Origin of the sequence: Undibacterium sp. YM2, assembly GCF_009937975.1 — a bacterium.
Lineage (GTDB): Bacteria > Pseudomonadota > Gammaproteobacteria > Burkholderiales > Burkholderiaceae_D > Undibacterium.
Window position 1 is genome coordinate 5,693,009 of sequence record NZ_AP018441.1, and the last position, 57,671, is coordinate 5,750,679.

Below are 57,671 nucleotides of genomic sequence, written 5' to 3' on the forward strand. Positions count from 1 at the left end.
ATGTAAAACCAGCAGCCCCCGTTCCGCTCAGATGCCCCTTGAATATTCTGTCCACGACATTGACATGATCCAGCGTGTGCAGCATGGCCTGGAATTGATCGGGGTGTCGCTGCGCATCAAATCTGGCAAGGGCAGCGTGCATCTCTGCATTGGCCCAGGCCTTGTAACTGAAGAGTGAAACCAGAATACTATCCATAGCCGCGGATCTCCTTTGTTCTAATCACTAGTTACTACACTGATGCAACCGCAAGCTGTGCTACCAGGCCGCCATCAGATTCGGCCACCTGCATTAATTCTGCCGCATGGAAACCGAAGATATTGGCAATGGCTGGGCCGGGGAAATGCTCCATGCTCTGGTTATATTGCACCACGCAATCGTTGTAGGCCTGACGGGCGAAGATGAGCTTGTTTTCAGCATCATTCAATTCCGTGCTCAGTCTCTGCATGTTTTCATTGGCTTGCAAATCGGGGCAGGTTTCGGCAATCGCGAACATCCTGCCTAATGTCACGGTCAATCTGTCTTCCGTCGCAGCCAGATGCAGTATCGCAATGCCAACCAGGGGATGGAGGCAAGCCATGGCATTGGCCGACACAGCTTCATTGAGCGCGGTGATGATGGCCTCCAGCGCTTCGCGCTCATGCTTCATATAGCCTTTGGCAATCTCCACCAGATTGGGTATCAGTTCATAGCGGCGCTTGAACTGTATATCCATTTGTGAAAATGCATATTTAATGCGCCTGCGTGAACTCAGCAGGCGTTTTTGTATGCCCAGCACCCAGAATGCCAGTATTGCGAAGATGACCGCCAACACGATCATTGCAATCATGATGTCTCCAGAAAAAACAAGACCGGCAAAATATCAAGCCGGTCATGCTGGTTTAATTGTCGCTGGGAGGATTTTTACTTGGCGTAGCCTGGTAAGTCTTCAATTCTTCTTCTGTAATATATTCAAATACCTTGACGACCTTGCGCACGCCACTGATGCTGCTGGCCAGGTCAGCGGCATGGTTACCTTCACGCTGGGTGACACGTCCCATCAAAAAGACGACACCGGCTTCGGTCACAACTTTGAAGGCATTCGCGGACACTTCCTTGGCATCGACAAAGGTTGCCTTGACCTTGGTCGTAATCAGCGTGTCATTTGACCGTGCCGTGTAATTGGAGACTGGCCCTATGATCAGCTCATTGGTGACTGCGCTTACACCTTCAACGGCACGCATTTCACGCTCGGCGGCTGATTTGGCATTTTCATCGATCACTTCGCCAGTCAAGAGGACGCGGCGGTTAAATGAATTGACATTCACATGACCATTCTTATCCAGCAAGCGGGAGATACGGGTTTCGCCTTTAATGACGATGGCCTTGTCCTCGGTCTGCGCACCAAAGGTACGGCGGTCAGTTGCTGCGAAAGTACCTACTACAGCACTCCCTACGACCATTTCCACGCAGCCTTGCAGACTCAAGGCCGCAGCACAGCTCAAACTTATGACAGCAGCAGATTTGCCCAGCTTGCTCCAGGATTTCTTAATCATCAGCATCACCTCCGAATAATGCGGCATCAATGCCGTCACACAAACAATGTATGGTTAATAAGTGAACTTCCTGTATGCGCGCTGTCCTGTCATGCGGTACGCAGATATGGACATCGGCCTCAGTCAGGATATTCGTAATTTCTCCGCCGCCCTTGCCAGTCAGCGCCACCACACGCATATCCCGTTCAAGTGCAGCATTGATGGCATTCACCACACTCAGCGAATTGCCTGAAGTGGACAGGGCCAGCAAGATATCGCCAGACTGCCCAAATGCCTGCACCTGCTTGGAAAATACTTCATTAAAACTGTAGTCATTTGCTACTGCAGTCAGGATAGAGGTATCTGTCGTCAGGGCCATGGCCGGTAAAGGCAGGCGCTCGCGCTCAAAGCGCCCTACCAGCTCGGCGGCAAAGTGCTGACAGTCGGCCGCAGAACCGCCATTACCACAGGCGAGTATCTTGTTACCATTAGACAGCGCCGAGAACATGAGTTCCACCGCTTCTGAAATAGGCTGGGCCAGCTCTGTACCAGCCCGCATTTTTAATTCTGCACTTTCCTGGAAGTGCGCCAATATGCGTTGATTTGTCATAATGCTTACTTAGTATGATTGCGTCAGATTATACGGCAGGCAAGGCATTAGTGGACTGTAACAGTGAAAGCAGAGTGCCTGTCACGTGCGCGTCCTCACTTCAACTTTCACTAGTCCAGTCCCCTATCCTGTCATTTCCTCAGGCGACGATAATATTTTTTAGCCAGTTGATCTGCTCACCATCTATGGCCACCAGATCAAAACGACAAGCTGGCTGGGTCTTTTTTGCTAACAAATAGACCTGCGCAGCATGCACCATGCGCCTTTGCTTGGCTGGTGTGACGCTGGCAACGGCACCACCAAACTGCATGGAACTACGTTTTCTGACTTCGACAAAGACCAGCACAGCACCGTCCTGCATGATGAGATCGATTTCTCCGCCCTTACAAAGAAAATTTTGTTGTATCAGTTTCAAGCCCGCTTTTTGCAAATACAGCAGTGCCAGGCTTTCTGCCTCGTCACCGGTACGGCGGCGGCTGGTACGCTGGTCAGCTCCCGATTTGCTATCTGGCGTTTCTGCAGTCTTTGCGAGTCTCATTGGCGTACAATCTCGGCTAATTCATTTGCTTAATTTGCATACTACGTAAAGGAACAGGCATGAGCACCACCGACAAGGCACTGTTCACGAGTGCGACTGTGATCGAGGCAGTCACCCGGCAAAATTATCCGGCAGCGACCTTATATGTAGTCGCCACCCCCATAGGGAATGTCGCTGATATCTCCCTGCGCGCCTTGCACTTGCTGTCGCTGGCAGATGCGATTGCCTGCGAAGATACCCGCAATACTGCCCAATTGCTATCGCGCTATGGTATCAGCAAACCCCTGATCGCAGCTCACCAGCATAATGAGCGCGAAGTGGCAGAGAAAATACTGGCATGCCTGCAGGCAGGCGAGCGTATTGCACTGGTGTCTGACGCTGGTACACCCGGTGTATCCGACCCGGGAGCCAAGATCGTGGACGCAGTCAAACTGGCAGGTTTGCCAGTTACACCTTTGCCGGGTGCGTCGGCTGCCATCAGCGCCCTGTCAGCCAGTGGCCTTATCAATGACCGTTTTTATTTTGTTGGCTTCCTGCCAGCCAAGGCCGGACAACGTGACAGTATCTTGCGGGAAGTGCAAGCCATACCCGCCAGCCTGATTTTTTATGAAGCGCCGCACCGTATCATCGAAGCGGTCGCCGCCATGCGGACAGTATTTGGTGACGATCGCCGTATCGTGCTGGCGCGTGAAGTCAGCAAACTGTTTGAAGAAATCCACCGTTGCAGCCTGGCAGAAGCAGAAAGCTGGCTGGCGGCTGACAGCCACAGGGAAAAAGGCGAATACGTGATACTCATCGAAGCCGCACCCGCTGCCGCCGATGATCAGGAACTGGAAGCACGCCGGGTCTTGCAAATCTTGCTGGAAGAATGCTCAGTCAAGCAGGCAGCGAGTCTGGCAGCGCAACTGACAGGGCAAAAGAAAAATGCCCTCTACCAAATGGCGCTGGAAATGAAACAGGCAGAAGCAGAATAAGCCTTGGTGATTGCAACAATTCACTAGCGCTGCACGACCAGGGGTTTGCCTACACCAAGATCGCCAGCCTGGGCGATTGCTGCGGCAGCCTCTGTACGATTGGCAAAGGGGCCACTGACCAGGCGGTACAAGCTACCTTGCTGGACAATATCAAAACCTGGCAACTGACTGGTCGCCCTGCCTTTGAGATGGTTCATGATGGCTTCTGCATTCGCGCGTATCGCATAAGCGCCAAATTGTATGTAGTAGCCAGGAGTTGCCGACGCTGTGGTATTGCCTGCTGAATTAGCTGATGCATTAGCTGATGTACTGACCGTGCCGGTAGCAGCCACAGGCGGGGTAAATTTTTCTACTGGCTTGCTGTCCTGGGATGCCAGCAATTCTTCCATACTCATGGTCGCAGCAGGATTGGTCCGGACGACGGGCAATTCCCTGGCTGGCACGGGTGTGGTAACCGCGACTGCTGCGTCCTGCCTCGCGACTTGCACAGGCTGGGCAGCTTGAGGAGCTTGATTTTTGCGGTTCTCTGCCATTCTCTCTATGTCAGCAGGTAGCAGGCGCTCAACTTCGATCTGGCTGCTGCCCTTGCCTATCACATCAAGCTTCAGGGCTGCGGTGTAAGACAGGTCAATAATGCGGCTGGCATGAAAGGGCCCGCGGTCATTGATGCGGACGATGATTTGCTTGCCGTTGCTGATATTCGTGACCCGCGCATAAGAAGGTATAGGCAGGATGGGGTGGGCTGCAGTGATCTTGTACATGTCATACAGTTCACCGGATGAAGTCTTTTGCCCGTGGAATTTTTTGCCATACCAGCTGCCAACGCCACGCTGCACAAATGGCGTGGTGCTGTCTGCTATCGGGGTATAGGTTTTGCCAAATACCACATAGGGCTTGTTACCTGAGCGCGAATAATTCTCCAGTGTAGGGATGGGGTCCACTGTATTTTCCAGGCCCTCGGGTATATTGTCACCGGGGCCGTCATCCTTGTAATAAGCACCCTTGCCAGAATTTGCCTTGGGCAAGGCCGCTGTCTGGGACGGGCTGGTTTTTGTACCACCTGCAGGACGCGGGCTATCAGCAGTAACAACGTTACTCTTAGGTGCACTGCCACATGCCACCAGTAATACTGCGCTGGCTGCCAGTAGAGGCAGGCGACAGTCGCGGAGAGGCATGGCAGACATGCGCAATGTCATGTCTGCACCAGTTTTCGGTTACGCTGTACGCTCATCATTATCCCTAATCCCATACCCAGCGTCACCAGTGCGGTGCCGCCATAACTCATGAAAGGCAAAGGTACCCCAACAACGGGGACTATGCCTATGACCATGCCCATATTCACGAAGGCATAGGTAAAGAATATCATAGTCACGGCACCGGCCATCAAACGTGAGAACAGCGTGGGCGCATTGGCAGCAATCACCAGACAGCGCAGTATCAATAGAAAGTAAAGGGTAACCAGGATCACATTGCCGACAAAACCAAATTCTTCAGAGAACACGGCAAAGATAAAATCCGTCGTATGTTCGGGAATGAATTCCAGATGGGCCTGTGTCCCTTTCATATAACCCTTGCCATGCAAGCCGCCGGAGCCAACCGCGATAGTCGATTGTATGATGTGGAAGCCCTTGCCCAGGGGATCACGGTTAGGGTCCAGCATGGTCAGTACCCGGTCGCGCTGGTAGTCATGCAACAGGTATGGCCAGACGATGGTGGGGATAATAATGGCAGCCCCGGTGATCAGGGAAATCAGGAATTTCCAGGACAGACCCGCCAAAAAAACGACGGTAAAACCAGCCGCAGTAACCAGCATGGCAGTACCCAGATCAGGCTGCTTGGCAATCAGTGCTGCGGGTATGCCAAGAATCACGGCGCCAATCACAAAATCGCGCCAGCGCAAGGCACCTTCACGCTTCTGGAAATACCAGGCCAGCATGAGTGGCGTGGCAATTTTCATCATCTCTGAGGGTTGCATGTCTATACCCACATGCAGCCAGCGGCGTGAACCTTTTTTGACCAGGCCAAACAGGGCAACGGCAATCAGCAAAGCCACCCCAAAGGTGTAAATCGGTATGGCAAAGCGCATCAGGGTCTGCGGCGGGATATTCGCCATGACCCACATGATGAAGAAAGACACCATGATATTCCTGATCTGGCCTTCAACCCGGCCAGGAAAGTCCATGCCCGCAGAATACAGGGTCATGATACCTATCGACATGATCAGGAATACCAGTATTGCCAGGGTCGCATCAAAGACAAAGATGTGCGAGCGGATAAAATGCCAGTTAATACTATTCTTTTGCATTTTCAATCCTTATTGCCTGTAGTTTCGCCACCAGGCTTGGGACCTGGATCAGGCTCAGCCGGTGCCTTGACTTCAGCATCAGAGCGGTACAGGGTCATGTCGCTTTGCGGCTTGGGTTGTGGTGGTACCTGATCCTTGCTGCCCTTGTCTTGCGGACGCTTGCCCAGCAAGTAATAGTCAAGTGCCTTGCGCACTATGGGCGCAGCCGCCTCTGCACCAAAGCCGCCGTTCTCTACAATAATGGCGATCGCTATTTTGGGACGGTCAGCCGGAGCGAAGGCAGTATACAGGGAGTGATCAAGATGGCGCGCAGCCATGTTCTTGGCATTATATTTTTCGCCTTTTTTAATACCCACCACCTGTGCTGTACCTGTCTTGCCACCAGAAACATATTCAGTTCCCTGGAACACTCTGGCAGAAGTACCCTCTTTGGTGACGCCGACCATGGCATTTTTGATGAAATCGATGTTTTCCTGTTTAAGGGGAATGCGGGCCGTCTCTTTGGGGACAGTCAACACCCTTTGCCTGGTTTGTGGGTCTTCTGTCATTTTGACCAGATGCGGTTTCATGATGATGCCGTTATTTGCCAGTGTCGCCATGGCATGCGCCATCTGCAAAGGAGTGAAAGTATTTTGTCCCTGACCAATCCCCAGAGAAATCGTGTCACCCAGTACCCAGCGCTGTTGTGCCGGTTTTTTCTTGAAGGCTTCGCGCTTCCAGGCAGTCGAAGGTAACAGACCGGATCGTTCATGCTCCAGGTCGATACCGGTGATTTGGCCAAAGCCGAAAGGTTTCATGAAATCATGCATGACATCTACCGTCAGGTCATTGGCCAGCATGTAGTAATACGTATCGCAGGACTGCACGATGGAACGGTACATATCGACCATGCCATGCCCGCCCGCTTTATCGTCCTTGAAGGTATGGTTACCAAAAGTGAAGTAGCCAGGGTCAGCAATTGCCTGCGAGGTGGTGCGCTTGCCCAGCTCCAGTGCGGCCAGTGCCATGAATGGTTTGTAGGTAGAGCCTGGCGGATAGGCTCCTGTCAATGGCCGGTTCAACAAGGGTTTGTCTTCGGACGTATTGAGCTCATTCCAGCTTTGCTGGTCTATGCCCTCGACAAACAGGTTGGGATCATAGGTAGGTTTGGATACAAAGGCCAGCACGTCACCCGTCTCAGGTTCGATAGCGACCAGCGCACCACGCCTGTCGCCAAAAGCTTCTTCTATGACTTTTTGCAGTTCTATATCGACTGACAGGATCAGGTTCTTGCCTGAAGTTGGCGGGGTACGGGACAACACACGCACCGCCCGGCCACCTGCGGCGACCTCCACCTCTTCAAAGCCTGTGCTGCCATGCAAGACTTTTTCGTAGCTTTTTTCCAGGCCTTCCTTGCCTATGTAGTCGGTGCCATTGTAATTGGCCGCATCTTCCATTTCATCAATGATCTCGGCATCCTTGGGACTGATACGGCCTATGTAGCCAATCACGTGCGAAGCAGAATCACCTTGGGGATATTGACGGAACAAGCGGGCCTGGATATCGACACCAGGAAAACGGAAACGCTGGGCCGTGAATCTGGCGACCTCATCGTCCGTAAGCCGGGTACGGATAGGCAGACTTTCAAAACTTTTGGAGTCTTCCAGCAACTTGCGAAAACGCTTGCGATGCTTGGGCTGTATATCCACCAGCACCGCCAGCTCATCAATCAGAACATCCATGTCCTTGCTGATTTTTGAGGGCGTGATTTCCAGCGTATAGGCAGAATAATTACGTGCCAGGACGACGCCATTCCGGTCCGTGATCAGCCCACGGTTAGGAACAACCGGGACGATGTCTATGCGGTTTTCATCTGCCAGCAGGGCATAATCATTATGCTTGATGATTTGCAGCCAGACAAAGCGCGTAATCAGTGCGGCAAAACACAGAAATACGAATACGCCGATGAATATCAGGCGCATGCGGAAATAATGCAGTTCGCGTTCCGTATTTTTAAGTTCTGTCATAGTGAAAAAAGTGAAGCAGGTGGAGCAGATAGAGCAGATGAAGCAGACTAATCAGGTCAAACAGCAGACAGCAATCAGAAATACAGCAGACTCAGATAGGACGGGTGTGGTCTTTATCTTTGGCGCGTCTTTGAGGTGCCAGCAAGAGCAAAGTTGCAAACGGCCACAACACAGTCGTCACCAGGCTGACGGTAAAATAAGCCCAACCCGGAAAATGCGCATCCGGTGCCACCAGCATGCGTACGGCAAGCTGCACCAGTTGGGCAAACAAAAACAGGGGAAACACATGCAGGGTTTGTGTCAGTGGATGAAACCAGAGCACGCGCCTGTGTATCATGATGGCAAAATACGATAACAGGGTATAAGCCAGCGCGTTTTCACCCATGTAGATGGAGTCATGCACATCCATCAGCAACCCCATGGCGAATGCCACCCCTATGCCAACCTTGCGCGGCTGATGTATGGTCCAGAATACCAATACCAGGGCAACAAAATCAGGTACACCTATCCAGCCGCCCCATGGCAAGAAATTAAAGAAGAAAGCGATGGCGAAACTGATGGCGATAAATAGCGGATTGACCGGCAATAAGATGTAGTGCGGGCTATTCATGTTTTGGGCTCCTTTGCAGTTGCAGGTGCATCCTTGGCTGCTGCGTCTTTAGGTGGCGCATCCTTGGCTGCCGCATCTTTGGCTGGAGTTTCTTTCACAACGCCGTCCTTGACCGGCAAATCTTTCATGGGCTGATCGACAGGCTTGGTATCAGATGTAGGTGCTGCCGCATCACGGGTTACCTTGCGATTGATTTTCTCTTTCTTGGCACGCACATCTTCGGTATCAGGACGCGACAAATTATCTGCAGATACCAGCAAGACCAGTAACTGCTTGTTGCGGTCTATGCCCGCAGTTGGCACACACAAGATGCTTTCAAAGGTGGTGTTGGCCTTGTTCTCGACCTGTACCACCTTGGCAACTGCCAGACCAGGCGGGTAGATACCATCAATGCCAGAAGTCACCAGTTGATCGCCATTCTGGATATCGGCATTGGTGGTCAGGCGCATGTCCAGGTAGCTGGACTGGCCACGGCCATAGGCCACGCTGCGCAAGCCATTACGCAGGATTTGTACAGGGATGGCCTGGTTTTTATCGGTCAGCAAGGTCACTTCTGCCGTCAGCGGAAAAACCCGGGTCACCTGACCGACTACACCCTTGTCATCAATCACTGGCTGGGACAAGGTCAGGCCATGCTTGATGCCACGGTCTATGATGACCTTGCGGCTGGCAGGATCACGGGCATCGTAGATGATCTCTGCCATGACAGACTTGACCTGCAGACGCTCACGCGCATCCAGCAACTTGCGCAGATGGGTGTTTTCAGCCATCAACTGCCCGGTCTGCTGCAGGGTATCGGCATTCTGGGTTTGCTGGCGCTTGAGTTGCGTATTTTCTTTTTCCAGCGTCGTGACTGACACAAAATAATCAGAAACACGCTTGACAGTATCACGCGGCATGACGGCGACCATCTGTACCGGATACAGCACACTGCCGAGGATTTGCCTGACCAGGGTCAGGGACTTCAGACGGGAATCAACAACTAACAGAAAGATCGCCAGTACGGCAAAGAAAACCACTCTGACGCGCGCAGAGGCGCCTTGCTTGAAGAGTGGTGGCGGGCTGTAATCCATACTTTACCGGTGTTTCTCAATGAACAGCGCAACAAGCATTTTAATGTGCAATCAAATCAGCTGTGCTTCCTGTGCATCAGTAGCCAGGAAGATGCAGCTTCATCAAATACGGGAAGTGCAGCCAACACCTGGGCTGGCGCACTTCCCACGATAGTGCGGTGCCTTACTCTTGTTATTCGTAAGAAAAGATCGAGCCCAGCTTGTCCATGCGTTCCAGCGCCATGCCAGAGCCACGGACCACGCAAGTCAGCGGGTCTTCAGCAACGATGACAGGCAAGCCGGTTTCTTCCATCAGCAGACGGTCAAGGTCACGCAGGAGTGCACCACCGCCGGTCAGCATCATGCCTTTTTCGGCAATGTCGGCGCCGAGTTCTGGTGGCGTTTGTTCCAGCGCGTTTTTAACGGCAGAAACAATGTTGTTCAGCGGATCTGTCAATGCTTCCAGGATTTCATTACTGGAAATCGTGAAGGAACGTGGTATGCCTTCTGACAGGTTACGTCCCTTGACTTCCATTTCCTTGACTTCAGAGCCAGGGAAAGCAGAGCCGATGGCCTTTTTGATGGCTTCCGCAGTTTGCTCACCGATCAGCATGCCGTAGTTGCGACGGATATAGTTGACGATAGCCTCGTCAAACTTGTCACCACCGACGCGTACAGAACCCTTATAGACCATGCCGCCGAGGGAAATGATACCGACTTCCGTCGTACCACCACCGATATCGACGACCATGGAACCGGTTGCCTCGGATACTGGCAAACCAGCGCCTATCGCAGCAGCCATCGGTTCTTCAATCAAGTAAACCTGGGAAGCACCGGCACCCAGGGCAGATTCACGGATAGCACGGCGTTCTACCTGGGTAGAACCGCAAGGGACGCAAATGATGATACGTGGGGATGGCTTGAAGAACTTGGTGTCATGCACCATGCGGATAAATTGCTTGAGCATTTGCTCGGTGACAGTAAAGTCGGCAATCACGCCGTCTTTCATGGGGCGGATAGCTTCAATATTACCCGGTACCTTGCCCAGCATCTGCTTGGCTTCTTTACCCACTGCCTGGATAGTTTTCTTGCCATTAGGTCCGCCTTCCTGGCGGATCGCGACTACGGATGGCTCATCGAGCACGATACCCTGGCTACGTACATAAATCAGCGTGTTGGCTGTTCCCAGATCGATCGCCAGATCATTTGAAAAATAACTACGTAAAAAACCAAACATGTATTGTCCTGTGTTTAACTGATTGTGGGCTCAACCCGCTCTGCCGGGCTGCGCTACCGAATTTTTAACCCTGACCGATTCCAGCGGAAACTGACCAGCCATCTCGCAATCTAAGCATGTTAGGGGATTTAGCAAGCCATTTAGGGCATTAACCCGCCATTCTACCTTATAATCTGTTTAAATTTATTCGATACCAACACCTAAATTAAGCTTTTGGTGGCATGTCGGATTATGTATTTTTTGACACTCTTTTTCGCGCAAAAATGCGCCCCTGAACTATGTCGCTGACACTTGAAGATGTGAAAAGAATTGCCAATTTGGCAAAATTAGAAACCTCCGCCGAGGAGGAAGTCTCTACCCTGGAGAAATTGAACGGCATTTTCTCTCTGGTAGAGCAGTTAAAAGCAGTGGATACCACCGGTGTAGCGCCACTGAGCCACCCTATCGCCGCCCTGCTGCCAGAAATGGCTTTGCGCCTGCGTGAAGACGTGGTGAGCGAAAGCAATCATCGCGAAGATTATCAAAAGCCAGCGCCAGCGACCCAGGATGGCCTTTACCTCGTACCCCAGGTTATTGAATAAGCAATAGAGTCCTCATGCATACTAAAACAATTTCGCAATTATCCGCCCTGCTGCAAAGCAAGCAGGTATCCGCCACCGAACTTGCCCAGCACTACCTGAACCGTATTGCTGCCAGTGACCTGAATGCCTTCCTGCATGTGAATCCTGAATGGACCTTGCAACAGGCTGCCGCAGCCGATGCACGCCTGGCCAGTGGTGATGCCGGTGTGTTGACGGGCGTGCCTATCGCCCATAAAGATATTTTCGTGACACGCGACTGGCGCTCTACAGCAGGCTCACGCATGCTGGAAAATTATGTCAGCCCTTTCGACGCCACCGTGGTTGAGCTGTTCAACAAGGCTGGTACCGTCACCTTGGGCAAATTGAATTGCGATGAATTCGCCATGGGTTCATCGAATGAAAATTCCTATTTTGGCGCCGTGAAAAACCCCTGGGACAAGACTGCCGTACCTGGTGGCTCTTCTGGCGGTTCAGCAGCGGCGATTGCAGCGCGTCTGGCACCGGCAGTGACCGCTACTGACACTGGTGGCTCTATCCGTCAACCGGCATCGTTTTGCGGCGTCACCGGTATCAAGCCAACATATGGCAGCGTATCGCGTTACGGCATGATCGCATTTGCGTCTTCACTGGACCAGGGCGGCCCTATCGCCCAGACTGCAGAAGATTGCGGTATTTTGCTGAATGCGATGACAGGTTTTGATGAGAAGGATTCGACTTCTCTCGAACGCAAGAAAGAAGATTTCAACCGTGACCTGAACAAATCTTTGCAAGGTCTGCGCATAGGTGTGCCCAAGGAATTTTTCTCTGCTGGTCTGGCTGCCGACGTAGAACAAGCCGTACGTGCTGCGCTGGCTGAATATGAAAAGCTGGGTGCGACACTGGTAGAAATTTCCCTGCCAAAAACCGAGTTGTCCATCCCTGTGTATTATGTGATTGCACCGGCAGAAGCCTCCTCCAATCTGAGCCGTTTTGACGGTGTACGTTATGGTTATCGTGCAGCAGAGTACAAAGACTTGAATGAGATGTACAAGAAGTCGCGAGCCGAAGGTTTTGGTGCTGAAGTCAAGCGCCGTATTCTGGTTGGTGCCTATGTACTGTCACACGGTTACTACGATGCCTATTATTTGCAGGCACAAAGAATCCGCCGTCTGATCGCCCAGGACTTTGCAGCAGCTTTCGAGAAATGCGATGTCATCATGGGGCCGGTGGCACCAACCGTGGCATGGGACCTGGGCTCGAAAGCGGATGATCCTGTAGCCAACTATCTGGCGGATATTTTCACCCTCTCGACCAGCCTGGCAGGCTTGCCTGGCATGTCCATCCCTTGTGGTTTTGGCCAAGGTGAAAAGAATGCGAAGCGCCCGGTAGGTTTGCAAATCATCGGCAATTATTATGATGAAGCGAAATTGCTGAATGTGGCCCACCAGTTCCAGCAAGCGACAGACTGGCATACACGCGCACCGGCATGAGCATCTCTTCTTCCTGACAAGGAATGAGAGATCATGGACATGGAATTGATGTGCTGCTTTCGATAAAAAAGCAGAGGCAATAAACAAAGATATAACGAGGAATATTATGCAATGGGAAGTCGTTATCGGTTTTGAGACGCATGCGCAACTCAAGACCAACTCAAAAATTTTCAGCGGCTCTTCAATACAATTTGGTGCTGAACCCAATACCCAGGCCAGCCCGGTTGATCTGGCCCTGCCTGGCGTGTTGCCGGTCATGAATAAAGGTGCAGTAGAAAAAGCCATACAGTTTGGCCTGGCCGTCGGTGCCGTGGTTGCGCCTGAATCCATCTTCGCCCGCAAAAATTACTTCTACCCTGACCTGCCCAAAGGCTATCAGATCAGCCAGTTTGAGATCCCGGTAGTACAGGGCGGTTTCGTGCCTTGCGTGTTTGAAAAAGATGGCAAGACTGAATTCAGGAATATACAACTGACACGCGCTCATCTCGAAGAAGACGCTGGCAAATCCACCCATGGCGCAGCCCAGGGCATGACAGGCATAGACCTGAACCGTGCAGGCACGCCCTTGCTCGAAATCGTCACTGAACCTGTGATGCGCAGTGCTGCTGAGGCCGTTGGCTATGCAAAAGCCCTGCACTCGCTGGTGACCTGGCTGGATATCTGTGATGGCAATATGCAGGAAGGTTCTTTCCGTTGCGATGCCAACGTTTCTGTGCGTCCAGTCGGCCAAAAAGAATTCGGTACACGATGCGAAATCAAGAACCTGAACTCTTTCCGTTTCCTGGAAGAAGCGATCAATATTGAAGTCCGGCGCCAGATCAACGAAATTGAAGAAGGTCGCCCTATCATCCAGGAAACTCGCCTGTATGATCCGGACAAAAAAGAGACCCGCTCCATGCGCAGCAAGGAAGATTCGATGGACTATCGTTACTTCCCTGACCCTGACCTGCCGCCATTGAAAATCAGCCGCGAATGGGTAGAGCAAGTACGCGCCACCATGCCTGAGCTGCCATCTGCGATGCGCCAGCGCTTCATCGAGCAACTGGGCTTGCCTGAATATGATGCGACTATCCTGACGCAATCCAAAGGCATGGCCACTTATTTTGAAGCCGTGGTGACTGCTGCTGGTGCCGCACAAGCCAAACCTGCTGCCAACTGGATGATGGGTGATGTGTCGGCGACGCTGAACCGTGAAGGCCTGGATATCAGCGCTATTCCGGTCACCGCTGCTCAGCTCGCCGTATTGTTACAGCGCATTGCTGATGGCACGATTTCCAACAAGATCGCCAAGGAAGTGTTCGCGGCGATGTGGGAAGCACCATCTGCAGTTGCAAATCTGGCAGACCAGGTAATTGACGCCAAAGGCCTGAAGCAAATTTCTGACGTTGGCGCGCTGGAAAAAATCATCGACGAAGTCATGGCCGCGAATCAGCAGTCTGTTGATGAATTCCGCGCTGGTAAAGAGAAGGCATTCAACTCCCTGGTTGGTCAGGCAATGAAAGCGACCAAGGGCAAGGGCAACCCTGCACAGGTTAATGAATTGCTCAAGAAAAAACTGGCTGGTTAATTCCTGCCTGAAAATGAAAAACGGCACATCTGTAAAGATGTGCCGTTTTTTTTATACCTGCTGATTTAGTGACTGGCTTTTAGTGCATGGCTTGGCGTCTGCTTCAATTCCCGACAGCAGTCTCCATCACTATCAGTTCGGTGCAAAGTAAGCAGCTACTGTCTGTACATCATCCACACTGATATTACCTGCAGTGACGCGCAGCTTGAGGTAGCTGATCAGGTAATTGTACTTGGCTTGCGCCAGGTCACGCTTGGCAGCAACCAATTGCTGTTCTGCGCCGAGTACGTCGAGATTGATGCGCACACCACCTTTAACACTTTGCTTGGTTGCTTCAACCAGCAAAGTCGCAGAGTTAACTGACTTTTGCAAAGCACTGATTTTCGTCAAACTGGTTTGTATCGCATTAAATTGCTTGCGCAATTCTATCGAGATTCTGTTCTTGGTTGAGTCCAGATCAGCTTTGGCCTTGTCGCGGTTGGCGATGGCCTGATTACTGACAGCAGTAACATAACCACCAGAGTAAATCGGTATCACCAATTGTACGCCTATGCTCTTGATCGTCTGATCTTGCGTACGTGTAGTGATACTGTCAGACAAGCCACGGTTGTAACCAACGTTCAGATCCAGCCTTGGTGTATGCCCTGCTTTGCTCTTGCTGATTTCCAGCTCGGCAGCTTCGACAGAATATTTGGCGGCTGCAATTTCAGGATTGCTTTCTGTTGCGATCGTCATCCATTCTTCAAAGCTGGAGAGGGCAACAGGCATCACGGTAAACTCTGGGCGCAAGCCATCAAGCTGATTTACTTCACTGCCAATGATGGCAGAAAAAGTATTTCTTGAATTCAGCAAATTATCTTGCGCTTCTATTACCTGAGCCTCGGCAACATCAAGCTTTGCCTGGGTTTCCAGCATGTCGGTCCTGGTGCCTTCACCTTTTTCAAACATGCGCTCATTGATGCGTTTCTGTTCTGCATAAGCATCTCTTTGGGCACGGAACAAATCTACCTGATCTTCAGAGAATTTAACATCCGCATAAGCAGTCGTCAGGCGGATGATCAAATCTTTACTGCGTGCAGAAAAGATAGCATCGCTATAGTTGGTCTGCGCTATGCCTTGCTTGTAACGCGCTGCCGTATCCAGGCTGAACAATACCTGACGCAAGGAAACAGAATTCGTGATACTGGTGTAATCGTAATTACTGACCGCCACACCACCAGTTGGCTGACCCAAAAAGTTGGTCGCCGGCGAGGTGATTTCTGCGCGGTTTTTACCGGTTCCATAAGCATACTGTATGGTTGGCAATAAACCGGCACGACCGATTTTACGGTATTCCTTACCCGCGATATTTTCTGAAACAGCAGCACGGTAAGTCGGATCATTGATCAATGCAGCTTCATAGGCCTGCAACAGGCCCATGGCCTGAGCTTGGCCCGCCGACATCACCAGGATGCCGCAGGCAGCTGCGATCAGATTAAGGCGCTTCCATGATTTTTTCATCATTAATCCTCAGTCATTGCAGAATGGGCACGGTCGATCACTGGTTTCAACAGGTAGTTCATCATGGTGCGGCCACCGGTGCTGACAAACATTTCAACAGGCATACCAGGACGGATGTTCAGATTGGCAATAATTTTCTTGCCTTCAGGTGCTACTTCTGCACGGACTTTATAGAAGGCCTGGCCGGTTCTTTCATCGACCGTACGGTCAGCGGATACCTGTGTAATGATGCCCGGGATATGCGGTGTGGTATTGGTATTGAAGGCAGAGAAAATCAATTCTGTTTTCAAGCCGGCATGCACTTTATCTACCAGGTTGACTGGCAAGCTGGCTTCGACGATCAGCGCATCATCCTGCGGAACCAGTTCCATCAATTTGAAACCGCTAGGCACAACCGCACCTTTGGTGAATACATTCAGGCCTACCACGGTGCCTGACACGGGTGCTTTCACTGCAACATTGTTCAGATCAAAATCCAGTGCAGTCAGGCGGTTTTGCAAGGCTTCTGCTTCTTTCTGGACATCGGACAATTGTGTGCGGATTTCTTTTTGATAGTCTTGCTGACGCTGTGACTTACGCAAGCCCATTTCCATGATCTGGCGTGAGACACGGCCCATATTACCCAGGTCTTCAGAGATGCTGCCGTTCACCTGCGCATAAGTACGTTCCAGATCCAGCAGACGATTGCGGGCAATATAGCCTTCCTTGGCCAGGTCACGCATGCCATCAAGTTGTTCCTTGAGGAACTGTTGCTGTTGCTTTTTGCTGACCATGGATTCTTCCAGGCCTTTGTGTTGCGATTTCAAGCCAGCGATGTTTTCATCCACCGCACCCAGCTCACTTTGTATGGAAATCTGACGTGTAGTGAACAGTTGCTGTTGCAGCGAAATGACGTTAGCAACGCGAGGATCGCTTTTTGCCTCATCCAGTTCCTTGGGAAAACTGATGGACTTTGCACCTACGCGTTCAGCCAGCAATCTTGCTTCTACCGCCTGGGCTGTAAACAATTGTACCCTGGTGATTTCTGCATTTGACTTGGCGCTGACAGAATTCATCTTCAACAAGGTTTGGCCTGCTTTGACGACATCGCCATCCTTGACCAGGATTTCATCAACCGTACCACCAGTCTGATGCTGTATGACTTTACGGCTGGAGGCCACGGCCACGTTACCGCTCATGGGCACGCCCTTATCGAGCTTTGCCGTGAATGCCCACAGCAAGAAGCCGACCACGCCGATCAGAATGATGATCCAGCCCAGACGGGAGTAGCCGCGTGCATCTGTATTGACTTCGAGTATTTCTACGTTGTGATTTGCCACGTCCGTGACATCACCTTTTTTGACCAATGCATTTTTCATGATTATTCCTCTTGTGCAGCTGTAGCATTAATTCTTTGCTGCGTATCTGCCGGTGGCTCTGTAGCTGCTGATTGCAGACCGCCCTGAGCTTGTGCTTGTTGGGCAGCCTGTTGTGCTGCCGCAGCTTGCTGAGCTTGTTGCATCTGCTGTGCCTGTTGTTGATTTGCCTGATTCAGCGCGGCCAATACCTGATCACGCGGACCAAAGGCCTGGGCTACACCATCGCGTAACAACAAGAGCTTGGTGGTGGCGCCCAGAATCGTCGTACGGTGAGTGATCAGTACAATTGTTTTACCACGTTGGCGCAAATCATTGACTGCCATTACCAGAGCTTGTTCACCGACATCATCCAGATTGGAATTTGGTTCATCAAGCACCAGCATGGATGGATCGTCATACATGGCACGTGCCAGACCGATACGCTGTTTCTGGCCACCAGAGAGGCCAGCGCCACCGTCACCCAGACGTGTGTCATAGCCTTGCGGGAAATGCAGGATCATGTCATGGACACCGGCGCGCTTGGCAGCCAGGATAACTTTTTCAGAATCCACTTCACCAAAACGGGCGATGTTTTCAGCCACCGTGCCGCCAAACAATTCTATGTCTTGTGGCAGGTAACCAATATTTGGTCCGAGTTGATCTTTGTTCCATTGGTAAATATCAGCACCATCGAGACGCACTTTACCAACTGCAGCAGGCCAGACGCCGACCAGCAAGCGTGCCAGCGTAGATTTACCCGAACCTGAAGGGCCGATCACACCAAGTACGTCACCTGGCTGCAAGGCCATGGTCAGACCTTTGATCACGACAACGGTAGAACCCGGTGCAGCAGCAGTCACGCCTTCTACAGACAGGGCACCCAGTGGCTTAGGCAAGTCCATGCCAGCCTGACGTGGCGGATTGGATGCCAGCAATTCATTCAAACGACCATAGGCACCTTTAACTGTGCTCCATTGTTTCCACACACCGATCAGTTGATCGATAGGACCAGTTGCCTTACCCAAGAGGATGGAGCCGGCAATCATCATACCAGGCGACATCTTGCCTTCAATCACCAGCAAGGCACCAAAACCGAGCACCAGTGACTGTACTGAGACACGTACAAATTTACTCAAAGCAGTGATAATGCCTGACTTCTCGCTCGCTTCTGCCTGCAATTGCAGGAAACGGCCGTGTAACTTGAACCAGCGCGACATCAGGTTAGGCAGCATGCCCATGGCTTCAATGACTTCGGCATTGCGCAGATTATTCGTCGCCAGATTGCTGGAGACGATGGCCATGGTATTGGCTTCAGTCAAAGGTTTTTTGGAAACCACTTCATTGGCGTACGCCAGGATCACCATGACAATTACCGCAGCCAGCGCAAACAAGCCGAGGTAAGTGTCAAACATGAAGATCACGGCAAGATAGAACGGGAACCATGGTGCATCGAAGAAGGCAAACAAGCCTGCACCTGTGAGGAACTGACGGATTTGCGTCAGATCCTGCAAAGCCTGACCAGCATTACCGCCACCACGCTTCAAGTTTTGTTCAAACGCAGCAGTATAAATACGCTTGTTCATTTGCATGTCGAGCTTGGCGCCCAGACGTATCAATACAAAACTACGGATATATTCAAGCGCACTCATCAAGGCGTAAGCACCCAGCATCAGCAATGTCAACATCAACAGAGTGATTTCGTTGCGGCTTTGCAAAACACGATCGTAAACCTGTAACATATACAGGGAAGGTGCTAACATCAACAAGTTGATGATGGCACTGAAGATGCCAACGGTTCTGAAGGCACTTTTAAAGGTCATCAGAACCTGTGCAATTTCAGTTTGTGGAAGTTTTAGTTTCGAGATCATTTGTATTCTTTGCACACTGAAGTGCTAAAAACATCGCAATATAATAGGTGGCCGCTTGATGAGTAATCTCTTTGAATGAGGAATTCATCGGCATTTTTAAGGCAAGGCGGCATTATCCCTGTTCACAACTCAATTAAATGTGACGTACATCACATTTTTCGAAAGCGTAACACAAGTTTTACGCTTTTAAAACGTGTTTCGTGTATCGAAGCCGATATATTTTGCATACCCCCTCCTGTATATCGAAAATCTCCACATACTCTCTGGGGAGCTATTGATATTTCCAGCATACTCCCCATATATTTGTATCGAAAAAATTTTTGCCAATTGCATCACATGCTTAATTGACATGCTTTTTAAATATAAAATGCTGTCAATTTACAATCAGATATGCACATGCTGCACGTCGTTGAACCTTATTGAATGCATATCTCTCACTTGAAATTCTGCAATTTGCTGTGACTTAGCTAAGAGTCACACCTGATGAGGCCCAACTGACATTGAAGCATGTCCAAGAGGTATTGTTTTGGTGTCCAGCAGGGGGCGCACTGCACTGCAGAAGTTTAGGGATGCTTAAGTAAGAATGCTTAAAGCCGCGAGCGCGAAGTGGTATGCGAAAAAAAACGCCCCGCAATATCCGTTGCGGGGCGCCGAGTTCTTAATGGTCTTGCTGGCTACAGTTTTATTTTAACTCAATTACTACCGTGTTTACCAGCGGCTGCGCAGATATATCATTTTGAATGTTAACTTTTGTGTCTTCTGCCATGCCGTATACCCATTCAATTTGTGCTGGCAGACACACTTTTTGCAGGTCATAAAATTCACAGGCAAAACGACGGGCATTTTCGCCCAAACGCTGCCTTTCTTCGGGCTGGTCCAGCAAGTCACAGACCTCTTTGCTCAGCGCTGCCACATCAAAGAAATCAACCAGTCTGCCTGTCTCATTGTGACGTATGGCTTCACGCAAAGGCTGAGTATTCGACGCGACGATGGCACATCCTGCACTCATGGCTTCGAGCAGGCTCCATGACAAGACGAAGGGATAAGTCAGATAGACATGGACACGCGACAATTGCAGTAAGGGAATAAAATGCTGGTAAGGGATATTTCCCAGGAAATGTATGCGTTCAAGTGCCCCCTCTGGTAATTGAGCACTTACTTCGCTGAGGAAAATCTCTTTCCATGACCTCCCGCTTTCTGACTTGGCACCGTAACTGACATCATCTCCACCCACCATCAGTACGTGAGCATTGGGGCGCTGTGCCAGTATCTGTGGCAAGGCGCGCATGAAAATATGATAGCCGCGGTAGGGTTCCAGATTACGGTTGACGAAGGTAATGACTTCATCATCACGCGTCAGTTTCAGCCCTCCGGCCAGCGCCAGGGCCACGCCGGGATTGGGTGCGATCAGGTCCGTATTGATGCCATCGTGAATGACGCTGATGTGTTCACGGAAGGCGCTGGGGAAAGTACTTGCTTGCCAGTGCGTCGGGGAAATGGCGGCATCCGCTATTTCTATATGCAAGAGGTTATTGATATTCTTGAGTTGTATCTTGCAGGCTTGCTCAATCGCATTGGAAGAGAATTCAGGATCAAAACCGACATCTGCCCCTTGCGCGTGATAAAAGAATTCGGCATAGATGCCAAGCTTGGCTTTGGGCCATACTTTTTTCAGGAACAGGCTTTCACCCCAGCCTGGATGGGCGATGATCACATCAGGTACAAAACCCTGTTCGCGCAACTGCAGTGCGGCACGCATGGCAGCCTCGCCACGGATGACCTTGGGTTCACTATCTGCCAGCCAGGGATGAATTTCCGCACTGGTACCACGCGCCACCTGGTATGAGAATACCTTGACGCCATTCCACAGCGCCGGAGCAGCCTTTTGCATGGTCAGTGCGACAACTTCATTCGCCGGGTCTGCAGCAAGTGCTGGTGCAAGATGGACAAACTGACCTGGAAAATTTTGGTGAACGAACAGGATTTTCATAGTGCAAATTGAGTAGGAATACGAACTTCGGAAATTGCTACAGTATAAACGCTATTCGGCAGTGTAGAGGCATGCAGATACGCTCACGCTGCAGGCAAATATTCAGGGGACAAGCAAATGCCTGGAAAATGCTTCGATTACGCCATCAGGTCGCAAATGATGCTCGTCTATATGCCATTGCTGATTCGCCTTCCCACCCCCACCATCGGTCAGGGCAAATACATCAAGAAAATCCATGCTCCTTGCCAACACCTGCTGTTTCAGGATGGTATTAAACAGCATTAGAAACTGGCCGAATTCCTGTAATTGATCTTCACTATAGCCACTTTCATTCACGTGCCAGGCAGGAACGCCACTAATGATGAGCTTGAGTTGACGCGGCTGCGCATGAGCAGCAATAAAATCCAGGAAAGCCACTATGACGTCCTGCACACGCTGTGCCAGGCTGATGCTCGCATTGGTAGTGCTTGCAGTTTTTTTACTGGCTTTCAGGATGCCGCTATCAATACGGCAATCAATTTCGCCTACGGTAATCAATACGCTGGATGCGACAGGCAAGGCCTGCAGATAATGCTGCATTAATTGCTGGTAATGATTGGTTTCGACTTTGCCGATTTGCCATTGCGTACAGCCTTCTATCCACAAGCCTTTGCATTGCAAATGTTGGCCCCGATACGCGACCAGCAGATTATGCGCAGACAAGATGTGGCTTTCACCTATGACATACAGCGTGCCTTGCGCTTGCGGGTTTTGTACCTGCTGCCGGTACATCTGCCACCATAATTGGATCTTCAACATGAAGGCGCAGTAAATCAAAGAACCCTTGTCTTTAATCAGTGCGTTGCCCAGCATGTCTTTTGCTACTTGCAACAAAGCATCTACATTGGCCGGATTACCAAACACATAGAGCAGGATAGCCAGTTGTAGCGCAGCATTTTGTCTGGGAAAGCCAGTCGTGGTCAGTTCCAGTACTTTGGCATAATGCTGAACCGCCTCATTGAGCTGTCCTGTGATTTTATAGACGTGAGCCAGACAGGCATGCAATTCCGGATTGTCAGGCGCTATGCTTAATCCTTGCTGGTAACTTTGCCTGGCCTCAGCCAGTCTTTCCAGTTTCAGGAGTGCATTGCCACGATTATTCCAGGATTGAAAATGACCAGGATGGCTACGCAGCACTTGTTCATAATCGTCAAGGGCCTGCGCATACTGGCGCATGTCCATGTACAGATTGCCGCGATTAAAATGCGTATCAGAAAAATCTGGCTGTTGACGCAGTACATGTTCATAACATGCCATGGCCTCTGCTTCGCGCCCCAAGGCACTCAAGGCATTCGCTTTGTTGTTGAGGACTTCGGCAAAATCAGGCATGGCTGATAAGAAGCGGTCATAACTGACAATGGCATCGGCGTGACGCTCAAGGTCCATTAAAACATTGCCGAGCGAAGCATGTATGATGGTATTGGCTGGATTGATGGAAGCCGCCAAAGTCAATAAATCAAGCGCCTCTTGCAGCTGACCCGCACTGCGCCTGATCATGCCAAGGAATTGCAAGGCTTCAAAATGCCGGGCATCAATGGCCAGGATCTGCTGATAGATGGCGGCAGCATCAGCCAGGTTCCCGGCCTGATGTGCCAGCAATGCCTTTTGCAACAACTGCGCCGCCTGGCTTGCCCCTGCATGGGAAGCAGGGCTAGCGCTTTTGGCCGCAGCAGGTATTTTCTTCTTATGCATATTCAGCGCTTGAAGTTTATTTCAATTGCGCACGCAACAAATTCTCCATCTCAGGAATAGGCCTGGCACTCTTGCTGCCTACCGCCCATAAATCAAAAGCTGACGGGCGCGATGCCGCTACTACAGTCTGAAAGCCTGCACCAGCAAGGGTATTCATCAATACTTTTTGGGTAAAACCGCACCGGTGGGCCATAAACAGATTACCTCTTTCCATGGCTGCGCGATGCCCATACAGGATATCGATAGGTGCAATCGGCCCGGCAGGTGATATGTAGGCGGGTTCCAGTAGTTTATCCTCGGCCACCAGTTTGCAGACCGATACCATATCCGGGCAAGTCACCACAAAGATGCCGTCATCCTTGAGCACGCGCAAGATTTCCTTGAGCGCAAATGGTACTTCATGCGGATACAGGTGTTCAATATTATGGGAGGAATAGACTGCATCGATGGAGCCTGTTTCGACCGCACTCATATCGGTCAGAGTACCTTGTATGTCGGGATTGACCTTGGGATCGATATCGAAACGTACTTCCTGCCATTCATCTGACTGAAAGAAAGGTGTAGTACCAGATTTGTTTTGCGGGCCGCAGCCTACGTGTAGTAATTTCAAAGTATCACCTGTAGTTTAAACCAAAAGAAAATGGGGCATATAGCCCCATTTTCCATGCACATTCTATATCAAGTCAAATACAGATTACTGAACCTGATTTGGACGTGAAGAAGCCAGTGCCACTTTAGGCAGGTGACGGAAAGAGGCCCAGTGCAATTCCAGCAGGGACATCAAACCACTACGCACCCAACGTGCCAGTGTTGCATCATCAAGTGCCAGTACTTTTTCACGATCGACAATACGGAAGCCACCGATCAGGTGAACTTCATCGCCTTCACGGAAGTTGAGGTCTTTGGCAACCAATACGCCTGTGGTTTCCAATTCATTCAGAATGAGGCGGCCTTCACGCAGGTTTTTCTCATAGCTGTTCAGCAGTTCCAATACCTTGCCAAAGCTTGGATTGAATTCAGATTTTTCTGTAAATACCAGTTCGCCTTCTTTGGTGTTGAACTGTGGTGCATCCATATCAGCTGCCAGCACGTAGTCATCAGTGTCACCGATACGGCCCAGAATGAATGGGTAGCGACGTACATGCACTGGTACATAGGCCTCAGTCCATTGATTTTTTTCATTCAGGAATACATTGCGTTCTCTCAAACCCAGCACGGCAATCGGATTGAGCAAGCCGGATTGTGAGAACAACACTGGATAGTACTGTGCTGCCTCAGGAATTTCTGTCGGTGCCAGTGGAGCAGTCGTCAGGCTACGGGCAAACGCAAAGTCAGCAGCTGGTTGAAAGCGCAAAGAGCCATGCAGGTTCTTGTCCAGGGTTTGAGCATTTTGAAACATAGTAAAACTCCAATAACTAGAAAAAGCCCATTTCCATTGATGGCATGGGTTAAGCGCCAGGCTTAGATGGCATTAAATCGCAAATCAGTATTTATTTTGATCAAAACACGCAAAAAGCGACTACTTGCATTGAAATGAAGACGTTTTGGTCAAAATCAAGTGCAGTATTGTATCAGCAGCTTAAAGCGATGGCGCTTTTTTCAGCATATAGGAAGCTTCGGGCAGCTGCATGCTGCAAAATCAAAGCAGACCAGAGTTGCAGGTGTGACTTTATTAATAGAAACGGTCAATGCCTGATTTTTTCATACCAGAGCGGTAATGACATCATAACAGCCCAGTCGCCAATGCTAGCGCTTACGCCATATCAGCAGATAACCCGGAATAGCCTGCAGATTTTCCATTCTGATGGTCTGTGGCAAACATTGCAAAGATGCAAATCCATGTTCAGAGGCTAATTTATCCAGATAATTGAGTTCATGCGCATAACGGCCACTGTTGCGTAGCGTATAGCCTACGCCACCGGGAATGCTAGCAAGACCTGCATCAGCAGCTTCGACAGAAAAGGCAAACACGCCATCGGTGACCAACAAACGGCTGACCTCGGTAATGATCTTATCAAGCTGCCCCAGGTATACAAAGACATCTGCCGCCGTCACAACTTCATAACTTGCACTTGCTTCTTGTTGCGTCATGCTCAGCAAATCGGCTTTGATCAACCTGTGATACAGCTGCCTGGCCTGGGCTTTTGCCAGCATTTTTTCTGACAGATCAACCCCGACCAGGCTCGCAGCCAGTGGTGCAAGTTCTTTCGCCACCAGACCGGTGCCGCAACCCAGGTCCAGTATGCGCCATGCCTTCGTGTCAGCCACACGCAATTGCCTGAGTTCCCGCCCAATAATGACGGGAATCTGGTATTCCAGTACTTCTTGCAAATGCTGGTCAAAACGCTCGGCATAATCATCAAATACCTTGCTGACATAACTGACTGGTGCCTGGGCACTGGCCTGGCCGCTGAGAACGTGGATGAAATGCAGGGCATTGCCGTGTTCCGGGTCAAGGGCGACGGCACGCTGATAGCTGCTGATTGCCTGCGCAATCTGGCCCGCATCCTTGTAAATATTTCCCAGGCTATTATGAATCTCCGCATGGTTGGGCTGCAGCGCAGCAGCACGCTCGGCACATAGTATGGCCTGGTCTATGTCCTTACGCTTTTGATAAATCAAGGCCAGGTTATTCCAGGGCTCGGCCAGTGATGGATTAAGGCTGCTTGCCCGTTTGTAGGCGGATATCGCCTCTTCCTGCTGCCCCATGTCCTTATATACATTGCCAATATTGCTGTGTGCCTCGGCATAGCCGGGCTTGAGCTTGCAGGCTTGCTGGAAACATGCGAGTGCCTGCTCCGGCTGACCGGATTCCCGCAATGCCGATCCAAGATTATTCAGGGCGTAAAAATTCCGGGGATTGGCTTGCAAAGAGCGCTGGATAAATTCTATTGCATTTGCATACTCTCCGAGCTGGTGAGCAGTCACTCCAAATAGATGCAGGGTATCTGCATGGCCCGGCTGTAGTGCCAGGATTTGCTGATAGATTTGCCTTGCCGCCTGAATTTGCCCATTGCGGTGCAAGCCCATGCCCTGCTCCAGCCAGGCAACAATCTGGTTTTGAGCTTCTTGTTGTTGCTTGTCTGCCTGCGCATGCGCCGCATCGTCTGCAGCCATGCAACATTGCTTATATTTCTTCCCGCTGCCACAGGAACAGGGATCATTACGGCTCAATTTTTTCATAGGCGTTCGCAGGGCTGGCAAAACCAGAGACTAAGAATGGATGAAGCTGCATGCTAGCAAAGACTGCGCTTGAATTGCAGAAATTAATAACCAAGCTTGAACAAAAATACCGCTGTCGGCAAGAATCAGCAAGCATAAAAAAACCCACCGCTTTACAGAGGTGGGTTTTTTATTTTTACACAACAGGGAGGATGTTCTCTCCCTGCTGCATGGGTAGCAAGCTACCCATTTTCCTGCATAGCTTACTGAATTAAGCGATGAAGTCGCCAGCGACGATGGAACCTGCGCCAGTGATTTTAACGATAAAGTCAGTTGCGTCAACTGTACCTACAGTGCCACCGATGTTTTGGAAAGCATAAGTACCAGCTGCTGTACCTGCGGCTACAGTGATCACGTAAGCCTGAGTATTCGCTGCCAGAGCCGCGCCAGCTGCAGTTGCTGCTGTAGCGATTGCTGCTGCCAGAGTTGCTGTATCAGCAGTAGCGATGGACAACAGGTTCAATGTTGTTGCTGCTGTACCTGTTTTGAATACGTCAGCGCCAGCAACTTTGAAGTTTGCCACTGTATCGATGTTAGCCAATACAGAACCAGTAGTGATAGTTTCAGCACCAGTTGCAGTTGCAGACAGGTTGATCGTATCAGCACCAGTACCGCCGGTTACTGTGACTGCAGTAGCAGCTGTACCCAACAGGTTCACTGTTTGGCCGCCTGTACCCAGAACAACTACGTCGCCTGTTGCGCCTTTGGAGTAGTTCAGAACTACGCCAGCACCGTTTTCGTTAGTGAAAGTGTAGCCAGTTGCTGCAGAGCCAGTTACGTTCACAGTTTCTACGCCTGTTACCAGAGCAGAGATATTCAAGTTAGCACCGATAGCACCGATGTTCAGTGTATCTGCACCCAAGCCGCCGTCCAGCGTTGTTGCGCCAGCGATTTGTGTTGCTGTGTAGTTGAATGTATCTGCACCTGTGCCACCAACAACGCTCACTGTGTTAGTACCAGCAGTGAATGTGTTAGTACCGTTAGCCAGTGTGAAGCGTTCGATCGCTGCGTTAGCAACGATAGTACCGGCTGTAGTCAGAGCGATAGTTTCTGTGTTACCAGCAGTGACAGTACCTGTGAAGCCATTGTACTGAGCTGCTGTCATGGTGTACACGCCAGTTGCTGCCAATGTCAGGTTTTCAAAGCCAGTGATGTTGGAACCAGCGATGTTAGCACCAGCTGCCAAAGTCAGTGTATCTGTACCTGCACCTGCACTGAAAGTACCAGTGTAAGTCAAAGCGCCCAGAGTCAGACCGTTAGTACCTGTGCCCAGGTTCACATTACCAGCTGTGAAGGAAGCACCAGCACCTGTCAGGTCAACAGAATCATTACCTGTGCCGCCGTTCACTGTAGTGATACCAGTGGTAGTTGCGCCGAAAGTAATGGCGTTAGTTGCATTTGCCAGGTTCAGTGTTTTGATGTTGGTGATAGTACCGCCTGCTGTACCGTTACCAATAGCAACAGTAGCTGCATCACCCAGAGTGATGATATCTGTATCAGCAGCATTACCGTTGACAGTTGTACCATTCAGAGTTGCAGTCAAACCTGTGAAGTTGTCGTTCACGTTCAATGTGCTATTGAATGTTTGGCCAGCTACCAGTGCTGTTGGGGACAATGCTGTACCGCCACCATTAACTGGGTTAGTACCGATATTGCCTGTTGTTACTGTTGCGCCGCCAGACACTGTCACTGCATTGGATGTAGTGATGTTGTTGACGCTGCCACCAGTTGCATTGGAGGAAGATGTTGTGTCGATCACCAATGTGCCGCTAGTTACAGCGATCAGGGACAGATCGATGTTGTTCACACCAGCGATGTCATCAACGATAGTCAGTTGATGTGGAACATTGCCTGTGAATGTGATTACTGGTGTGCTCAGGGACAGAGCAGCACGGGCAGCAACCAGAGCAGCATATTGAGAAGCAGTGATCACAACAGCAGAGTTCGCTGTGATGTTTTCAATACCAGACAATTGTGCACCAGCCAGGTTGATCGCACCGTAAGTCACCAGTGTATCGTTACCTGCACCCAGGTTGATGGTGTCTGTCACAACACGTGCCACTGCATTTGCTGTGGATTGTGCGTTCAGGGAAACACCGTTTTCTGTACCCAGGTAAGTACCGGCAACATAGTTACCCAACAAGACAACGCGGTCTGCACCAGCGCCGAGTTGCAGGAAGTTGGCGCCGCGGGCCAGTGTCACGTCCAGAGCAGATTGTGCTGTCAATGCGCCTGCATCGATGGAAACACCAACAGTGGCGTTAGCAACGTTGACGTTGTCGATTGCACGGATAGTCAGACGTTCTACGTGGGTTGTGGTGTTAGCAGCTTGGTAGCTGTCAACCAGTGCATCAACGATAGTATCGTTCAACTGGATTTGGGACACTTGGGTGACTGCTGTGTCGTTTGTCAGTTCGATGTTACCAACGTTGGAGATGCCGTTGAAGTCACCGATCGCTGCGTTTGTTGCATTGCGCAGTTCGATCACGTCGTCGTTCTTCTGGCTGTTGTTGGTGCTGTTGTTGTCAACTGCACCGCCGTTGATGGCGTGGGAGCCATTGAAGTTGGCATCTGTGAAGATGATACGGTCGGCTGTGCGGGAAGCACCTTCTTCGCCGTTGTAGCTGAAGCGGCTTGTGGCGCTCAGTGTACGTGCGTCGATGACGACTGCGCTTTCAACGGCTGTACCAGCTGTGTCTGCGGCGTTCGCTGCATCATTGGCTGTGTCGTTGTCGTTGACGATAGCCAGAACACCTGCGTTGTTGTTGGCAGCGATCAGGGCATCTGTCAATGTCAGACGGTAGTTACCTGCACCGTCAACACCGGCGTTGTTGGAAGTACCAACCAGACGGATAGTTTCGAAACCGGAAACGTTAGTCCATTCAGACGCGCCCAGAGCGATGGTGTCGCCCAGTGCTGCACCTGTCAGGTCGCCGTCGATGACGAGTGTATCTGTACCAGCGCCACCTACGACTGTGTCGGAGATCGTCAGGCCAGCACGTGTGTCCTGGATGTTATCGAAAGTGACTGTGTCGTTACCAGCACCCATCTTGATGTTTTGCGCGCCGTTGGCTGCACCGCTGGTGGAAACGCGAACGATAACGCTGGCTGTTTCTGCGGATGCATCGATGTTAGCGGCGATCAGTTTGATCTGACCTGCTGTTTTGGACAACTCTTGTACGCCAGCGATGTTGGCTGCTGCGCCGCCTGTTGTGTCGATACGGTACAAACCGCCGTTACCAGCAACTGTGGTGTCGAGGTTCAGGAAGGTTGTTGTGGAACCAGCACCTGCTGTTGTACCAATCGTGATGGTGCCTGTGTGGGCAGCAACGTTGGCCAGGGCAACTGTGTTGGATTCTGTATCAGCATCAACCAGAGTGATGTTTTCTACAGCGTTGGTGTTCAATACGAAGTTGAAACGTGGGTCAACGTTCAAACCTTCAGCGATAGTGACAGCAACTGTATCGGATGCACCAGTCGCAGTCGCCAGATTGGCGTTGATGGTGGATTGGCCGATGGCGTTGGAGCCTGTGTCGCTATGACGGATGGTGATGGCTGCAGCTTGACCAACACTCAGGTTGTTGAGTGTGAACACGTCTGTACCAGCGACTGGTGCGGAGTTCGCAGGAGCTGCTACGTTGGTGTTGGAGACGTTGCGGACCAGTACGCCTGTCACATCTGGCAGTTTGGCGAAGTCAACTGTGGAAGCGGCGTTGTTCAACAACACTTGAACTGCTTCTACTTTGGTGATGATGGAGGAACCAGCTGCACCGGCTGTGACGTTGCCGCCGTTGACGATAACCAGAGTATCTGTACCGTCGCCGCCTGTGATGCTGTCGCCTGTTTCTACTGTGTCTGCCAGGTAGAATGTGTCGTTACCAGAACCACCAGTGATGGTGACGTTTTGAACGGAACCGGAGGTGTCAGCTTTACCTGTGGTGAAGATGCCATTGCCGAGGTTGAGTGTCAGGTTGCCTTTGAATGCGGATGCATCAATGGCGGACAGACGGCCTGCTGCTTGCAGGATACCACCGGAGAAGTTGGTGGATTCAATGGTTGTTACACCATTGACAACATTGGATGTCTGGGCCAGTGTGAGGTCTTTGTCGCCAGTGATGATGACTTTGCCTGCTGTACCTGTGTCCATTGGCAGATTCAGTGTGCCGATGTTGTTGGTGTTGCCTGTGCTGTTGATGGTCAGTGTTTCGTAACCTTGGTTGGCAACGCCTGCGGCGGATGTGCCGGAAACGTTTTGACCAATGTTGACTGTACCAACTTGAACGTCGGACAGGTTCAATGTACCTGTGTTAGCGCCGAGCAGTGTGCCATTGCCGAAGGAGAATTCAACCACGCCTGTGTTGTTGGCGTTGGTGCTGGTCAAATTCATTGTTTCTACAGCTTGCTTGATGTTTTCAATACGGGCTGTGTTGGTACCTGCTGTGGAGGCGATACGGTTGATGCCAACTGTTTTCAAGCCAGTGCCGTCTTGCAGGTCAACTGCAACAACAGCGTTGTTGTTGACGTTGTTGCCATCAGCGGAACCTGTGAAGGTGAATGTGGCTGTCTGGATGTTTTTGAGCGTTGGTGTGACGATCGCTGCGCCGTTGTCATTGGAGTTACCCAGTGTGGCGGTCAGTTTGTTGTTGGCTGTAGCGGATGTGTTGGAGCCTGTCAGGACGTCTTCGTCTTGCAGGGCATTCACACGGGAACCACCGTTTGGTGTGTAGACGAGGCCAGCTGTGAAGTTTTCAGCTGTGGCGATGTCTGTGTTGCTTGTCAGTGTGAAGTCTTTGACGCCGCCGCCATTGACGATGGATGTCAACACTGCATCTTGAACTGCGATTTGGGATGCTTGTGTGGCGGAATCCAACACTTTGCTCAACCAGTCCTTGGCCAGGGCTGTGTTGGCTGGCAGGGAGTAGGCAACGATTTCTTCGTTGGTGTCGATGGCTGTTGTGAAGGATGTCGCTGCAGCAACTTTGGAGTCAACAGCAACTTTGTCTGCACCGGTAGCACCACCGAGGATGGCCAGAGCGGCTTGACCCAGGGTAACTTTGCCGTTCAGCAGTTGGCCTGTCCAGTAGTTGAGACCGGCTACGTCAGCTTTGTGGCCGAACAGGTTGTTGTAAATGGTGTTGACGGTGTCTTCTGTTGTTTTACCAGCGAATACGGTGGCGTATTCTGCTTGTTTGGAGAAGCTGTCGGCGATTTGGTTCAGTGTCAAACCTTGGGCCATCCAGTACGCCAGACCATTTGGGTCTGCTGGGCGGTTGAAATATGCGATGTAAAGCTTTTGGATATCAGCAGCTGTATTAGCCATTTAGAACTCCTAATTTATGATTTAAAAGGTGCGAAGCTTGCTTTTTAGGCACTTACTCGCGTTACGGCAAGCAGATAATCGCAGAAGCACCCAACTGAAGATGTGACTGAAATCACATTTTCAAAAAAAAGCAAAACTTAACAACATTTGGCTTGTATTCCGAAATTTTTCATTTGCTCTGCAGAAACAGCTTTCAAATGAAAAGCCTAGATATGACTTTGCCAACCTACAATTATAAGGCCTGACTTGAAGTAAACCAAAATGAATATTTCGTTACATCAAATTACAAAACCATTTACATACTTCAGTATTAAATTAAGTACCAGAAAAGCCTGGCAATACACTGACCTGAACGACACTTTTAAGTTCAAGGCATATATATACAGTCAATATTATTTATGCACTTAATCGTGTCATACAAATAAAAAAAGGCTTCCGCAGAAGCCCTTTTTTATTTAAGACTGTTTAAGACTGGTTTGAGCTAATTATTTAGCACAACCTGGCACGAGCACTTATTGCTTGCCCCAGTTTGTCACCCCGTACACCATACGGGTGCCATCTTCATTTAATTTGGACTGGAATATATAAGCAGCTGTACCACCCTTTTCATTGGTCACAACACCTTGCACCGACATGTTGGCAGCAGGCACATATTGGTTAGCACCATACAAGATACCCGTGCTGGTCACAGAGCCCTCACCTTTCAAGGCGAATCTTTCGCTACCAGAAACAACATCAAACCCTGTAGTGAAGGTCGCCTTGGCAAAATCCAGTTGCAATTTGGCGTTTTCCAGCTTCGCTGCTGACTCCAGGCTCTTGATGTTATCAACAACAACCGCCTGGCTATCTTTCAGGGCAAAGCCCATAGACCCTGTCGTTGGCACTTGCCATTCGGTATTTTTAGCCTGGAAAATAGCAAAATACGAATTAGTACCACGTGGCGATGCCCCATTCTGGTCTTGCTTGGTAATGTCAAAGTCAGCCTTTTGGCCAAACAGCTCAAACCAGCGGCCCCAGATAATGGTATTCGTCAGGGCAGCGCCATTATTATTACCTGCACCAGTATTGTTTGGTGTCTTGTTGGTGTTGGAAGCCAGTGTCTGTTTGACACCACCAACCTTGCTGGGATCGAGATTAGGATCCGTTGCAGCAGGAGCAATCAAAGCAGCGCTGCTACCAGTTGCAGATTTGCTAGCCGGCTCATCAGCCCTTGGAGGGGCGATGGCGTCTGGCGTCAATCCTGGCGCAGATTGCAATAATTGCGGCTTGTTCTGACCTTTATTGATCTGCAACAACACACCTTGCTGGCGGGCAAACAATTCGGCTGCAGCCGCGCCTTCACATGGACCTGCACCCTGTGGAGAGCACGCGCCGCCGAAGCCGCTGACGACAATACCGCCATCAACTACGACTACCCGTGTTGTATCCTTGTCAGTGAAAACCGTGAAATCCGTACCACGCACACCAATAGCGGCAACCGGCGTATTAAAGCGGAAATTTTGCCTTGCCTGCTTCACAGCATTACCCGACACACTACGCGCCACGCCAGAAATCAATTCCAGCTTGACGCGGGTATTCGCAGGATTTTGCTGATCAATATGGTAATTGACAATACGTGCCTCGCTATTCGGACGCACGATCAGCAAGCCATCATCTGCGGCTTTCAAATAAATATAGCCATCTGCGCCAGTTTTGATAATGGCACCCTCGGCAACCGCGCTATCAACACTAGCCGATTTACCGTTAATCTCAACTTTACCCCACACCTGAGACACTTTGACAGCATCCTCTGCAAATGCCATCGCAGGAATCGCCAGCACGAAAGCCAGCGTCCACCTGACCGCCTGGCCCAGCACATTCTGTGTTTTATTCTTCATATTTCATCCTCGCTTGCCCTGAAAACCGGCAAAGTCTTTCATACCGTCGCACATTGCGCCGGTTCGCACAGATCTACACCTGCACATATTTTTAGCATTATCCTCTGATACGCAAAAAATATTGTGACGACGGTCACAATTTACAAATTCAAGCTACTATAACAGTTTTTTGCTAAGCCATTGAAATCAGAAGGATTATCATGAATGCGCAAAGAAATACAGGATAAGCAAGTATTTTCACAAAAATCGGCTTCAGGTTTATTGCTGTTCCGCAAAAAGATGTACAAGCTTCAACATATTTTATTTAATCCGGCTTATGATGCTGCCAAAATCATTTTGACTGCTATGAACTTCCAGATCACCTCATTGCCCTGTGAATAATTCAACGGACCTTATTACGCAATCATGAGGCCTGTGTCTGAGTTTTTTTTGCGTATTTCTGCCAAAACCTATTTGTGGCTGCTGATCGCTGTCATGACAGTGGGCTTGTGTGCGCTGAATGAATATTTGCCGGAAAATGGCAGGCCGCTACCAGGCGATGAATGGCTGCGGGATCAGTTTGTGCAATTGCGCGCAAAAGACCAGGCAGAAGAACGACTGGCATTGATCGATATTGATGATCACAGTATTTCCGTTTTGGGAGCAGCCCCATGGCCGCGGGAGCGCATTGCCGATCTGATAGAAAAACTCATCACCGAGTTTGATGTACGTGGCGTTGCGCTAGATATTTACTTTGAAGAACATAAAGACACGGTAGGAGACCAAAGACTGGCGGCATTGGCGGAGCATGGCCCGGTGGTGCTGGCACAAGCCTTCGATTTTGACAAAAACAAGCAGACACCGGCACGCAATGGCCAACTGACAGGTGGCAAACCAGTTGCAGCTTTTAACCAGGTCGAGCTGGCCAATATGGCGCAGGCTACCGGCTATATTGCCAATCACTCTGGTCTTAGCAATGCGCGTTATGTCAGCAATATTGGATTTGTGCCTGATCTTGACGGAACTTTAAGGCGGATTCCGGTTCAGACTCGCTTCGACGGAAAAGTTTATTCAGAATTGTCACGTGCTTTACTGGAATGTTGCTCCAAATTGAACGCGAATCAATTGTTTGCGCACAAAAGCCGCTTTTCAGATGTGGATGAAAATGGATTTTCGCGCGTTGAGTACAGCCGGACATTGTCTTCGTACGAGGTCGTACCTGCCTTGAGTGTATTGCAAGATACGACACCACTTGAGGCTTTGCGTGGCAAATACATCATCATAGGATCATCTTCGCTGGCACTGGCAGACCGGGTACCAACTCCCCTATGGTATTCAACCAGTGGTTTTCTGGTACATGCCCAGGCCCTGAGCACCATGCTTGATGAGCACGAAGGCAGGGCGTATGTGAAGTGGCCAGGACGTTTGATCGCTTTATTGTTTACAGTACTGACAGCAGGGGTGGCGATGTTCATGTTTCCGCGCTTTTCTGCCTGGTCAAATACCCTGATGCTGGGCCTGGCTTCGTTGGCCTGGGTAGCACTGGCTTATCTGGTGGTTGATCACGACATGTGGTTTTCCCCGATTGGTCCTCTGGCAGCAAACTTTTTTTTATTGGCGGTTGCGGTGCCTTTTGGCTGGCAGACTGCACAACGCAAGTCGAGAAGATTATTGGGAACCCTGCAACAATATGTCGCCAAAGCAGTGGTGCAAGAATTATTACGCAGTGATTTGAAAGACCCGCTGGCACCAAGACAGCTACATGTGACGACCCTGATTGCGGACATGGAGGGGTATACCAGCCAGGTAGAAAACTTGCCTATGGAAGGGGCGGCCAATCTGACACGGGAATTTCTGGAATGCCTGACCGGCCCTGTACTGGCCAAGGGCGGCACTCTGGATAAATATACTGGTGACGGCCTGGTAGCATTTTGGGGCGCGCCGCTGCCGGTAGAAAACCATGCCGACCTGGCCCTGGATGCCGCGATAGAAATTGTCAGAAATGTCAGGAAATTGAGTGCCCAATACGAACAACAAGGGAGAAAAAAGATTAGAGTCAGAATCGGAATAGAAAGTGGCATTGCAATTGCAGGAGATTTTGGCAGTTCTTTCCGCAGCATCTACACTGCCGTTGGCGACAGTGTCAATACGGCCTCACGTCTGGAGGACGCGGCACGTCACTACCCGCACGACATCATCATTGGTAAAGGTACGGTTGAAGGTTCAACCAGACATCAATTCCAGGCGCTGGGTGAGCGCCTGCTGAAAGGCAAGGAAAAGCCAACTACCATCTACACGGTAGAGGTTACTGCATGAGGATGATGCACAGAATAGCGCGTCAATTACCATTGCTGATGCTATTGCTCATCTTTGGCAATACAGTCGCAAAAGCCGACAATGAAGCTGAAAGCGAAAACCTGTATCTGGAAGCATTAAAAGCCATCAGCGAAAAACGCAATGATGATGCCAAAGCCATGCTCAGCACCCTGATAGAGAAAAAACCCCTGCATGCCGGTGCCTGGCTGGATCTGGCCATGCTGCAATGCAAATTGGGCAATAAAGAAGAAGCCGATAAGGTATTGCTTAAAATGAAGCAATACCTGCCTTTATCAGAAGAACAATTGTATAAACTGGAATTATGGCAACCCAAGAGCTGCATTCCCGCCACGCCAGAGAGGCGCATCGCCATTGCTGTAGAGGCCGGATATGACACCAATGTGAATCAGGGGGCTAGCAATCCTTTTTTCACTTTCGGTAGCGGCACTGAGCAAATTACCTTGCAGCTTTTACCAGAATATCAGCCCAAAGCGGACCGGTTTGCCGGATTGTCTGGCAATATCTCCCAGGAAATCAACAATAACGGCACCATAGGTTTTGCCCAGGCACGTCTGCGCAGTTATGACAGCCTGAGCGCCTACAATACTCTGGCACTTGCCCTTGGCGTGGAAAAACCATGGAAATGGCGGGATTACGGCATCCGGGGTACTGCCCTGGTCAGCGCACTGAGCCTCGGTGGTACGCTGTATCAAAAACAGGAAATTGTACAATTGCGTTTGTCGCCAGCAGTCAGCCAGGGCAGTTCCTGGCGTTTCAGCACCATGGCAGGGTTTACCAATGTACAGTACCCTACCCTGGGGAATTTCGATGCCCACACCTGGGAATTACGCGGCCTGTTATCCTATGAAACCCAGAAATACCAGCTGCAAGCTGGTTTGGCAGCAATGGCCGACCGGGCTCATGCAGACAGACAGGGTGGCCACAGGACTGGCTACTATGGAAATTTAAATCTGAGGCGGCAGTTATCCCAGCAAAGCGAGCTGGAATTAGGCTGGAGCAAACAAATATGGCAAAGTGCTGAAATTTACTCGCCCAACCTGATAGATGTAGCAAGGCGACAAGATCTACAGCTTGTAAAAGCGGGGTTGAATTGGTATTTCACGGACAAACAGTCGCTGCAACTGGAATTCCGTGCGATAAATAACAAGGAAAATATCTCCATCCTTCAATACAATAGCAAGTCGGTACAATTGAGCTGGCAATGGCAGAACTTCTGAATCTGGATTTTTATGCCGACGTCACCATTTACTATATCGATGAATCAAGAAATATTGAAAACGAATGAAGGGCCATCACCATCGCAAGTCATGGGTTCTTCACAATCGGATTGACCAATGACGGTATCAAATAACGAAGTCGCTGTTATTCACAACAAGGCACCGGCCGGGGAGTCGCAAGCGCCCCTGCCTGGGCAACTGCAATTAAATATCCCCATACAGACCAAAGTGCAGGTCAAGGTCAACCAGATCACGGTCAACTTGCGCAACATCCCTTTGTTAATGGGTTTGAGCGATGAAGACATGAACAAGGTAAAGAGTGACATGCGCGTGCGTCACTTCAATAAACGGGATGTGGTGTTGCAAAAAGGTGGTATCGGTGACAGCCTGTTATTTTTGCTCTCAGGACAATTGCAAGTCGTCGATGTCACTGAAGATGGCCGCGCAATTGGCTTGCGCATGCTCAAGGAAGGTGATTTTTTTGGTGAAATCGCCATCATCAATGGCACGCCACGTTCTGCCTCGGTAGTCGCTCTGAGCAACGTGCTGGTGGGTTTTTTACCCAGTGCTACGGCACTGCATTTGTTTTCACATTCACCAGCAATGGCAAACATGATGTTGCGCCATCTGGCCGAAAAAATACAACGCGATTCTGAATTCCGTGCTTTGCTCAGCATAGGCAATACTTCACGCCGCATCTATGCCTTCATCGCCCTGTTCAAGAAAATCATGCCCGGCAATCTGGAAGTTATAGAAAACCTGCCCACCCATCAGGATATTGCCATGATGATCAATACCAGCCGCGAAACAGTCACCCGCGCGCTCCTCCATCTGGCCCAGCAAGGCATAGTCGAAAAAGACTTGCATCGCCTGATCATACGCAAACCCGACGAATTGCAGAAACTGGCGCTGGGCGTTACTGCGTGAACGCAGTAACCGGCATGATCCCAGGCCTGACTGCACACCATGTTATTTAATTCCTTTGCATTCCTGTTCCTCTTCCTGCCCGTCACCCTGGCAGTATGGACGCTGTGCCAACGTCAATGGGGATTAAGGCCCGCACTGGGATGGTTGGTGCTGGCTTCACTGGTATTTTATGCAGTCTGGGATGTGCGCTATCTGGTGGTGCTCCTAAGCTCAATCAGCATCAATTTCTGGCTTGGTGGCCGTATCCTGAAAGCCAGGCAGCAAGCGCTGGACCTGCATGCAGCAAGATGGATGAAAGCAGGCATCATCTTTAATCTGCTGGTACTGGGCGGTTTCAAATACACCTATTTTTTGCTCGCCAATCTGTTTGCGGCATTCCATGCGGCACCACCAATAGACCCCATCGTTCTGCCGCTGGCTATCTCCTTTGTCACCTTCCAGAAAATCGCCTATCTGGTTGATTGCAGACGCGGTGACGTGCACAGGCATAATGCACTCGACTATCTGTTTTTTGTTTCCTTTTTTCCGCAACTGATCGCTGGGCCTATCGTGCATCACAAGCCCCTGATTGCGCAAACCAGGGCAGACGACAATCCACTATTCAGGCAAAAAGAAGCACTCATTACCGGTGCCTGTTTTCTGGCATTAGGCCTGTTCAAAAAAACCATACTTGCTGACAGCATGGCTCGCTATGCCAGCCCGGTTTTTGAATTGGCCAGGCAGACAACACCGGGTGGCGAAGCGGCATGGCAAGCCATGCTGGCATATACCCTGCAATTGTATTTTGATTTTTCTGCGTATTCAGACATGGCGATAGGCCTGGCGCTGATGTTTGGCTTCAAGCTGCCCATCAATTTTTTCTCACCTTATAAAGCCACGTCCATCATTGATTTCTGGCGGCGCTGGCACATGACACTGTCGAGTTTCTTGCGCGACTATCTGTACATTCCCCTGGGTGGAAACCGTCACGGCCAATTCATGCGTTACCGCAATCTGTGGCTGACGATGTTGCTGGCGGGTGTGTGGCATGGTGCAGGCTGGAATTTCTTCTTATGGGGTGCTTTGCATGGCAGCGCGCTGCTCATCAATCATTTCTGGCACCATGTATTGGAAAGCAGTCCCACGCTCACTAAACTCTGGGGCAAACTGCCGAAGACAATTGCGGTTGCGGTGACTTTCATTCTGGTCGCTTTTGCCTGGGTACTGTTCCGCTCACCTGACATGACAAGTGCGGCACACATGTATGCCGCCCTGTTGCAACCTGGTTCAGGTACATATCTGCCTGCCTTGCCCTGGCAAAATCTTGCCCAGGTAGTTGAAGGATTATTGAGCACTTCACCGGATGTCGGCTGGTTGTGGATAGGCATAGGCATGGCTGTTGTCTGGCTTTTGCCAAACACCACGGAATTACTGAATTACGACCCCAGCCCGAATATCGCCATCACACCACTCAGCGAAAAAAGACAAATCGCTTTGGGCATCATTACAGGCATCTGTTTGTGGTTTGCACTGAAATGGATGGCCGTCCGTCCAGCCACAGAATTTTTGTATTTTAATTTTTAGACGAGCGAGGATATGAAAAAATTCTTGCTCGCTTTGACTGGCAGTTTCCTGGCTCTTAGCCTCTTATGGGTAGTCGGTATCAAATATCAGTTGGGCTCGCCAACAGCCAGTTCACGCTGGGTCTATGATGCCTACCAACATAAAATCCACGCAGCACAAGAAATCAAATCACCACGTGTATTTATCGTGGCAGGTTCAAATGCCATGTTTGGCATAGATTCAGGCATGCTGGAAAATTACTGGCAAAAACCTGTCATCAATCTCGCAGTCAATGCCGGGCTGGGCCTGCCTTATATACTGGATGTATCGCGTCGTGTTGCTCACCCTGGCGACACTATACTTATGCCCATGGAATATGCGCTTTACCTCGATGAGGGCAAAGCCAATTCACAGATTATCGACTATGTCATGGCCAGGGATCTCGATTACTGGCGCAGCCTGTCGCGCATTACTCAACTACAGTATGCAGCAGGTTTGGGAGCAGACCGCTGGCTGCATGGCCTGCGACATTTGCCTGATGGCCCGGTCACCAGCGGTACTTATGGCGCCCATCATCTCGATGCAAGAGGTGATCAGACCCACACCAGCGCAGCAGAACGCAGCACTGGCGATATCGCTGCAGTCAAAGCGACCAAGGTCTGGGATTATGCGCACAGGGCAGCCACAGAAACTGGCGGCTGGAAGCTCATGGGAAATTATGCGCAATGGGCAAAGGCCAACAACATCTGCCTGATCGCCATGCCTACAGTGCTGCTGCATCATGCCAAATACGATACGGATGCTGAAGATCTGGCCTTTTACGCAGGGCTACCGGAGCGCATGAATAAGCTGGGCATAGAATATCTGGGCAAGCCAAAAGACTTCATGTATCCGGAGAGCTGGTTCTTTGATACTGACCACCACCTGCAAGACTGGGCCAGGCAAAAGCATACTACAAAGCTGATCGCTTTACTGCAAACACGTTCTCAGGCAGCTTGCGGCCGACCATAAAAAAAACGGCGGAATATATCCGCCGTTTTTGTACGTTCAGATGCGACCGATATCAATATCCAAAGCATTCGCAATCCCATCAATCGTATTCAACAAGCGTTGTGACAAGGCGGGCCATTGTCTGGTGGCAGTCCAGGCTTTCGCCTGTATTGCTTTCTGTTTCAGCCTTAGCCCATCATGCAAAATGGCAGTGATGCCTTCAGCAATATCCGCAGGTTCAGTACCGGGCAAAACATGCACCGCATCTTTGACATCATCAAAAATCGACAAAGGCGTCACTGCCACCGGACGGCCAGAAGCCAGCCCCATGCGCACTGCAGCGCTCGAAGATTCCTGTGTTTGCTGATACGGATACACAATCAGGTCGGCCTGTTGCAGCCATGACTGGCTGATCTCATCACTCAGATAATCAGACAGAAAAGTCACATGCGCTTCCAGACCAGACTCATGGATAAGGTGACGACATTGATGGTATTCATGGTCGGACAAACCTGATGGATAGAGTGAATTCACCAGCAACAAATGATAATTTCCACCCTGCCCGCGCAATTTTATGAATGCCTTGATCAAGGCTTGCACGCCTTTATGCGGCAACAGGAATCCATAAGCAGCAATCACGGTCTTGCCAGCCATGCGCGCAGTATCCACCCTGGATGCAGCATGTTCCAGCGTCGGCATCAGGCCTTGCGGGAAAAACACCAGATTATCCGCAACACCAAGGTTCTTGAGCCGGTTCATGTCATCCAGGCCATGCACGAAGATACGGTCGGCCAACTTCAATTCAGCAGCAATCGTAGACAGGCTGATCAGCCCATCTTCTCTTTGCACATCCGCGGTTGAATGGAAAAATACATGAATGGCCTTGCCATCTTCCTTGACACGTCTGATCAGGCGCGCCATGGCTGCCAGTGAAAAGAAACCGAAATTGTATTGGACAACAATCACATCGAGTTTCTGTTCCTGGATCATCAGCCAGGTGTGCTCCAGATCCTCGCCCATGCTGGCATCCCAACTACGGATGACATTGTCAGCATCGCGCGCTGTTCTTTCAGGGATATGGCTGCTCAAATAAACCACCCTGTCCTGCGGCATGCCAGCAGTCAGGAAAGATGAATAAGAAGCGATGCCACAACGCGCATTCCAGCTACTGATCCAACCTATGCGCGGTTCCTTGCGCAACAGCGGTTGTTGCTCAAGCGCTGCAATCGCCTGGCGGGTTCTGCTGGCGACATCTGACCATGCATAGTGCGTTGATATAAACGCATGCGCTGCTGCAGTTTTTCTGGCGATGACATCTGCCGGGCTGGCATGTACTTCCCGCATCAACGCAGCCAGATGATTGACATCAGGATCAGCCCAAGCTGAATGCGTAGAACTGAAATGCGAAGTTGATTTGGCGAATTGATAATCACATAGCCAGACCCTGGTATCCTCGCAAAAATCCATCTGCCCACTCCATGCAGTAGCAATCACTGGCAGTTTCAGCCACATTGCTTCAGCTATCGGCAAGCCATAACCTTCACCACGGCTGGGTGCAACCAGCACATCACATGCCTCATACAGACCTCGCATTTGCGCCTGGCTATAGTCATCCATGATGATCAGCACATGCGGGAACTCCGGATCAGCGGCCTGCAGTGCCGCCAATTGCTCAGCCACATCATTATGCGGATTGGGGAAAGTCTTGATGACCAGGCTGACATCATCACTGGCCCGGTAAGCCTGGCCATAAGCTAGCAACAAGGCATCCGGCCCCTTGCGCGGGAAACAGGATGAGACATGCAGGAAGCGATAAGTCTTGAGGCTATCCAAAACAGCCTGCGGTACCGTCAGCGCAGCAACACGCATGACATGATCAACACCATTGCCAACAGCAGCAATCGGCACACGCACACCATTGTCACGCAAAACTGTGCCAACAAAGCGCGACACCACCAAAATCAAATCCAGCTTGCGGTTGAATTCATTGACAAACTCTTGCGGGAAACCAGTCTCCTCCCAACCATAAGAATTCACCACCCTGACGCGTGCCTGCATGTCATCCAGCGTCGGCGGATAGCAATTGCGCAGGGCCAGGTCAGGCATGTTTACTGCCTGCTGAGAGACAGTTTGCAATTCAGCGATATCGGGATTTGTGGCCAGGAAATCTGCCGAGGCGACGAAATCACCATAGCCTTCTCGGCTGCGCAAACCCAGTTGCACAGCCTCGTCTTTTTGGGATACCAAGGCCCGCGCCAGTTCACGGTTAACGATAGCCAGGCTATAGGTAGAATCGAAGGGGCCCTCTATCTGCCACAGGGGCTTTTGCTGTTCACTGGTAGCAACTGCCCGTTGAGGAATTTGCGTACCCAATTTTTGCAAAAAATCTTGCAAGTCCGTCTGAATTTTTTGACGTGAAAAACGCTGAATATTTTGTCGTTGGCCAGCAATAATACGGCGGCGCAAAGCTGGTTCCGTCAACAGCATATGCACATGCGCAGCACAAGTGGCCGGGGTCACGTCAGCATCCAGCAAGATGCCTGCGCCGCCCATGGTAGAAGTGACACCTTCGGTAGCACGCGCAATCACTGGCACATCATGCAGCATGGCTTCGACCAAAGGCATGCCAAAGCCTTCATGCTCGCTAAGGCTGACATAGGCGTCAGCATTGCGGTACAGGGCCAGCAAATCTTCATCCGAAATTTTGCCTGTCATCAGCACCTGTGCATCCAGCTTCAATTCAGCGATGTGGGCACGTACTTCCTGCTCATACGGCATGCTGGTGACGCCACCCGCCAATATCAGGCGCACTGGCTGGCGCGAGAAGTGGCGCAATTCATCAAGCATGTCCAGTAATTGCAACTGGTGCTTGTGCTCGCACAGGCGGCCAACAAACAGGATATTGTGGGCGCCACGCAAGCTGTTCATCAGCGCCGTGTTATAGCTGTGATGCTGCCAGCGCATCACATCGACCAGTAAGGGAATGGTCGTTACATCTGTATGACCAGCGGCATGCAACTCTGCACTGTTCAAATCAGAGTCACCAATCGCAGCCTGAAAATCCTGCGCCCACAAGGCCAGTTGCTGCCTGCCCAGCATGCTTAATTCAGGCAAGCCATTGTCGGGTAAAAACTGCGGTGGCGTAATGTTGTGATACACCAGTACCTTGCGCGCCTTGATGTCTTTGAGCCAGCTGCAATTCTCATAGCCCAGGCTGTGATGCACCAGCAAAATGTCATCCTCAGCAAGCTGCAATTCGCTATAGTGCTGCACTTCATTACGTACTTCATCCTGCACCAGATCGCAATAGATGGCGGATGTAAAACCCATCTCGCGCAAAAGCTTGCGGGTAAAGAACATGCCATTGCTGACGCCGTCACCTCTTCCACAGGAAGGGCTGAATTGATGTATCTGCATCTTATTTACGACCTATGACTGCATAATCCTGGGCACCGAATAATTCCTTATTGAGCAGTGCTTCAACCTCAGTGCCACCGTGCAGCAAGTGATCATCAGGGTAAGGATGCAAACGCAAAATTTCTGCATGGCTAAAGCCACGCTGCCGCGCCATGAATTCAGCCACCTGTGGCACGATAGGATGCAAATGGGTAGGATCAAAATAAAAATTACAGGCCCCGACCTTGAGGTTTTCCGGATTCGGTGTTTCAAAAATAATGACGCCACCTGGACACAACGCATGACGGGCTGCATCAAACAGCGCAATCAATTGCTCGAACGGCAAATGCTCTATGATCTGGAAACCGGTCACTGCACCTATGCTGCCAGCGGGCTGTTCGCGCAAATAGGCAATCGCGTCAGCATGGCGGCACAGGAAACCCTGGTCCAGACAGGCGTTAACCATGGAGATATTCATGTCCACGCCCATCGCAGGTATGCCCTGCTCATCGAGCAATTCCAGCCATTCACCACGGCCACAGCCAACGTCGATGACCAGCTTGCGTTCGTCTTTTGCCTGTTCGCTGATATGTGCCAAATAGGGCAGATAGACTTTCAATCTTTCCTTGATGTCAGCGCGTGAACCACGGAACAAGGCTTCGAATTCGAGATAAAACTGGTCCTGATCAAAATCGCTGGCAACTTTGGCTACGGGCCGGCTAGTGCTTGTAGTGGCAAGCTGACTTGCTGGCTCTGCCGTCGCGACAACATTTTGCTGGATCTGCCTAGTTCCATTTTGCAAACCCTCACGCATCATCAGATTCATGGAACGCAATTGACGGCCTATATGTAAACGATCCAGTTCCATGAGCCTGTTGCCGACATCCAGCGCATCAAACTTGTCCAACCGTATAGAAAGTTTTTGCTCTTCCATTTGCAGCAGTTTCCGTTCCTGACTGTGCAACTGTATTTTCAGGTCGTCAATTTGCTTTTGCAAATTTGTTAGCGCTACCTCAGTCTGGAAGCGGGTGCGCGGCAGGCGCAGCAATGCCTGGCACCAGGCCAATGCGTAACCCAGACCAGGTATGGCACGCAATTTCTGGCGTAAACCTTGTGGCGGTACTGGCGCTTCCAGCTGCGCGCCCACATTATCTTGCTGATTCAACATGATTTCCCTTGCATCATCCTGCCCTGCCCCCATCTCATTCGAAGGAATATTGACGGGTGTTGAATGCTTCCTGCTTTTCAATATCAAACTGGTCTTGTCGGCCAGTTGCTGTGCTTCGCATTCAGATTTGTTCTGTGTTGCCATATTCGCCATATAATCCGGATGTTTTATTCATAATTGGCGGCAAATGATTCGTGTTTGGGCCGCTAAAAGGCTAGAAAAAGGGGTAGAAGTATAAATGATGATGTAAACTGCGACGAAATTATCAGCGTCTGCAAAATTCCAGATTATTTCAGCTTCAGACTTTTTGCCTGACTCTGGCTTAGCCTTCAGGTCTTACAAGTTTAGCCTATTCAGCAATTGCTCACATCTGACCAGCATAGCCTGAGGAAATTGCAGCTGATTGCAATATATTAAATATTTTATAATGATTTGCCCAAAGGCATAAACCCGAAGGCATAAAGAATACGAAAGTTATCCATGTTATTACAGCCTGTCATTCTTTCAGGGGGATCTGGAACCCGGTTATGGCCGCTATCGCGTGAAAAGCATCCCAAGCAATTGCTCGCCCTGATAGGCGAAGAAACCATGCTGCAGGCAACTGCAACGCGCGTCAGGGATTTTTCTGGTGCCGTGGGCGTGGCCGAAAGAATGATCGTAGTCTGTAATGAAGAATACCGTTTCATCACGGCAGAACAATTGCGCGTGGCCGGTTTCAGTAACTGTAGCCTGTTGCTCGAACCGGCGGGCCGCAATACTGCCCCGGCATTGACGCTGGCAGCCATGGCAGCAGTGGCCTCAGACAATGATGCAGTACTGCTGGTGATGCCGGCTGACCATGTCATCAATGACAAGCAGGGCTTTCACCAGGCCATACAAGATGGCCTGCAACAGGCCATGGACGGTGCCATGGTGACCTTTGGTATCGTGCCTGACCGACCTGAAACCGGTTATGGCTACATCCAGACGGGCGATGTGTTACCAGGCCAGGCTGTGCGCGAACTGCAGGCCTTTGTCGAAAAACCGGTATTGGAAGTGGCTCAGCAATATCTTGATGGCGGCCGCCATTTATGGAATAGCGGTATTTTCATGATGCGCGCGACTACCTGGCTGAAAGCCATACAGCACTTCCATCCGGCCATGCATGAGGCCTGCAAACTGGCGATGGACAAAGCCAGCATCGATAGCGACTTTGTCCGCGTGGATAAAGAAGCCTTCCTGTCTTGCCCTTCTGACTCCATCGATTATGCCGTCATGGAAAAACTGGCGAAGGACCAGGACTTGCATATCCCTGGCTATGTCGTGCCTTTCAATGCAGGCTGGTCAGATGTTGGTGCCTGGGATGCGGTCTGGCAAGTGTCGGACAAGGATGAGAACGGCAACACTGCCCATGGCGACGTGCTGCTGGAGGACTCCCGTAATTGCCTGGTGATTTCTGACAGCCGCCTGGTTGCCTGCCTGGGTCTGGAAGATGTCATTGTGGTTGAAACACCAGACGCGGTACTGGTCACCAATAAGGCCAATACCCAGAACATCAAGCGTGTCGTAACCCGCCTGAAAGATGAAAACTATACCCAGACCGATAACCACCGCAAGGTCTATCGCCCATGGGGACATTATGATTCCGTCGATAGTGGCGAACACTTCCAGGTCAAACGCATTGTCGTCAAACCGGGTGGCCGGCTGTCGATGCAAATGCATCACCACCGTGCTGAACACTGGATCGTGGTCAGTGGCACGGCGCTAGTAACGCGTGGCGAAGAAGTCATGACCCTGGTTGCCAATCAATCCACCTACATCCCGCTGGGCGTCAAGCACAGGCTGGAAAATCCGGGTGAAACCGATCTTGAACTGATAGAAGTGCAATCCGGTACTTACCTGGGTGAAGATGATATCGTCAGGTTCGATGATATCTATGGACGTGTTGCAGGCTGATCCCTGCTAAGGAAAACCAAGCTTTGAAAGCTGTACTTATCTCATTGTGGCACTACCGCCACTTTATCCTGTCGTCCATCAGGGCCGAGTTTGCCGGGCGCTTTGCGCGCAGCAAACTGGGTGCGCTGTGGATGATCTTAAATCCGTTGGCGCAGGCCACCATCTTCGCCATTGTCTTGTCTGAAGTACTGGTGACCAAGATACCGAATATTGAAAACAAGTCGGCCTATGCGATTTACCTGATGGCAGGTATGTCGGCGTGGGGTTTGTTCTCTGAAATCATGACGCGCTGTACCACGGTGTTTATTGATTATTCAAACACCCTGAAAAAAATCTCTTTCCCCAGACTGTGCCTGCCAGTGATCGTTGGCGGCAGCGCACTCATCAATCACTTGTTATTGCTGGCAGCGATAGCCGTCGTGTTTTTATTCTTTGGCCATCTGCCGACAGCAGCATGGCTGGTACTGCCACTGGGCATGCTGCTGATCATCCTGTTTGCCTTTGGTCTGGGCATCATACTAGGACTGTTGAATGTATTTTCACGTGACGTAGGCCAGGTCATGGGCATCGTGCTGCAACTATGGTTCTGGTTCACGCCCGTGGTCTATCTGATGGACAATATGCCGAAGCGCTTTATCGCGGTATTGAATCTGAACCCGATGACACCGCTGGTCAAAATCTACCAGAATGCGCTGTTGTACGGAGCAGTACCAAACATGGCAGATTTGCTGGTTCCCGTGCTGATTTCAGCGGGCATGTTTATATTTTCATTCTGGATTTTCCGCCGTGCCAGCGCAGATCTGGTGGATGCATTATGAGTCAAATTGTATTGAGTGTCTCTGGCGTTGGAAAATGCTATTCAAAATTCAACGGCCTGCTGTCACGCCTGATGTACTGGGCTGGCCTGCCGGTGAAACCGGCGTACGAATACTGGGCCAACCGCGATATCAGCTTCAATGTGCCTGCAGGCCAGGCAGTAGCCATCATAGGTCAGAACGGTGCTGGTAAAAGTACGCTGCTGAAAATGATTACCGGAACGGTGCGACCAACGACCGGCAACATCGCTGTCAGTGGCCGCATCAGCGCCATGCTGGAACTGGGGCTGGGTTTTAATCCCGAATTTTCTGGCAGGCAAAATGCCTATATGGCAGGCGGCCTGATGGGTCTGAGTGGTGAGCAGTTGGACCAGCTCATGCCTGGCATAGAAAGCTTTGCTGAAATTGGCACCTTCTTTGACCAGCCCTTGCGTGTGTATTCCAGCGGCATGCAGGCGCGTCTGGCATTTGCTGTTGCCACGGCAGTGCGCCCGGATGTACTCATCGTCGATGAAATCCTGTCGGTCGGTGACAGCTATTTCCAGCACCGCAGTTTTGACCGCATACGCCAGTTCAAGGAACAGGGTACGTCCATCATCCTGGTCACCCATGGCATGGGTGACGTGCGCAGCCTGTGTGACCACGTGATCCTGATCGACAAGGGCTGCATACTCAAGCAGGGTGCGGCAGATGAAGTGGTCGATTACTACAATGCGATGATCGCCCGTAAGGAAAACGAAAATTTCTCCGTGGAACAAAACCGCAATGAACAGGGCTGGCTGCAAACCCGTTCAGGCACAGGCATGGCGACCGTCAGCAAGCTCAGCCTGCGTGACCAGGACAGTGATCAGGTACTGGCCGCAGCGCATGTAGGGCAAAAGGTCAAGCTGGTGGCTGAAGTGCAATTGCGTGCCGACATCCCCGAGTTGGTACTGGGCCTGATGTTCCGCGACAAACAGGGCAGCGTCATCTGGGGCAGCAATACCTGGTATTCACAACAGGTGCAAAATGATTTGCGCAAAGGTGACTCACTGGAATTTGTGCTGCCTTTTGAATGTCCTTTGGGGCCAGGTTCTTATTCTGTCACCACCGCATTGACCAAGGCAAAAACCCATCTTGATGAAAACTATGAGTGGTCAGATAATCTGCTGGTGTTTGATGTCATCAATGTGGATCACACTGAGTTCATCGGTAGCAACTGGCTGCGTGGGGAATTTGAAATCAGGAAGTTGACTGCAAGCTAGGCGAGCTGCCTGGCTTACTTGCGCTTATGCTCGTCTATGACTTGCTGGTAAAGGCGGGCATAATTGCTCGCCATTTTATCGGCGGTGAATAAATCCAGGTAACGCTGGCGCGCATTGATACCCATTTGCGCCGCCTCTTGTGGATGTGCCAGCAGATACTCCATGGCCTGCCTGAAAGCTGCCGGATCACTCGGTGGTACTACCATGCCAGTCTGGCCCGCGACGTTGATATACGTCGTGCCTGTGCCAATTTCACTTGATATCATGGGCTTGCCATACATCGCGCCTTCCAGCAATGAAATGCCAAAAGCCTCAGAGCGCAGATGCGAAGGAAAGGCCAGTGCATAACACAGGGTCAGCAAGGCGACCTTGTCAGGCTCTGGCAAGGCACCAAGGAAATGCACGTTCTTCAGTTGCAGGCTTTCTGCCTGGCGCTTGAGTTCGATTTCTTCCGGGCCATCACCAACGATGACGATGGGGATATCCGTTCCCGCCGCCGCTTCCAGCAAGATATGCAGGCCCTTGTAGTAACGCAGCATGCCGACAAACAGGAAAAAGTTTTCTCCGACGATGGCACGCCATTTCGCCAGCAATTCTGCTGAAGGAACTGGGTAAATGCTGTTATCCAGACCATAGGTGATCACCTCGGTCTTGTCTTTATACAGTTCCAGCGTCGGGCTGGTCGCCAAGTAATTGGGCGACGTCGCCACGATGCGGTTTACATCGCGCAAGAATTGATGCTTGAGCGGCGAATACAGCTTCAGCAAATATTTTTGCCTGACGATATCCGAGTGATAAGTGACGACGCTGGGCTTCTTGATGCGCCCCAGGAAATGGGCGATATCCATGAAGGGCCAGGGGAAGTGATAGTGAATCACATCCGCCTGCTTGGCCAGTTCAACAAAGCGCGATAAGGCCGACCAGGAAAAACCGGTAGAAGCGATCTCGAAATTCAAATGGGCGCGGTGTACCTTGTGCCCTTCAAATTCTATCAGCGGGCGGTCTGCATCGCGTGTCAAGGTCAGCACTTCATTTTCCACACCCAGACGTGCCGTACCCACCGCCATCTGGCGTATGACTTGCTCAACGCCACCAAAGGTGTCGGGGTAATAGGTGCGGTAGAAGTGCAGGACTTTCATGGCGCGCTGTCCTTAACTGGCCTTGACCGTCTGATAGGCTGCGACTGTATTGCGTACGCAGGCATCCCAGGTCAGTTCGGCAGCACGTTGCAAGCCACGTGCTTTGGCCACGCTGCGCCATTCTTCGTCTTCCAGCGCCTGGCGCAAACCATCACGGATGGAATTCACATCCGCCGGGTCTACCAGCATGGCGGCACCAGCGGCGACTTCCGGCATGGAAGAACAATTCGAAGTCAGTACAGGTACTCCACTGGCCATCGCTTCAGCGATAGGTAAACCAAAACCTTCATACCAGGATGGATAGGTGAACAAGCGGCAACCGGCATATAAAACCGGCAGCAATTGCTGATCGACAAAACCCAGGTATTTGATCCAGCCTTCACGCTGGCCTTTTTCTATGTCGTCATGAATGGCTTCACTCTGCCAGCCCTCACCACCGACCAGCACCAGCGGCCAGCGCTGGCGCATGGCGTCTGGCAAAGCACGATAGGCTGCCAGCAAATGTGTCAGGTTCTTGCGCGGTTCTATGGTAGAGACAAAGAAACTATAGCCATCTGGCTGCAAACCAAATTCATGCAAGACCGGTGCAGTCTCTTCCGGGGTATAGGGATGAAACACTTCATCGACCCCCAGCAAGACAGCGCGCACCTGCTCAGGGCCCAGGCTGAATTCCTGCATCACTTCATCGCGCGTTGCCAGGGAGTCGGTTAACACCAGGTTGGCGCGGTTTATCGCTTCTGGAATAGCTTTCCGCATGCGGTCTATCCTGGCCTTGGGATGCCACTGCGGATAACGGTAAATCGACAGGTCATGCACTGTCACTACGCTGGGTAAACGGGTTTTGGGTACAAAATAATTCGGCCCATGGAAAAGACCGTCCTGCACGCCGTTCAACTGGCGGCCAGCAAGCAGGGGCAGTAATTTGCCATACAACCGCGCTACCATGGGCAGTTGCCCCAGTTGACGGCGCAGACGACTTTTGTAACTGGCTTTGGCTGATGCCGCAGGTACAGCTCCCGCTGCGTCTGCGCTGGCAGGCTGGTCCACAAGCGGCAAGTCGCGCCAGAAACCATCTGACAAATAGCGCACTGACTCTATCTCTGCCTGCATGGGCAGGCGTGTGGCAAGTTCCCATGCGTATCTGCCTATACCAGCCAGCGGTGGATGTATGGCCTCGATAGACAGGACGACGTTCATGTTGCGTCCTCGTGTTGCAGCATCCAGGCCAGTGTATCGCGCAAGGAGATAGCAGGCAACTCGCCTATGCAAGCTTGCAAACGCTGCCCATTACCCATGAGTTTATGCACTTCATTGGCACGCACAAAGGCAGGGTTCACATGCACCTTGATTTCATAGCCAGCAAGTTCACTGGCCATTTGCAATACCGAGCGCAAGGTGTATGCAGTGCCAGAACAGATATTGAAAGTCTGGCCTGCCGGTGCCTGCTCCAGCAAACGGGCATAGGCTGTGGCAACTGTGCGTACGTCAGAAAAATCCCTGGCAACATCGAGGTTGCCAAGTTCTATATCGGTAGCCTTGCGGCGATAATGGTTGATGATTTTAGGCAGCAGGAAATTTTCTGTCTGGCCAACACCGGTGTAATTGAAGGGGCGTGTCACGATGATGGGCAGCTTGTCCATCCACAGACGTGCCACATGCTCCATTGCCAGTTTGCTGACGCCATAATCATTGGCAGGCTGAGCAGGTTCACTCTCAGCGATGACTTCTGTGCGAGTATTGCCATAGATATTGGCGCTGCTTGCGACCAGCACGGCCCGCGGCTTTTTATCCAGGCTTGCCAGTGCTTCCAGCAAATTACGGGTACCGACCACATTGACGCGATAAATTTCAGCAGCATCGCCATGGGCAACAAAAGAAATGGCGGCAAGATGGGCAACCACATCGGGCTGTATTTCTGCCACCAGTTCGGCCAGACGCTGCTTGTCACTCAGATCGACGGCAAAATTATCCTGCCCGGGTGCTTCTGCTCCGTGGGTAGTACCAAAAACCCGGTAACCCGCCTCTTTTAATTCTTGCGCCAGATAACGACCTGTGAATCCCTTGATGCCTGTGATCAGGGCGCGTGGCATCGCAGACATCAGAACGACGCGCCGTTCTGGTTACGGCGCAAATCTGCTTCTACCATCATCTGGCACAACTCTTCCAGTGTGGTCTTGGGTTCCCAGCCCAACACTTTTTTGGCCTTGGCAGGGTCACCGATGAGCAATTCAACTTCAGCAGGACGATAGAATTTGGGATTGACGCGTACCAGCAATTTGCCGGTTTTTGCGCAACTGGCTGTTTCGTGCTCGCCTTCGCCTGACCATTGCAACTGTATGTCTGCAGCCTTGAAAGCCATGGTGACAAAATCACGCACAGTTTCAGTACGGTTGGTCGCCAGCACAAAAGTGTCTGGCTTGTCAGCTTGCAGCATGCGCCACATGCCTTCTACATATTCCTTGGCAAAACCCCAGTCGCGCTTGGCATCCATATTGCCGAGTTCCAGCACATCGAGTTTGCCCAGTTTGATCTTGGCGACAGAATCAGTAATCTTGCGCGTCACAAATTCGCGGCCACGCAGTGGAGATTCATGATTGAACAAGATGCCGCTGCAGCCAAAAATACCATAAGACTCGCGGTAATTGATCGTCATCCAGTGCGCATACAGCTTGGCTACACCGTAAGGGCTGCGCGGATAAAACGGGGTCGATTCGATTTGTGGCACGGCTTGCACCTTGCCAAACATTTCTGAAGTTGAAGCCTGATAGAAACGGATTTCGGTATTGACGATGCGTATGGCTTCAAGCAAGTTCAGCGCGCCGATGCCGGTAATTTCTGTCGTGGTCAGTGGCTGTTCAAACGACACGCCCACAAAACTTTGCGCTGCCAGGTTATACACTTCAGTCACACCCGTCGTTTGCAACAGACGTATGCTGGCCGACAAATCGGTAAGATCATACTCAACCAGATGCAAGGCAGGGTGAGTTGCAATACCCAGCTCTTCTATGCGCCAAAAATTGACTGAACTGGTACGGCGATAAGTGCCATAGACGGTATAGCCTTTTTCCAACAGCAACTGAGCCAGATAGGCTCCGTCCTGACCAGTAATACCAGTGATTAACGCTTTTTTACTCATTCAAGAAAACCTCTTCGCCGCAGCGAACATTCAAAATTCTTCGTTCAAAATTCTTTTTGCTAACCAGATAATGGACCGCTACTTTGAATCCATCTGTGACCGTGATCACAATTTATCCACAGTTGCACAGTATACAATGACTGTTCGCCGCACTGCGGAAATTTAATGCAAGCGCATGTAAGTGATACTACGCAAGGGCAGGCAAACCACGGTAACAGTCTTAATTACCAGTTATTTTTTTAATATCATTTACTCAATCAGCCAAAGCGCCATAGCGTTTGCGGTAAGCAGCGACTGCCTCTTTATATTGCGACAACTGCGCGTCACCACCAGCAACTGACAGATAATCAAACAAATCATTCAGGCTGGCGATGGAAACCACAGGCATGTCATACGCCTTGCCGACTTCCTGCGCTGCCGAATGCACAGACAGGGCATCATCCTTGCCAGAACGCTCCATGCGGTCCAGCGCGATCAGCACTGCACTCGGGGTAGCGCCAGCATGACGAATCAAATCAACCGATTCACGTACTGAAGTACCGGCAGAAATAACGTCATCAATAATCACAACCTTGCCTGCCAGTTTGGCGCCAACGATATTGCCACCTTCGCCGTGGTCCTTGGCTTCTTTGCGGTTATAGGCAAAAGGCACGTTCCTGCCCATGCGTGCCAGTGCCACTGCAGTAGCCGAAGCGAGGGTAATACCCTTGTAGGCAGGGCCAAACAGCATGTCAAATTCCAGGCCTGAATCGAGCAGCGTGCGGGCATAAAAATCAGCGATGCGGCCAAGATTGGCACCATCATTGAATAAACCTGCATTAAAAAAATAGGGTGAGGTACGCCCGGCTTTGGTGACAAATTCGCCAAAGCGTATCACTCCAGCCTCGACTGAAAACTGTATAAAATCTTGTCTCAAAGTACTCAAAATAACCCCAATCCCTATAATTTATGCCGTTTACTGCAGTTTTGTGCCAAACCTAGAGCATAACATGCGTGCATATTTGAATTTAGTCTGTTTCAAGTGGCAAAACCGCTAAAAATTCTGCCAACAGGGCTGGAGACGCTGACAAATCCACCATATTTGCCTGCATTTGAGCAGCAATAGCGTGACAAATGACGCCAAGTTGCTGTAATTGCATGGTCTGCATTTGCAAATCTTTACATCCGGATAAATCCAGATACAAATCTCCGGCCCGCACTGTGACGAAATCATCAGCGGGTGCTGGTCCGGACAGGGAGAGTTGCTCAAATGTCCAGCTTCTGGCATAGCGGAAGTCCGGGCCTGCATAACAGACAGGTTCAAAGCGCAAGTCCTGGCGGGCGAGTATCATGCTTTCCAGAGCCGCTTTCCAGGCTGCAGGCAGCGCCTGTTGCGACTGGCTCCATGCGCCAACATCCAGCATGACCATGCGTTTACCGGGACGCGGTGTGCTATTGCCGAGGTGACGCGCCAGCTCGCGCAAATCATCAATGGCGACCTCTGCCTGCAAATGTGGATGTTGCGGCGACACTGCCGGGATGTCGGCAATGGCCGACAGACTGCGGTGCATGCGGGCAGCCGTTTCGGTCTGCGCAAATTCTTCTATCGCTTCCGCATAACTGCGTGCAATCAATGCAGGTGCATGATGTGCCTGCACAAACTGCCTGGCGGCCTGGCCTGTCAGTTGGCTACTCTTGCTGTCCTCATGCAATTTGCCGATGGCCTGCAAGAGTTCTGCCTGCGTAAACTGGTCAGGCATACCCAGCACGGCATCTGCTGGCAACTCTGCCATGGCACCGTTGCGATTCAGGATTACGGGCAGGCCGTAGGCCATGCACTCAAGGACAGCGGCAGAAGTTTCGCCCCTTGACAGCGTGCGCAACTGCACGGCACCGTCGGCGGCCTGCAGATACAAGGCAAATTCTTCTGCGGTGGTAAAGCCGGTGATACGCACTCGCTCGCCATTGCCGATGCGCGCTTGCAGTTGCGCGCCATATTCACCCGGATCATTTTTGCCTACAAAAATCAGATGACAATGTGCGTCCTTGCTGAGAGCGGATTCCAGCCAGGCATCCAGCAAGACATGATTGAGTTTGGTCGGTCCCAGCATGCCAAAACTGCACAAGACAAAATCCTGCTCGTCCAGCCCAAGTTTTTTGCGGGCGAGCTGCCTGTCAGATGCGGCTGGAATGCGGCGCAGCAAAGGCACTTGCTGCCATTGGCAGGCAGGCCAGCCTGTCAGCCAGGTACGCGCCAGTTCCCGGGCATAGGCAGAATGGACAATCACGCCCTCGGCACGCTCCAGTATGCTACTGCTACAAGGGTATTTAGCCATTACCGCTTTGTAATCCGCCGCATCGCGTCTTTCCAGCAAGGCCGCATAGCCGTGGGATAGATACAGATGTTGTGCCCACAAGCCAGGCATAAGTGAACTCATCTCCAGATTGGCGAGAGCGTCACTCAGAAAGTAATCATGCAAGACCACAGTGCCAGGATAGCTGGCAAACAATGGGTACATATAGGCATGCGCAGGAGAATTACCAAAATGATAGAGCACACGGTCAAAGCTGGCCGCATTGGCTGTGAACCACTCGCTGTCGTGTATGGCAAAGTTGGCTGTCAGCCAAGGTGCATTGACTTCACTTTGTTGGGTAATCAGTGTGATGTCGTAATAATCGGCGAGCTCAGGCAGCAGGTCTGCGCTGTAACTCGCAATGCCTGACGCCACCTGCGGTAAAGGCGAGACATAAGCCAGCCTGGGTTTGATCACTGGCAGGCAAACATGGACTTTGGCTGCCGCTATTTGCTGAAGATGCGCATGGCTGGCCTCAATCGCGCGCAAGGCCTTGTTGGCTGAGGCATCCCACGAGAATTTCTTCGATTGCTGCAAACCATGTTCGCGCAAGCGGGCAGCGAATTCTGGCTGCTCCAGTACCTGCAAGATTTTCGCCGTAATGGCCTTGATGTCTCTGGGGTCAAACAAGGCTTCGGGGCATTCCAGCACTTCAGGCAGGCTGCTGGTATTGGCTGCAATGACAGGCGCACCGCAGCACATGGCCTCCAGTGCGGGCAAACCAAAACCTTCATGCCAGGAAGGGAAGACAAACAATTTGCAATCCTGGTATAGCAGCGGCAAATCTTCATCCGGTACAAAACCGGTCAATATGATTTCATCCTCTGCCAGTCCTAGTTGTGTGATCAGCGCTGCTATACGCTCACGGTCTGCTTTTTGGACGCTGCAGACGATCGCCAACTGGTGTTGCTGGCGCACTGCCACAGGCAAACCAGCATAAGCCTGGATCAGGCCATCGATATTCTTGCGTATATCGATACCGCCGGTATACATCACCATATCGCGGGTAATGCCATAGCGCGCGCGCAAGGCCTGCATGGCTTCATCACTGCAACTGCGCAACTGGAAATGCTCATCCACGGCAGACGAAATGCTGACCACGCGCTCAGGTGACAACTGCAACAAATCCATGCCTTCCTGGCGCGACGAATCAGAGATCGCCAGCAGTAAATCAGCCCGTTTGAGACTGGCCAGCTTGCGGTAATACCATGCTCTCTGCGCGGGATCATTGAGGTACTGCTTGTCGTACATCAGGGGGATCAGGTCATACAATGTCACTGCTGTCGGTATGTGCTCACCCGATATCGCAACACTGGATACCGCATCGTCGCCCGAGCCTTCAAACAGGCTGGTGACGTGAACAAAATCAGGACGCAAGGCTGCTAATGCCTGCTCCCTGAGTATTTCTGCAGCACGGCTGCGCCAGTAATTTTGCGGCACCAGTTCGGCCACCGGGCCGGGTGCGCCCCAGATGACGATACGTTCTTGCGGCACCATCCCTGAGAAAGCCTCACGCAGCGGTAGTATGGTTTCAGGAAACAGGCTGCTGAGCATCAGCCATATCTCGTGGTCACCTGCATTGCGTACCATGGCCTTGGCCAGCGCCAGTGAATAGCGGCCTATGCCACGATGGCGGCTACCAGTGGATTGACAAGCTTGTAAATCAATAACGATACGCATGTTGGGATAGTCGTTTACTTTTGTCGGTTGCGGCTATGCTTCCTGCGGCTTTGCAGCTCATTCAGGATACGTTTGCCTTCTTCATTAAGCCGGTCTGGCATGGCCTCTGATGCCCTTGCCTTTACGGCCTTGACTGGCATGAGCTTCTTGAGCAAAGCCCTGATATCCCGCAGCAATTTGGGCAGACCGCCACTCTTTAACAGTTGCACTGTATAGCGCAGGGGGGCGGTCAGTTTCCAGGAGGTACTGGCATAGACCGCATTGAGTTCAGCACGTAATTGATCTTCGGTCATGATGGGGCAAAAGCCGGGCTACGCTGTGGGAAAAGTAGGCAAGTATAAACTATCTGCAGGCTTTCCCCCTCCAAATACACGGACTGCCGCACTATCTGGTATGCTTTCTATCCCACTTTAAGTCACTACTGACCAGCATGACTAAAATCATCTCTGCCAACCTGAATGGCATACGCTCCGCCGCCAAAAAAGGCTTTTTTGAGTGGATGCAAAAAGAAAACCCTGACGTCGTCT

The 57,671-nt window shown here is 51.1% G+C and carries 44 protein-coding genes (2 of these 44 running past the window's edge); 14 read left to right on the forward strand and 30 right to left on the reverse strand.

From position 1 onward, the window contains the following. The 5 genes from UNDYM_RS26195 to UNDYM_RS26215 form a co-directional block, all read right to left on the reverse strand. Positions 1-196 carry the start of a DinB family protein gene (locus UNDYM_RS26195; protein ID WP_162043768.1) on the reverse strand. 314 nt of this gene lie to the left of the window's left edge, so the window shows 196 of its 510 coding nt (coding positions 1-196); the start codon lies at positions 194-196; its stop codon lies off the left edge, out of view. 34 nt (positions 197-230) lie between these two features. Then, the gene (locus UNDYM_RS26200) at positions 231-827 is read right to left on the reverse strand and encodes a LemA family protein (protein ID WP_162043769.1); all 597 of its coding nucleotides are present in this window, start codon (positions 825-827) and stop codon (positions 231-233) included. Between the two features lie 52 nt (positions 828-879). After that, positions 880-1,533 carry a BON domain-containing protein gene (locus tag UNDYM_RS26205; protein WP_162043770.1) on the reverse strand — a complete coding sequence of 218 codons (654 nt, stop codon included), beginning with the start codon at positions 1,531-1,533 and terminating at the stop codon, positions 880-882. Next, positions 1,526-2,122, reverse strand: a complete 597-nt coding sequence (locus UNDYM_RS26210) for a phosphoheptose isomerase (RefSeq protein WP_162043771.1) — start codon at positions 2,120-2,122, stop codon at positions 1,526-1,528. The genes UNDYM_RS26205 and UNDYM_RS26210 overlap by 8 nt, the downstream gene beginning before the upstream one ends. A gap of 139 nt (positions 2,123-2,261) precedes the next feature. Next, positions 2,262-2,660 (reverse strand): YraN family protein, encoded by a 399-nt coding sequence (locus UNDYM_RS26215; protein WP_162043772.1) that lies wholly within the window; start codon positions 2,658-2,660, stop codon positions 2,262-2,264. 59 nt (positions 2,661-2,719) lie between these two features. Here UNDYM_RS26215 and rsmI point away from each other — a divergent pair, with 59 nt between their 5' ends. Next, the gene (rsmI, locus tag UNDYM_RS26220; protein ID WP_162043773.1) at positions 2,720-3,634 is read left to right on the forward strand and encodes a 16S rRNA (cytidine(1402)-2'-O)-methyltransferase; all 915 of its coding nucleotides are present in this window, start codon (positions 2,720-2,722) and stop codon (positions 3,632-3,634) included. Positions 3,635-3,657: 23 nt separating this feature from the next. Here the strand turns inward: rsmI and UNDYM_RS26225 are convergent, their stop codons facing one another. The 6 genes from UNDYM_RS26225 to UNDYM_RS26250 all read right to left on the reverse strand — a co-directional run bounded on the left by UNDYM_RS26225 (position 3,658) and on the right by UNDYM_RS26250 (position 10,844). Beyond that, positions 3,658-4,830 carry a septal ring lytic transglycosylase RlpA family protein gene (locus tag UNDYM_RS26225; RefSeq protein ID WP_232063600.1) on the reverse strand — a complete coding sequence of 391 codons (1,173 nt, stop codon included), beginning with the start codon at positions 4,828-4,830 and terminating at the stop codon, positions 3,658-3,660. After that, positions 4,827-5,945 (reverse strand): rod shape-determining protein RodA, encoded by a 1,119-nt coding sequence (rodA, locus tag UNDYM_RS26230; RefSeq protein ID WP_162043774.1) that lies wholly within the window; start codon positions 5,943-5,945, stop codon positions 4,827-4,829. Before rodA ends, UNDYM_RS26225 begins: the two co-directional genes overlap by 4 nt. Continuing rightward, positions 5,942-7,945 carry a penicillin-binding protein 2 gene (mrdA, locus tag UNDYM_RS26235; RefSeq protein WP_162043775.1) on the reverse strand — a complete coding sequence of 668 codons (2,004 nt, stop codon included), beginning with the start codon at positions 7,943-7,945 and terminating at the stop codon, positions 5,942-5,944. The genes rodA and mrdA overlap by 4 nt, the downstream gene beginning before the upstream one ends. 91 nt (positions 7,946-8,036) lie before the next feature. Further along, positions 8,037-8,555, reverse strand: a complete 519-nt coding sequence (gene mreD, locus UNDYM_RS26240; RefSeq protein WP_162043776.1) for a rod shape-determining protein MreD — start codon at positions 8,553-8,555, stop codon at positions 8,037-8,039. Then, positions 8,552-9,628: a rod shape-determining protein MreC gene (gene mreC / locus UNDYM_RS26245; protein WP_162043777.1), complete on the reverse strand. Its 1,077-nt coding sequence runs from the start codon at positions 9,626-9,628 to the stop codon at positions 8,552-8,554. The genes mreD and mreC overlap by 4 nt, the downstream gene beginning before the upstream one ends. Before the next feature lie 172 nt (positions 9,629-9,800). Continuing rightward, positions 9,801-10,844, reverse strand: a complete 1,044-nt coding sequence (locus UNDYM_RS26250) for a rod shape-determining protein (protein ID WP_110256286.1) — start codon at positions 10,842-10,844, stop codon at positions 9,801-9,803. 278 nt (positions 10,845-11,122) lie between these two features. Between UNDYM_RS26250 and gatC the strand changes: the two genes are divergently transcribed. The 3 genes from gatC to gatB all read left to right on the forward strand — a co-directional run bounded on the left by gatC (position 11,123) and on the right by gatB (position 14,461). Further along, positions 11,123-11,425, forward strand: coding sequence for an Asp-tRNA(Asn)/Glu-tRNA(Gln) amidotransferase subunit GatC (gene gatC, locus UNDYM_RS26255; RefSeq protein ID WP_162043778.1), 303 nt, complete (start codon positions 11,123-11,125; stop codon positions 11,423-11,425). Between the two features lie 14 nt (positions 11,426-11,439). Beyond that, positions 11,440-12,894: an Asp-tRNA(Asn)/Glu-tRNA(Gln) amidotransferase subunit GatA gene (gene gatA, locus UNDYM_RS26260; RefSeq protein WP_162043779.1), complete on the forward strand. Its 1,455-nt coding sequence runs from the start codon at positions 11,440-11,442 to the stop codon at positions 12,892-12,894. 91 nt (positions 12,895-12,985) lie between these two features. Further along, on the forward strand, positions 12,986-14,461 hold the full coding sequence (gene gatB, locus UNDYM_RS26265; protein WP_255456558.1) for an Asp-tRNA(Asn)/Glu-tRNA(Gln) amidotransferase subunit GatB: 1,476 nt from the start codon (positions 12,986-12,988) through the stop codon (positions 14,459-14,461). Between the two features lie 132 nt (positions 14,462-14,593). On the opposite strand, the gene UNDYM_RS26270 is transcribed toward gatB, so the two are convergent. From UNDYM_RS26270 to UNDYM_RS26315, 10 genes are all read right to left on the reverse strand, one after another. Next, on the reverse strand, positions 14,594-15,961 hold the full coding sequence (locus UNDYM_RS26270; RefSeq protein WP_162043781.1) for a TolC family outer membrane protein: 1,368 nt from the start codon (positions 15,959-15,961) through the stop codon (positions 14,594-14,596). 2 nt (positions 15,962-15,963) lie between these two features. After that, positions 15,964-17,319, reverse strand: a complete 1,356-nt coding sequence (locus tag UNDYM_RS26275; protein ID WP_162043782.1) for an HlyD family type I secretion periplasmic adaptor subunit — start codon at positions 17,317-17,319, stop codon at positions 15,964-15,966. A gap of 2 nt (positions 17,320-17,321) precedes the next feature. Next, positions 17,322-19,118, reverse strand: a complete 1,797-nt coding sequence (locus UNDYM_RS26280) for a type I secretion system permease/ATPase (RefSeq protein ID WP_304941407.1) — start codon at positions 19,116-19,118, stop codon at positions 17,322-17,324. A gap of 730 nt (positions 19,119-19,848) precedes the next feature. Beyond that, a complete protein-coding gene (locus tag UNDYM_RS26285; protein WP_162043784.1) occupies positions 19,849-21,156 on the reverse strand; it encodes a glycosyltransferase family 4 protein in 1,308 nt (435 codons plus the stop codon). A 102-nt stretch (positions 21,157-21,258) separates the two neighbouring features. Continuing rightward, a complete protein-coding gene (locus tag UNDYM_RS26290; RefSeq protein ID WP_162043785.1) occupies positions 21,259-22,887 on the reverse strand; it encodes a tetratricopeptide repeat protein in 1,629 nt (542 codons plus the stop codon). A gap of 16 nt (positions 22,888-22,903) precedes the next feature. Further along, positions 22,904-23,497 (reverse strand): methyltransferase domain-containing protein, encoded by a 594-nt coding sequence (locus tag UNDYM_RS26295; RefSeq protein WP_162043786.1) that lies wholly within the window; start codon positions 23,495-23,497, stop codon positions 22,904-22,906. Between the two features lie 84 nt (positions 23,498-23,581). Continuing rightward, positions 23,582-24,286, reverse strand: a complete 705-nt coding sequence (locus UNDYM_RS26300; protein ID WP_162043787.1) for a SapC family protein — start codon at positions 24,284-24,286, stop codon at positions 23,582-23,584. Positions 24,287-24,633: 347 nt separating this feature from the next. Beyond that, positions 24,634-26,070, reverse strand: coding sequence for a tetratricopeptide repeat protein (locus tag UNDYM_RS26305; protein WP_162043788.1), 1,437 nt, complete (start codon positions 26,068-26,070; stop codon positions 24,634-24,636). Positions 26,071-26,320: 250 nt separating this feature from the next. Continuing rightward, the gene (locus UNDYM_RS26310; RefSeq protein WP_162043789.1) at positions 26,321-31,429 is read right to left on the reverse strand and encodes a DUF4214 domain-containing protein; all 5,109 of its coding nucleotides are present in this window, start codon (positions 31,427-31,429) and stop codon (positions 26,321-26,323) included. Positions 31,430-31,941: 512 nt separating this feature from the next. Further along, positions 31,942-33,306 (reverse strand): FecR domain-containing protein, encoded by a 1,365-nt coding sequence (locus UNDYM_RS26315; RefSeq protein ID WP_162043790.1) that lies wholly within the window; start codon positions 33,304-33,306, stop codon positions 31,942-31,944. A gap of 204 nt (positions 33,307-33,510) precedes the next feature. Between UNDYM_RS26315 and UNDYM_RS26320 the strand changes: the two genes are divergently transcribed. The 6 genes from UNDYM_RS26320 (at position 33,511) to UNDYM_RS26345 (ending at position 40,319) form a co-directional block, all read left to right on the forward strand. After that, positions 33,511-33,687, forward strand: coding sequence for a hypothetical protein (locus tag UNDYM_RS26320; RefSeq protein WP_162043791.1), 177 nt, complete (start codon positions 33,511-33,513; stop codon positions 33,685-33,687). Positions 33,688-33,720: 33 nt separating this feature from the next. Continuing rightward, positions 33,721-35,601: a CHASE2 domain-containing protein gene (locus tag UNDYM_RS26325; protein ID WP_232063602.1), complete on the forward strand. Its 1,881-nt coding sequence runs from the start codon at positions 33,721-33,723 to the stop codon at positions 35,599-35,601. 5 nt (positions 35,602-35,606) lie between these two features. Then, entirely contained in the window at positions 35,607-36,839 is a 1,233-nt protein-coding gene (locus tag UNDYM_RS26330; RefSeq protein ID WP_162043792.1) for a M48 family metallopeptidase, read from the forward strand. A 117-nt stretch (positions 36,840-36,956) separates the two neighbouring features. Beyond that, entirely contained in the window at positions 36,957-37,766 is an 810-nt protein-coding gene (locus tag UNDYM_RS26335; protein WP_162043793.1) for a Crp/Fnr family transcriptional regulator, read from the forward strand. Between the two features lie 39 nt (positions 37,767-37,805). Then, positions 37,806-39,329, forward strand: a complete 1,524-nt coding sequence (locus tag UNDYM_RS26340) for an MBOAT family protein (RefSeq protein WP_162043794.1) — start codon at positions 37,806-37,808, stop codon at positions 39,327-39,329. Between the two features lie 12 nt (positions 39,330-39,341). Further along, positions 39,342-40,319: a hypothetical protein gene (locus UNDYM_RS26345; RefSeq protein ID WP_162043795.1), complete on the forward strand. Its 978-nt coding sequence runs from the start codon at positions 39,342-39,344 to the stop codon at positions 40,317-40,319. Positions 40,320-40,355: 36 nt separating this feature from the next. Here the strand turns inward: UNDYM_RS26345 and UNDYM_RS26350 are convergent, their stop codons facing one another. Beyond that, entirely contained in the window at positions 40,356-43,715 is a 3,360-nt protein-coding gene (locus UNDYM_RS26350) for a glycosyltransferase (RefSeq protein ID WP_162043796.1), read from the reverse strand. Position 43,716: 1 nt separating this feature from the next. Further along, positions 43,717-45,006 carry a bifunctional 2-polyprenyl-6-hydroxyphenol methylase/3-demethylubiquinol 3-O-methyltransferase UbiG gene (locus tag UNDYM_RS26355; RefSeq protein ID WP_162043797.1) on the reverse strand — a complete coding sequence of 430 codons (1,290 nt, stop codon included), beginning with the start codon at positions 45,004-45,006 and terminating at the stop codon, positions 43,717-43,719. A gap of 336 nt (positions 45,007-45,342) precedes the next feature. Between UNDYM_RS26355 and UNDYM_RS26360 the strand changes: the two genes are divergently transcribed. Genes UNDYM_RS26360 through UNDYM_RS26370 form a run of 3 tightly spaced genes read left to right on the forward strand, consistent with a single transcriptional unit; the run spans position 45,343 to position 48,856 of the window. Beyond that, on the forward strand, positions 45,343-46,797 hold the full coding sequence (locus UNDYM_RS26360) for a mannose-1-phosphate guanylyltransferase/mannose-6-phosphate isomerase (RefSeq protein WP_162043798.1): 1,455 nt from the start codon (positions 45,343-45,345) through the stop codon (positions 46,795-46,797). 23 nt (positions 46,798-46,820) lie between these two features. Beyond that, complete coding sequence (locus UNDYM_RS26365; RefSeq protein WP_162043799.1) at positions 46,821-47,615, forward strand: ABC transporter permease; 795 nt, start codon at positions 46,821-46,823, stop codon at positions 47,613-47,615. Further along, positions 47,612-48,856, forward strand: a complete 1,245-nt coding sequence (locus UNDYM_RS26370) for an ABC transporter ATP-binding protein (RefSeq protein ID WP_162043800.1) — start codon at positions 47,612-47,614, stop codon at positions 48,854-48,856. Before UNDYM_RS26365 ends, UNDYM_RS26370 begins: the two co-directional genes overlap by 4 nt. A gap of 14 nt (positions 48,857-48,870) precedes the next feature. Here the strand turns inward: UNDYM_RS26370 and UNDYM_RS26375 are convergent, their stop codons facing one another. The 7 genes from UNDYM_RS26375 to UNDYM_RS26405 all read right to left on the reverse strand — a co-directional run bounded on the left by UNDYM_RS26375 (position 48,871) and on the right by UNDYM_RS26405 (position 57,437). Next, the gene (locus UNDYM_RS26375; protein ID WP_162043801.1) at positions 48,871-49,995 is read right to left on the reverse strand and encodes a glycosyltransferase family 4 protein; all 1,125 of its coding nucleotides are present in this window, start codon (positions 49,993-49,995) and stop codon (positions 48,871-48,873) included. Positions 49,996-50,007: 12 nt separating this feature from the next. Further along, the gene (locus UNDYM_RS26380) at positions 50,008-51,192 is read right to left on the reverse strand and encodes a glycosyltransferase family 1 protein (RefSeq protein ID WP_162043802.1); all 1,185 of its coding nucleotides are present in this window, start codon (positions 51,190-51,192) and stop codon (positions 50,008-50,010) included. Then, positions 51,189-52,085, reverse strand: a complete 897-nt coding sequence (locus UNDYM_RS26385; RefSeq protein ID WP_197741948.1) for a GDP-mannose 4,6-dehydratase — start codon at positions 52,083-52,085, stop codon at positions 51,189-51,191. The genes UNDYM_RS26380 and UNDYM_RS26385 overlap by 4 nt, the downstream gene beginning before the upstream one ends. Positions 52,086-52,093: 8 nt before the next feature. Continuing rightward, entirely contained in the window at positions 52,094-53,131 is a 1,038-nt protein-coding gene (gene gmd / locus UNDYM_RS26390; RefSeq protein WP_162043804.1) for a GDP-mannose 4,6-dehydratase, read from the reverse strand. 253 nt (positions 53,132-53,384) lie between these two features. Further along, positions 53,385-54,056, reverse strand: a complete 672-nt coding sequence (gene pyrE, locus UNDYM_RS26395; RefSeq protein ID WP_162043805.1) for an orotate phosphoribosyltransferase — start codon at positions 54,054-54,056, stop codon at positions 53,385-53,387. A gap of 82 nt (positions 54,057-54,138) precedes the next feature. Then, a complete protein-coding gene (locus tag UNDYM_RS26400) occupies positions 54,139-57,144 on the reverse strand; it encodes a glycosyltransferase (RefSeq protein WP_162043806.1) in 3,006 nt (1,001 codons plus the stop codon). 14 nt (positions 57,145-57,158) lie between these two features. Beyond that, on the reverse strand, positions 57,159-57,437 hold the full coding sequence (locus UNDYM_RS26405; RefSeq protein ID WP_162043807.1) for a hypothetical protein: 279 nt from the start codon (positions 57,435-57,437) through the stop codon (positions 57,159-57,161). Positions 57,438-57,574: 137 nt separating this feature from the next. Between UNDYM_RS26405 and UNDYM_RS26410 the strand changes: the two genes are divergently transcribed. Then, a protein-coding gene (locus tag UNDYM_RS26410; RefSeq protein WP_162043808.1) for an exodeoxyribonuclease III crosses the window boundary here: on the forward strand, positions 57,575-57,671 show its 5' end (the start). Its footprint extends 677 nt past the window's final position; 97 of the gene's 774 nt are visible here — the first part of the coding sequence; the start codon lies at positions 57,575-57,577; the stop codon falls past the right edge of the window.

Bases quoted from the DNA above. Each gene is read 5' to 3' on its own strand.
- UNDYM_RS26200 (WP_162043769.1), bottom strand. From the start codon at position 827: ATGATTGCAATGATCGTGTTGGCGGTCATCTTCGCAATACTGGCATTC.
- UNDYM_RS26205 (WP_162043770.1), bottom strand. From the start codon at position 1,533: ATGATTAAGAAATCCTGGAGCAAGCTGGGCAAATCTGCTGCTGTCATA.
- UNDYM_RS26210 (WP_162043771.1), bottom strand. From the start codon at position 2,122: ATGACAAATCAACGCATATTGGCGCACTTCCAGGAAAGTGCAGAATTA.
- UNDYM_RS26215 (WP_162043772.1), bottom strand. From the start codon at position 2,660: ATGAGACTCGCAAAGACTGCAGAAACGCCAGATAGCAAATCGGGAGCT.
- rsmI (WP_162043773.1), top strand. From the start codon at position 2,720: ATGAGCACCACCGACAAGGCACTGTTCACGAGTGCGACTGTGATCGAG.
- UNDYM_RS26225 (WP_232063600.1), bottom strand. From the start codon at position 4,830: ATGACATTGCGCATGTCTGCCATGCCTCTCCGCGACTGTCGCCTGCCT.
- mrdA (WP_162043775.1), bottom strand. From the start codon at position 7,945: ATGACAGAACTTAAAAATACGGAACGCGAACTGCATTATTTCCGCATG.
- mreD (WP_162043776.1), bottom strand. From the start codon at position 8,555: ATGAATAGCCCGCACTACATCTTATTGCCGGTCAATCCGCTATTTATC.
- mreC (WP_162043777.1), bottom strand. From the start codon at position 9,628: ATGGATTACAGCCCGCCACCACTCTTCAAGCAAGGCGCCTCTGCGCGC.
- UNDYM_RS26250 (WP_110256286.1), bottom strand. From the start codon at position 10,844: ATGTTTGGTTTTTTACGTAGTTATTTTTCAAATGATCTGGCGATCGAT.
- gatC (WP_162043778.1), top strand. From the start codon at position 11,123: ATGTCGCTGACACTTGAAGATGTGAAAAGAATTGCCAATTTGGCAAAA.
- gatA (WP_162043779.1), top strand. From the start codon at position 11,440: ATGCATACTAAAACAATTTCGCAATTATCCGCCCTGCTGCAAAGCAAG.
- UNDYM_RS26270 (WP_162043781.1), bottom strand. From the start codon at position 15,961: ATGAAAAAATCATGGAAGCGCCTTAATCTGATCGCAGCTGCCTGCGGC.
- UNDYM_RS26275 (WP_162043782.1), bottom strand. From the start codon at position 17,319: ATGAAAAATGCATTGGTCAAAAAAGGTGATGTCACGGACGTGGCAAAT.
- UNDYM_RS26280 (WP_304941407.1), bottom strand. From the start codon at position 19,118: ATGACCTTTAAAAGTGCCTTCAGAACCGTTGGCATCTTCAGTGCCATC.
- UNDYM_RS26285 (WP_162043784.1), bottom strand. From the start codon at position 21,156: ATGAAAATCCTGTTCGTTCACCAAAATTTTCCAGGTCAGTTTGTCCAT.
- UNDYM_RS26290 (WP_162043785.1), bottom strand. From the start codon at position 22,887: ATGCATAAGAAGAAAATACCTGCTGCGGCCAAAAGCGCTAGCCCTGCT.
- UNDYM_RS26300 (WP_162043787.1), bottom strand. From the start codon at position 24,286: ATGTTTCAAAATGCTCAAACCCTGGACAAGAACCTGCATGGCTCTTTG.
- UNDYM_RS26305 (WP_162043788.1), bottom strand. From the start codon at position 26,070: ATGAAAAAATTGAGCCGTAATGATCCCTGTTCCTGTGGCAGCGGGAAG.
- UNDYM_RS26310 (WP_162043789.1), bottom strand. From the start codon at position 31,429: ATGGCTAATACAGCTGCTGATATCCAAAAGCTTTACATCGCATATTTC.
- UNDYM_RS26315 (WP_162043790.1), bottom strand. From the start codon at position 33,306: ATGAAGAATAAAACACAGAATGTGCTGGGCCAGGCGGTCAGGTGGACG.
- UNDYM_RS26320 (WP_162043791.1), top strand. From the start codon at position 33,511: ATGCGCAAAGAAATACAGGATAAGCAAGTATTTTCACAAAAATCGGCT.
- UNDYM_RS26330 (WP_162043792.1), top strand. From the start codon at position 35,607: ATGCACAGAATAGCGCGTCAATTACCATTGCTGATGCTATTGCTCATC.
- UNDYM_RS26335 (WP_162043793.1), top strand. From the start codon at position 36,957: ATGACGGTATCAAATAACGAAGTCGCTGTTATTCACAACAAGGCACCG.
- UNDYM_RS26340 (WP_162043794.1), top strand. From the start codon at position 37,806: ATGTTATTTAATTCCTTTGCATTCCTGTTCCTCTTCCTGCCCGTCACC.
- UNDYM_RS26345 (WP_162043795.1), top strand. From the start codon at position 39,342: ATGAAAAAATTCTTGCTCGCTTTGACTGGCAGTTTCCTGGCTCTTAGC.
- UNDYM_RS26350 (WP_162043796.1), bottom strand. From the start codon at position 43,715: ATGCAGATACATCAATTCAGCCCTTCCTGTGGAAGAGGTGACGGCGTC.
- UNDYM_RS26355 (WP_162043797.1), bottom strand. From the start codon at position 45,006: ATGGCAACACAGAACAAATCTGAATGCGAAGCACAGCAACTGGCCGAC.
- UNDYM_RS26360 (WP_162043798.1), top strand. From the start codon at position 45,343: ATGTTATTACAGCCTGTCATTCTTTCAGGGGGATCTGGAACCCGGTTA.
- UNDYM_RS26370 (WP_162043800.1), top strand. From the start codon at position 47,612: ATGAGTCAAATTGTATTGAGTGTCTCTGGCGTTGGAAAATGCTATTCA.
- UNDYM_RS26375 (WP_162043801.1), bottom strand. From the start codon at position 49,995: ATGAAAGTCCTGCACTTCTACCGCACCTATTACCCCGACACCTTTGGT.
- UNDYM_RS26380 (WP_162043802.1), bottom strand. From the start codon at position 51,192: ATGAACGTCGTCCTGTCTATCGAGGCCATACATCCACCGCTGGCTGGT.
- UNDYM_RS26385 (WP_197741948.1), bottom strand. From the start codon at position 52,085: ATGCCACGCGCCCTGATCACAGGCATCAAGGGATTCACAGGTCGTTAT.
- gmd (WP_162043804.1), bottom strand. From the start codon at position 53,131: ATGAGTAAAAAAGCGTTAATCACTGGTATTACTGGTCAGGACGGAGCC.
- UNDYM_RS26400 (WP_162043806.1), bottom strand. From the start codon at position 57,144: ATGCGTATCGTTATTGATTTACAAGCTTGTCAATCCACTGGTAGCCGC.
- UNDYM_RS26405 (WP_162043807.1), bottom strand. From the start codon at position 57,437: ATGACCGAAGATCAATTACGTGCTGAACTCAATGCGGTCTATGCCAGT.